At 44.5% G+C, this 57,671-nt stretch carries 44 protein-coding genes (1 of these 44 running past the window's edge); 18 read left to right on the forward strand and 26 right to left on the reverse strand.

All coding sequences use genetic code 11. The features are described 5' to 3' along the window. Nucleotides 1-150 precede the first annotated feature (150 nt). Complete coding sequence (locus HJG39_RS15790) at nt 151-1,215, reverse strand: isocitrate/isopropylmalate dehydrogenase family protein (RefSeq protein WP_268410507.1); 1,065 nt, start codon at nt 1,213-1,215, stop codon at nt 151-153. Between the two features lie 672 nt (nt 1,216-1,887). Here HJG39_RS15790 and HJG39_RS15795 point away from each other — a divergent pair. Both HJG39_RS15795 and HJG39_RS15800 read left to right on the forward strand, forming a co-directional pair. After that, on the forward strand, nt 1,888-2,985 hold the full coding sequence (locus HJG39_RS15795; RefSeq protein ID WP_268410510.1) for an aminotransferase class IV: 1,098 nt from the start codon (nt 1,888-1,890) through the stop codon (nt 2,983-2,985). After that, nucleotides 2,918-5,182 (forward strand): M3 family metallopeptidase, encoded by a 2,265-nt coding sequence (locus HJG39_RS15800; RefSeq protein ID WP_268410512.1) that lies wholly within the window; start codon nt 2,918-2,920, stop codon nt 5,180-5,182. Before HJG39_RS15795 ends, HJG39_RS15800 begins: the two co-directional genes overlap by 68 nt. A 49-nt stretch (nt 5,183-5,231) precedes the next feature. Here the strand turns inward: HJG39_RS15800 and HJG39_RS15805 are convergent, their stop codons facing one another. Continuing rightward, nucleotides 5,232-6,113: a LysR substrate-binding domain-containing protein gene (locus HJG39_RS15805; protein WP_268410514.1), complete on the reverse strand. Its 882-nt coding sequence runs from the start codon at nt 6,111-6,113 to the stop codon at nt 5,232-5,234. A 305-nt stretch (nt 6,114-6,418) separates the two neighbouring features. Between HJG39_RS15805 and HJG39_RS15810 the strand changes: the two genes are divergently transcribed. The 5 genes from HJG39_RS15810 to HJG39_RS15830 all read left to right on the forward strand — a co-directional run bounded on the left by HJG39_RS15810 (nt 6,419) and on the right by HJG39_RS15830 (nt 17,216). Further along, entirely contained in the window at nt 6,419-7,693 is a 1,275-nt protein-coding gene (locus HJG39_RS15810; RefSeq protein WP_268410516.1) for an efflux RND transporter periplasmic adaptor subunit, read from the forward strand. A gap of 2 nt (nt 7,694-7,695) precedes the next feature. Next, nucleotides 7,696-8,412, forward strand: coding sequence for an ABC transporter ATP-binding protein (locus HJG39_RS15815; protein WP_268410518.1), 717 nt, complete (start codon nt 7,696-7,698; stop codon nt 8,410-8,412). Next, entirely contained in the window at nt 8,412-10,817 is a 2,406-nt protein-coding gene (locus tag HJG39_RS15820; protein ID WP_268410520.1) for an ABC transporter permease, read from the forward strand. The genes HJG39_RS15815 and HJG39_RS15820 overlap by 1 nt, the downstream gene beginning before the upstream one ends. Nucleotides 10,818-11,510: 693 nt before the next feature. After that, entirely contained in the window at nt 11,511-12,593 is a 1,083-nt protein-coding gene (locus tag HJG39_RS15825) for a ParB/RepB/Spo0J family partition protein (protein ID WP_268410522.1), read from the forward strand. 333 nt (nt 12,594-12,926) lie between these two features. After that, on the forward strand, nt 12,927-17,216 hold the full coding sequence (locus HJG39_RS15830; RefSeq protein ID WP_268410524.1) for an NACHT domain-containing protein: 4,290 nt from the start codon (nt 12,927-12,929) through the stop codon (nt 17,214-17,216). A 102-nt stretch (nt 17,217-17,318) separates the two neighbouring features. Here HJG39_RS15830 and HJG39_RS15835 read toward each other — a convergent pair whose 3' ends face one another. Continuing rightward, nucleotides 17,319-17,615 carry a hypothetical protein gene (locus HJG39_RS15835; RefSeq protein ID WP_268410526.1) on the reverse strand — a complete coding sequence of 99 codons (297 nt, stop codon included), beginning with the start codon at nt 17,613-17,615 and terminating at the stop codon, nt 17,319-17,321. Between the two features lie 333 nt (nt 17,616-17,948). On the opposite strand from HJG39_RS15835, the gene HJG39_RS15840 reads away from it, so the two are divergent. The 4 genes from HJG39_RS15840 to HJG39_RS15855 all read left to right on the forward strand — a co-directional run bounded on the left by HJG39_RS15840 (nt 17,949) and on the right by HJG39_RS15855 (nt 21,949). Continuing rightward, nucleotides 17,949-19,391: a ferritin-like domain-containing protein gene (locus HJG39_RS15840; RefSeq protein ID WP_268410528.1), complete on the forward strand. Its 1,443-nt coding sequence runs from the start codon at nt 17,949-17,951 to the stop codon at nt 19,389-19,391. Nucleotides 19,392-19,426: 35 nt separating this feature from the next. Continuing rightward, a complete protein-coding gene (locus HJG39_RS15845; RefSeq protein WP_268410530.1) occupies nt 19,427-20,065 on the forward strand; it encodes a hypothetical protein in 639 nt (212 codons plus the stop codon). Between the two features lie 23 nt (nt 20,066-20,088). Then, nucleotides 20,089-21,084, forward strand: coding sequence for an MNIO family bufferin maturase (bufB, locus tag HJG39_RS15850; RefSeq protein ID WP_268410532.1), 996 nt, complete (start codon nt 20,089-20,091; stop codon nt 21,082-21,084). A gap of 91 nt (nt 21,085-21,175) precedes the next feature. Then, nucleotides 21,176-21,949 carry an HvfC/BufC N-terminal domain-containing protein gene (locus HJG39_RS15855; protein ID WP_268410534.1) on the forward strand — a complete coding sequence of 258 codons (774 nt, stop codon included), beginning with the start codon at nt 21,176-21,178 and terminating at the stop codon, nt 21,947-21,949. 19 nt (nt 21,950-21,968) lie between these two features. Here the strand turns inward: HJG39_RS15855 and HJG39_RS15860 are convergent, their stop codons facing one another. From HJG39_RS15860 to HJG39_RS15875, 4 genes are all read right to left on the reverse strand, one after another. Then, entirely contained in the window at nt 21,969-22,391 is a 423-nt protein-coding gene (locus HJG39_RS15860) for an MAPEG family protein (RefSeq protein WP_268410536.1), read from the reverse strand. A gap of 259 nt (nt 22,392-22,650) precedes the next feature. Beyond that, nucleotides 22,651-23,532: a hypothetical protein gene (locus HJG39_RS15865; RefSeq protein WP_268410537.1), complete on the reverse strand. Its 882-nt coding sequence runs from the start codon at nt 23,530-23,532 to the stop codon at nt 22,651-22,653. Nucleotides 23,533-23,736: 204 nt separating this feature from the next. After that, nucleotides 23,737-24,417, reverse strand: a complete 681-nt coding sequence (locus HJG39_RS15870; RefSeq protein WP_268410539.1) for a Fe2+-dependent dioxygenase — start codon at nt 24,415-24,417, stop codon at nt 23,737-23,739. A gap of 89 nt (nt 24,418-24,506) precedes the next feature. Next, nucleotides 24,507-26,834 carry a TonB-dependent receptor gene (locus HJG39_RS15875; protein ID WP_268410541.1) on the reverse strand — a complete coding sequence of 776 codons (2,328 nt, stop codon included), beginning with the start codon at nt 26,832-26,834 and terminating at the stop codon, nt 24,507-24,509. Between the two features lie 503 nt (nt 26,835-27,337). Here HJG39_RS15875 and HJG39_RS15880 point away from each other — a divergent pair. The 3 genes from HJG39_RS15880 (at nt 27,338) to HJG39_RS15890 (ending at nt 30,749) form a co-directional block, all read left to right on the forward strand. Beyond that, nucleotides 27,338-29,134 (forward strand): hypothetical protein, encoded by a 1,797-nt coding sequence (locus HJG39_RS15880; protein WP_268410543.1) that lies wholly within the window; start codon nt 27,338-27,340, stop codon nt 29,132-29,134. An 85-nt stretch (nt 29,135-29,219) separates the two neighbouring features. Then, nucleotides 29,220-30,179 (forward strand): GH-E family nuclease, encoded by a 960-nt coding sequence (locus HJG39_RS15885; protein WP_268410545.1) that lies wholly within the window; start codon nt 29,220-29,222, stop codon nt 30,177-30,179. Nucleotides 30,180-30,194: 15 nt separating this feature from the next. Beyond that, nucleotides 30,195-30,749: a suppressor of fused domain protein gene (locus tag HJG39_RS15890; RefSeq protein WP_268410548.1), complete on the forward strand. Its 555-nt coding sequence runs from the start codon at nt 30,195-30,197 to the stop codon at nt 30,747-30,749. 49 nt (nt 30,750-30,798) lie between these two features. Here the strand turns inward: HJG39_RS15890 and HJG39_RS15895 are convergent, their stop codons facing one another. From HJG39_RS15895 to HJG39_RS15980, 18 genes are all read right to left on the reverse strand, one after another. Further along, the gene (locus HJG39_RS15895; protein WP_268410550.1) at nt 30,799-31,749 is read right to left on the reverse strand and encodes a hypothetical protein; all 951 of its coding nucleotides are present in this window, start codon (nt 31,747-31,749) and stop codon (nt 30,799-30,801) included. Beyond that, nucleotides 31,746-32,813 (reverse strand): VWA domain-containing protein, encoded by a 1,068-nt coding sequence (locus tag HJG39_RS15900; RefSeq protein WP_268410552.1) that lies wholly within the window; start codon nt 32,811-32,813, stop codon nt 31,746-31,748. Before HJG39_RS15900 ends, HJG39_RS15895 begins: the two co-directional genes overlap by 4 nt. A gap of 6 nt (nt 32,814-32,819) precedes the next feature. Beyond that, on the reverse strand, nt 32,820-33,590 hold the full coding sequence (locus HJG39_RS15905; protein ID WP_268410554.1) for a MotA/TolQ/ExbB proton channel family protein: 771 nt from the start codon (nt 33,588-33,590) through the stop codon (nt 32,820-32,822). Between the two features lie 141 nt (nt 33,591-33,731). After that, nucleotides 33,732-35,717, reverse strand: coding sequence for an SUMF1/EgtB/PvdO family nonheme iron enzyme (locus tag HJG39_RS15910; protein WP_268410557.1), 1,986 nt, complete (start codon nt 35,715-35,717; stop codon nt 33,732-33,734). Nucleotides 35,718-35,734: 17 nt separating this feature from the next. Next, entirely contained in the window at nt 35,735-37,186 is a 1,452-nt protein-coding gene (locus tag HJG39_RS15915; protein WP_268410559.1) for a hypothetical protein, read from the reverse strand. Nucleotides 37,187-37,262: 76 nt separating this feature from the next. After that, nucleotides 37,263-38,555 (reverse strand): hypothetical protein, encoded by a 1,293-nt coding sequence (locus tag HJG39_RS15920; protein ID WP_268410561.1) that lies wholly within the window; start codon nt 38,553-38,555, stop codon nt 37,263-37,265. A 32-nt stretch (nt 38,556-38,587) separates the two neighbouring features. Then, complete coding sequence (locus HJG39_RS15925) at nt 38,588-39,199, reverse strand: hypothetical protein (RefSeq protein WP_268410563.1); 612 nt, start codon at nt 39,197-39,199, stop codon at nt 38,588-38,590. 260 nt (nt 39,200-39,459) lie between these two features. Next, a complete protein-coding gene (locus tag HJG39_RS15930; RefSeq protein ID WP_268410565.1) occupies nt 39,460-40,053 on the reverse strand; it encodes a hypothetical protein in 594 nt (197 codons plus the stop codon). Nucleotides 40,054-40,070: 17 nt separating this feature from the next. Continuing rightward, nucleotides 40,071-40,688, reverse strand: coding sequence for a BRCT domain-containing protein (locus tag HJG39_RS15935; RefSeq protein ID WP_268410567.1), 618 nt, complete (start codon nt 40,686-40,688; stop codon nt 40,071-40,073). Between the two features lie 145 nt (nt 40,689-40,833). Continuing rightward, complete coding sequence (locus HJG39_RS15940; protein ID WP_268410569.1) at nt 40,834-42,297, reverse strand: NCS1 family nucleobase:cation symporter-1; 1,464 nt, start codon at nt 42,295-42,297, stop codon at nt 40,834-40,836. Between the two features lie 62 nt (nt 42,298-42,359). Continuing rightward, a complete protein-coding gene (locus HJG39_RS15945) occupies nt 42,360-42,863 on the reverse strand; it encodes a flavin reductase (protein ID WP_268410571.1) in 504 nt (167 codons plus the stop codon). A 63-nt stretch (nt 42,864-42,926) separates the two neighbouring features. Next, complete coding sequence (gene rutD, locus HJG39_RS15950) at nt 42,927-43,742, reverse strand: pyrimidine utilization protein D (RefSeq protein ID WP_268410573.1); 816 nt, start codon at nt 43,740-43,742, stop codon at nt 42,927-42,929. A gap of 6 nt (nt 43,743-43,748) precedes the next feature. Continuing rightward, on the reverse strand, nt 43,749-44,132 hold the full coding sequence (gene rutC, locus HJG39_RS15955) for a pyrimidine utilization protein C (protein ID WP_268410575.1): 384 nt from the start codon (nt 44,130-44,132) through the stop codon (nt 43,749-43,751). Nucleotides 44,133-44,181: 49 nt separating this feature from the next. Next, the gene (rutB, locus tag HJG39_RS15960; RefSeq protein WP_326849268.1) at nt 44,182-44,922 is read right to left on the reverse strand and encodes a pyrimidine utilization protein B; all 741 of its coding nucleotides are present in this window, start codon (nt 44,920-44,922) and stop codon (nt 44,182-44,184) included. Beyond that, nucleotides 44,922-46,034: a pyrimidine utilization protein A gene (gene rutA, locus HJG39_RS15965; RefSeq protein WP_268410577.1), complete on the reverse strand. Its 1,113-nt coding sequence runs from the start codon at nt 46,032-46,034 to the stop codon at nt 44,922-44,924. The genes rutB and rutA overlap by 1 nt, the downstream gene beginning before the upstream one ends. A gap of 305 nt (nt 46,035-46,339) precedes the next feature. Beyond that, complete coding sequence (locus HJG39_RS15970; protein WP_268410579.1) at nt 46,340-48,526, reverse strand: OsmC domain/YcaO domain-containing protein; 2,187 nt, start codon at nt 48,524-48,526, stop codon at nt 46,340-46,342. A 260-nt stretch (nt 48,527-48,786) separates the two neighbouring features. After that, nucleotides 48,787-49,179, reverse strand: a complete 393-nt coding sequence (locus HJG39_RS15975; protein WP_268410581.1) for a ribbon-helix-helix domain-containing protein — start codon at nt 49,177-49,179, stop codon at nt 48,787-48,789. A gap of 461 nt (nt 49,180-49,640) precedes the next feature. Further along, nucleotides 49,641-51,329 (reverse strand): methyl-accepting chemotaxis protein, encoded by a 1,689-nt coding sequence (locus HJG39_RS15980; protein WP_268410582.1) that lies wholly within the window; start codon nt 51,327-51,329, stop codon nt 49,641-49,643. A 512-nt stretch (nt 51,330-51,841) separates the two neighbouring features. On the opposite strand from HJG39_RS15980, the gene HJG39_RS15985 reads away from it, so the two are divergent. The 4 genes from HJG39_RS15985 (at nt 51,842) to HJG39_RS16000 (ending at nt 57,353) form a co-directional block, all read left to right on the forward strand. Beyond that, nucleotides 51,842-52,450 carry a tetratricopeptide repeat protein gene (locus tag HJG39_RS15985; RefSeq protein ID WP_268410645.1) on the forward strand — a complete coding sequence of 203 codons (609 nt, stop codon included), beginning with the start codon at nt 51,842-51,844 and terminating at the stop codon, nt 52,448-52,450. A 108-nt stretch (nt 52,451-52,558) separates the two neighbouring features. Continuing rightward, nucleotides 52,559-54,964, forward strand: a complete 2,406-nt coding sequence (gene rnr, locus HJG39_RS15990) for a ribonuclease R (protein WP_268410583.1) — start codon at nt 52,559-52,561, stop codon at nt 54,962-54,964. Nucleotides 54,965-54,969: 5 nt separating this feature from the next. After that, complete coding sequence (gene rlmB, locus HJG39_RS15995; RefSeq protein WP_268410585.1) at nt 54,970-55,713, forward strand: 23S rRNA (guanosine(2251)-2'-O)-methyltransferase RlmB; 744 nt, start codon at nt 54,970-54,972, stop codon at nt 55,711-55,713. Then, nucleotides 55,713-57,353, forward strand: coding sequence for an amidohydrolase (locus HJG39_RS16000; protein ID WP_268410587.1), 1,641 nt, complete (start codon nt 55,713-55,715; stop codon nt 57,351-57,353). Before rlmB ends, HJG39_RS16000 begins: the two co-directional genes overlap by 1 nt. Nucleotides 57,354-57,451: 98 nt before the next feature. Here HJG39_RS16000 and HJG39_RS16005 read toward each other — a convergent pair whose 3' ends face one another. After that, nucleotides 57,452-57,671 carry the end of a ferritin-like domain-containing protein gene (locus tag HJG39_RS16005; protein WP_268410589.1) on the reverse strand. Its footprint extends 887 nt past the window's final position, so the window shows 220 of its 1,107 coding nt (coding positions 888-1,107); its start codon lies beyond the right edge, outside the window; its stop codon occupies nt 57,452-57,454.

Consider the following 57,671-nt stretch of genomic DNA (forward strand, 5'->3'; position numbering starts at 1 on the left):
GCTGCGGAGCCTCCATGGATGGATTTACGGCGAGTCTGCGTTAATTCCCATAGGTGGGCTTTTTAAATTGCCGCCACGAAGGATTCACAGCGAGTTTGCGATAAATCTCTACCGGTGACTCTTAGCTTATTCGAACCGCCGCTTGTGACTCTAAGCAGGCAAACGTGCGAGTATCGCTTGGGTGACGCCTTCTGTATTTAGTGTGCCGCCTAAATCCGGTGTGGTTAAACCCTCCGTTAAACACCGCGACACCGCTTGCGTTAATTGCGCCGCTTGCCCATGGTGATTCAAATGCGCCAATAACATGCTCAGTGTCATAAAAGCCGCCATAGGGTTGGCTTGGTTTGTGCCAGCAATATCCGGTGCGGAGCCATGAACAGGCTCAAACAAACCGCTGGTTTGTGGGTTAACATTGGCGCTAGGTAACAAGCCTAATCCGCCAACAATACCGGCGCCAATATCACTTAAAATATCGCCAAACATATTGCTGGTGACAATCACATCAAACATCGAAGGCGCTGTTACCATGCGCATGGCGGCAACATCTACGTGCATATAATCGGTTTCTATTTGTGGGTAATTGCGAGCGACTTCATGGAATACCCGCGTCCATAATCTGCCGCCGTAAATAATCACGTTGTCCTTATCTACAAGCGTCACTTTTTGGCGTTGATGCGCTACCGCGTAATCGAAGGCGAAGCGAATAATGCGCTCAACGCCTTTGTAACTGTGAATGCGTTGGTCGATGGCCATTTCATCTTCATTGCCTTCCTTAAATGCACCGCCCACACCTCGATATAAATCCTCGGTGTTTTCACGAATGATCACGCAATCAATGTCTTGGTTTGTTTGCCCCGATGCGGGCTTTAACGGTGTTAAACCGGGGTGCAGCAATTTAACAGGGCGCACATTGGCGAATAAATCCAAGTCGAAGCGCAGTTTAAGCAGGATTTGCCTTGCATGGGCGCTGTCTGGAATGCGCGGGTCGCCTAATGCGCCGAAGTAAATGCCGTGGTAGTTGTCTTGTAAGTTTTTTATGTCGTCGTCACTTAAACCAAGCCCTTCGTCCAGCCAGCGCTGGGCGTTGTATGGGAAAACGTGGTAGTCGATGTTTAGGCCCGCAGAGGCGTTAAGATGATCTAAAATGGCAAGCCCTTGTTGTGTGACTTCAACGCCAATCCCGTCGCCGGGGATAACTGCTATTTTCTGTTTCACTTTTTTACCCTTTGTACTTCACTTGTTGGTTTTTTGTCTTTACAATCGAATTCGCTTGCCCGCAAAAATTGAACAAATGATGCGGGGCAAAATAGCAAATCAAAACACAGTCGTATCAAAGGGCGACAAAAGCGCTAATTAGCTTGTGTTTAACTGTTAGTCACCTGTAGAGATTTGTCGCAAACTCGCTGTGGATACTTCCCTGTAAGCTCCTCAGTCGCTTCCCTGCGGCTGAGGGTTTGCTCCTAACTCTCTACAGGTGATTGAGCGTTTAGAACCGGTATTTAGATGAAAAACTCTCGATAAAGCGGTTTTTTATCTCGTAAAGGGTATCCGTTAAAAGCGTTAAAACAGAATTCAATATTGTTATCGCCATTGCGCTAATCATTGCATTAACTATTGCGCCAAGTTTTGTGTTTGGCGTCGCACTAGGAAAAATGCAAGCAATGGCAAGCACCGATTTTAAAACGCGTTTCGGCTAGAAACGTTATCTTTTTTAAACGAATTTTTCCAGCGCATTTTAGCGTGAGGAAAGGAAAAAGCGACGCCACTTCTTATTGGAATTTGTCCATTAGGAAGACGGCCTCCCTTTACCCAAAATTCAGGGTTTGTTGCAACAGCAAACCTTCAGGCCAAATTGGTCAATCATCATAATAAGAAAGGAAAGCTGTTATGCAGTTATCTGAAAAAATTGAAGAGTCCGATCTTCAAGTGCTTCGTCACGCCCGTTTGCCAGAAAAGGTCGGATTTGGTGACATCATGCTGCCGATTATGACCCGTGCGCGTTTTCGCGATGGGCAATGGCAAACCCACGAGTTGTTGCCGTATCAGGCGTTAAGTATCTCGCCATCTTGCAAAGGGTTGCACTATGGTCAGGTGATCTTTGAAGGGCTAAAAGCCTATGCCAATTTACAAAGCGGCGGGGCCATTGTGTTTCGAATGAAAGATCACTGGGCGCGCATGAATCAATCGGCGCAGCATTTGTTGATGCCGAGTATTCCGCAAGCCTTGTTTGAGGAATCCATTAAGGCGCTGGTGAGCCGAGCAAGTACGTATATTCCGGCGAAAAAAGGCGATGCTTTGTACATTCGTCCTTTTATGTTTTCCAGCGCTAGCGGTTTAGGGCTGAGTAACAACACCGACTTCGATTTGTATTTTATTGCCAGCCCATCGGAAGCGTATTTTACCGAGCCGCTCGACGTGCTAATTGAGCGCGATCAGCACCGTGCTTTTAAAGGCGGTACGGGCATGATCAAAATGGCGGGCAACTATGGGCAAATTTTCGCGTCAGGCCAACGGGCGCAAGCCGCTGGTTGCGGATTGTCTTTGTGGTTAGATGCTGAGACCGGACGTTATGTGGACGAATTTTCCGCTATGAACTTTTTTGCGCTGGTGGATGGTGTGCTGAAAACGCCGCCACTTAAAGGCACCATTTTACCGGGGGTGACGCGTGCTTCGGTTATTGAATTGGCGCGCCAGCAAAGTGTCGACGGTAAATCGCTTGAAGTGCAGGAAGTCGACATTGAAATAGATGCGTTGCTAGCCAACATTGAATCCGGCCGCTGCACAGAGGTCTTCGCTTCGGGTACCGGGGCAACCATTACCCCAATTCAGCATTTAAAAGAGGCTGATGGCCGCAGTTATCGTTTGCCCACATGGGAACTAAGCAGCGCCATAAAAGCGCAATTACAGAGCATTCATCATGGGATTACAGCGCCTGAAACGGCAGGCTGGTGTACCGCCATATCCTTTATTGGTAGCTGGATTTAAGCGCGCTGGGTTGGGTTATGAACGCCAATGCATTGCCGCAGGAACACGACTGGCAGAACAAGGCCAGCAAAATAAAACAGGCATTTTACGGAGGATAGAGAAAATGCTGAGTAGATTAAAATTAAGCATTAACACATTTGTAGCTCCAATATTTTGGGTGATAGGTTTAGGTGGGCATGTTCCCGTTTTTGCGTTTGAGCAAAATCGCGTTTTTGAAAAGAACCACGTTGAAAACGCATCGGTACAGCAAGCCTTGCAAAAGCAACCTACGTTGTCGTCCAGTCGTATTTTAAGTGCGGATTATGCTGCGGTTTGTCAGCAAGGCATTGTTAGCATTAAAGAAAAACTGGCGGCGTTGGAAGACACGCCATCGGCGACCCGCACTCAAGTGCTTGAGCAGCTAAACGAACTGCTTATCGACATCGACCTAATATGGAATCACGCTATTTTATTTAGCTATAACCATCCCGATGAAGCTGTGCGTAAGGTGGCGGGTGAGTGTAATGCGGCAATGAATCAGGTGGATACCGACATCAGCCTTTCCAGTGCTATTTACACTAAATTGATGCAACTGGACGCCGACAGCGCAGCAAAGCAAAGCCTAAGCCAAGGTTGGCAACGTTTCTTGCAAAAACGCATCGAAAGTTATCAGCTAAGCGGCATTAATTTAGCGCCGGAAAAACAAGCCACGCTCAAGCAATTGCAGCAAGACATTAGCCGCCTAGGTAGCGCTTATTTGAAAAACATCCGTGAAGGTGTGCAGCAAATAGAACTGGATTCGCCACAAGATCTCGCTGGTTTGCCGGACGATTTTATTGCCGCTCACCCTAAAAATGCAGCAGGCAAAATTGTGATCACTACTCAATACACCGACTATCAGCCGTTTATGTTGTACGCCGAGAACGATGCACATAGGCAAAACCTAATGCGCGCGTTTCTAAATCGTGGTTATCCAGAAAACCACGCTATCATCAAAGAATTGGTGGCAAAGCGTCACCAAATGGCGCAACTTTTGGGTTTTAACACCTTTGCCGAATACATCACCAAAGACAAAATGGTGGGCAGTGCCAAAAAAGCGCAGGCGTTTATTGATTCCGTTCACCAAGTGGCTAAGCCCAAAGCCGATAAAGAGCTGGCGATGTTGCTCACTCAATTGCAAAAAATGCAGCCGCAGGCGAGTGCCGTAAACCGTTGGCAGTATCGTTATTTAGCGGAACAGATTAAACAAGAGCAGTATCAAATTGATGCCAAAGAGGTGCGTCAGTATTTTGCTTACACCAAGGTGAAAACCGGGATTTTCTCGCTGGTGGAACACCTTTTTGGTATTCAAATTAAGTCGATAAATCAACAGAAAAATACACCCGTTTGGCATTCCGATGTGGAGTCGTTTCAGGTGTGGCAAAACAACAAGCTCATTGCCCACTTCCATCTCGACAGTCACCCTAGAGAAAACAAATACAACCATGCGGCGAGCTTTCCTATTACCACCGGCGTAAAAGGCCGTTACTTACCGGAAGCGGCGTTGGTGATGAACTTCCCCAAAACCTATTTAGAGCACGACCAAGTCGTGCTGTTCCTGCATGAGTTTGGGCATTTGATACATCACCTTTTCAGCAGCGAACACGAAGTGGTTGCCTTGGCAGGATTAAACACCGAAGTCGATTTTTTTGAAGCGCCCTCGCAAATGCTAGAAGAGTGGGTTTGGGATTACGACACCTTAAAGCAGTTTGCTACAAATGATGCTGGCGAGGTGATCCCGAAGGCTTTGGTCGACAGAATGAACCGAGCAAGACATTTGCTTTCCGGCATTTTAACACAGCGCCAATTGGTGTATTCGGGGATGTCGTTGGGCATTCATAACCAAGCACCGAGCAACATTCAATGGGACGCATTGCAAGCGCAATACTTTGCCAAATACTCGCCGTTTCCAAATGTAGATGGTGGCAATATGCAAGCCAGCTTTGAGCATTTAGTCGGCTATTCAGCGGTGTATTACACCTATACGTGGTCGCGTGTAATCGCTGCCGATATGCTCACGCGCTTTGCCAAAGAAGGCATGACAAACCCGAAAACGGCTAATGAATATCGGCAAAAAGTGCTCGCGCCGGGTGGCAAAAAAACCGCTGGCAAATTAGTCGAAGATTTCCTTGGGCGACCCTACAGCTACGCGTCGTTTAAAGCGCAGCTTGGGCTGTAGTTTGAGTTTAGGTTTGAGTGTAAGCAAGCAAAAGCATTGAAAGTGCGATTTAGGCAAACAACTCCTGAATCCAGTTTTGTAATTTGAGTAGCGTTGGGTCGTGGCGGCGATTCTTATTCCAAGAGAAAAAGTACGCCGTGTGATGAGGCACAAAACCCGCATCACTTAAACACACCAACTCGCCAGACGCGAGCTCGTTTTGCACAAGGGATTTCTCGAGAAACGCAATGCCCTGACCATAAAGTGCGGCTTGCAGTAACAGCAGCGTGTGGCTGAAAAAAATCGGTTGTGGCGTGGTGTCGAGTTGCAGATGTTTATCTGCCATCCATAGCGCGCCAATGTTGATTTGGTCGATGTCGATAAGCGGCAAGGTTTGCAAAATTTGCTGCATCGACAAGCCTTTAGCTTGTTCAGCAAGGGCAGGGCTGCACATGGGGTGATAGCTTTCTTGTTGAATAAAGGTGCTTTGGTAGCCCACATGGTCAACTTGATTCGCTAGCACTGCATCTAGCTCTAATGCTTCGGGTTTGTCTTCGCAATTTAGCATGCGAATACGCAAGTCGATGTCGGGGTTAGCAAGTTGCCAGCTTTCAAGTGCAGGCATTAAACGTTTCATGGCGAAAGCGCTGGTCACACCAAGCTGCATTCGGTTGTTTTTGTATGAAGTAATTTCACAAGTGGCTTGGCGAATTTGATCTAACGATTGATGAACTTGCAAAGCAAAGGTTTGGGCTTTAGCCGTCAGAATTAACTGTTTACCGCTTTTTTCAAATAAGCGGCAACCTAGCCAATCTTCAAGGTTTTTTACTTGATGGCTAACGGCGCTGGGCGTAATGCACAACTCCTCAGCGGCTTTAGAAAAATTCAGGTGCTTGGCAGCAACCGAAAATAAGTGCAACGACTTTAACGGCGGAAGAGGTGAACGAGACATGACTTAGATGTGAATTAATTTCATAGATTGGTAAAGAATATCATTTGTGAGCAAAAAGGACAGGTGATAGCGTAACTTTCCTTTTTATGATTGCACGTTTTCTCTTACGTAAGCGGCTTTGGGTAGCGACTGCGGAATCTTCATGGACGGATTCACGGAAGGATTTACGACGACTCTGTTTTAACTATCGAACGGCGATAGCGCGCTTAATGTTGAACAAAGCAACGTTGAAATAAGCGCTGTTGAAACAGCAGCAAAGAGAAAACATCCCAATAATAGCAATGGCTTGAGGCATTGAATCCAACATGGATATTAAAGCAACAATACAAAGTGGAAACCGCCAGCAGCGCAACAAAAAGCAACTCATCATCGTTGCCGTAGTAATTGCGCTCCTTGTGATATGGCAAGGGCTGAGTTTTTCATCCACACAAGTCGAAGTCTCCCCCGACGACATGTGGATAGCCGAAGTCGAGCGTGGCGAATTAGTCGTAGAAATCCACGGCTTTGGCAAATTGCGTTCAAAGCACCAACGATTTTTAACCAGTCCGGCAGAAGCCACCGTAGAAGAAATCTTCTATCAACCCGGCTCCGCCGTCACCCAAGACGCCCTACTCATGCGCTTGGTGAACCCAGAAATGCAAAAAGAAGTCGCAAAAGAAAAACTGGAACTGGATAAATTCAAAGCAGACTTACAAGAAAAACGCATCGCTCAACAACGCGAATACTTAAGTCAAGAGTCCAAACTATTCGACTTAAACACCGAACTTGAAAAGCTGGAAATTCGCGAAATTGCCGAACGAGATTTAATCAAAACGGGCGCAATTTCCAACATCGATTACCAACAAACCAAACTCAGCATTCGCCAAATCAAAAACCAAATTGAAGTGGAAACTCGATTTTTAGGAAAACTTGGGCAAATGCACAAAGAATCACACCAAGCACAACAAGCCTTACTTGAACAAATGCAGGTGAACTATGCCGCCCAGCAGCGCAGTGCGGATCGCCTTAATGTGCGCGCCGGTATAGATGGCGTATTGCAGGAGCTTTCAGTCAAACTAGGGCAAAGCACCAGTGCTGGCGGGCAACTGGCAATGGTGGGCAGTGCGCAGTCGCTAATTGCAGAGTTACGCGTACCCCAGCGCGGCGCATCCGACATCAAATTAGGCGACCCTGCTAGCATCGACACTTTCGGCGGGCAAGCCAGCGGCGTGGTGAGCCGAATTGACCCAATCGTCAGCGACGGGCGCATTTTAATTGAAATCGAAATTACCTCAGCCTTGCCCGACAACGCGCGTCCAGAGCTTTCAATAGAAGGCAAAGTGAAAATTGCCACGTTAACCGATGTGATGTATTTGCCGCAGCCAGCCAACGTGAACGGCAACTCAACGGCGCAACTTTACAAACTCGACGAAGACGGCAGCAGCGCGTCGAAATCCCTTGTCAACTTTGGGCAAGTGGCAGGTCGACTCATCGAAATAAAAAGTGGTGCAACCCAAGGCGACCGCTTTGTGGTGTCCGATGTAAGCACCCTAAATGAACATTCAACCATCACCTTTAGCAAACCCTGGAAGGGGAGATAGTCATGACTCAAACACCAAAACAACCTGTTATTTCATTAAAAGACATTGTAAAGGTTTACCAAATTGATGGCGTTGAAACGCGCGCCCTGCAAGGCGTGAATCTTGATATTCATCACGGCGACTTTTTATCCATTTCTGGCCCGTCAGGGTGCGGAAAATCCACGTTGCTTTCTATTTTAGGCTTGTTAGATACACCCACAACAGGCCAATACTTAATTGAAGGCATTGACACTTCTACTTTGAATGTTGACCAGCAAGCAGACCTGCGAAATTTGCACATTGGCTTTGTATTTCAATCATTTAACCTAATTGATGAAATGTCGGTGTTCGATAACGTGGCCTTGCCCCTGACTTACCGCGTACCCACCATGGCCGCCGCTGAAATTCAAGAGCGTGTGACTAAATGCTTAGCGCAGGTACAAATGGAGCACCGAATAGCGCATCGTCCAAACCAGCTTTCTGGTGGGCAGCAACAACGTATTGCCATTGCTCGGGCGCTTGTGGGTGAGCCCAGCATTATTCTGGTTGATGAACCAACCGGAAACCTCGACAGTAAAAATGGTGATGCGGTGATGGCAATGTTGGCAGAACTCAATCGAAACGGAACCACCCTGTGCATGGTAACGCACGACCCACGCTACGCTGAATACGCGGTGCAAAAGTGTGAGTTGTTGGATGGTCAGTTACAAGACATGGTGCCTTTACAGGAGGCGATCTGATGCCTTGGTTCATGGAGTATAAATATGCGTTGGCGAGTTTAAAGCGCGCGCCTGAATTCCTACTTACCACCGTGCTCACTTTAGCATTAACGCTTGGAGCTGTGCTGATTACCGCGAGCATTGGCTCCACCTTTTTAGTGAATGCTTTACCGTATCCTGATGCCGACGAGTTAAAACTACTGCAACAAAACATCACCATTGATGGCAGTAGCGATATTCGCTTTCAATCGGTAAAAGGGCAGGTGCAATGGTACAAAGACCAAACCGTATTTGAGCAACATACCTTGGTGCATACCGGCTATGAAATTGGTACAAGCTTGCAGGGCGAGCCTCGGCTTAATGTGTCTTATGTGACCCCGGATTACTTCCCGATGTTAGGCGTGCCGCTGGTGTTAGGCCGTGGGTTTAATCAATCGGAAGATATAGACCGTGGTGCGAAAGCACTTCTCATCAGTGAGAAAACATGGCGGGAATACTTCAATGCTGACCCACAAGTGACACAAAAAAGCATTACCCTTGGCGCACAGCAATACCGCATTTTGGGCGTGATCAGCAGCCGGTTTTTAGAGCCGTATTTGTTTGGCGGCAAAGACAGTGCGCTCTGGTTGCCCTTCGATGCAGGGCCGCAAATGGGAGCAGATTGGGAGCGTACATTTGCCCAGCTAAAATCGGTTGGACGGCCTAAAGCGGGTGTAACCGACGAACAAATTGCCACCGAACTTGAAAGCATTATTGAATCGATTCGTGATCAATGGTCAGGCTCGGTGTTACAAGAAATCGACCCACACGTGAGTTTGTTCCGCGATGCCGAAATCGACAACAACGACAAACTCAGCTTATTGCTGGTATTCGGTGCATTAAGCTTGCTATTAATTGCCGTGGTTAACCTCACCAACTTGTTCTTCTCGCGTGCGCTAGCGAACCGTAAAAAATTAGTGATTAAAGCCATTGTTGGCGCGAAGCAGCGCAATTTGTTCCTTGCTTTATTCAGTGAAATTAGTGTGATTTGCTTTAGCGGTTGGGGCTTGAGTGTGCTTATCGCCTATTTTGGTGTTGAGGGTTTTATTGCTATGGCGAAAGGCTATATTCCGTTAGTGGAAGCTATTCATCTTGAGTTCTTCGTGTTGCTCGTGACCTTTGTGCTGGCTCTCGTTTTAGCGCTGTTTTTCGCTTATATCACCCTAAAGCGCATCGACTACCGAAACTTAAAAAACTACATTCAAGGCAGCGGCAAAGGCACATCGAATCAGGTGTCGGGGCGCACCATTAAAGTGTTAGTTGGCGCACAAGTTTTCTTGGCAACCGGCTTGTTGTTGGTGTCGTCAATGGTGCTGAGCAAAGCCTTGCAACATAAGGTGCGCGACATAGGCTCGGACATCAGCGATGTGTATAACGTCCACGTAACTTCCACCAACAAAAGCCTGAACACCGAGGAAATTATCGGCATTCAGAATGCCATTAAAGACATGATTCGGCGCATGCCGGGCGTTGCTGATGTGGCAAGTGGTGGTGGCCCAATTGGCACACGTTTTTATGCGTATTCTCTAGCGGATATGGATAAAAACAGCTATGGCTATTTGCGCTCAACATGGATTGGAGAGCACTATCTTGATTTGCTCAACATCAACCTGATTAAAGGCCGCTATTTCAGTGATGCTGCCTATCGAGGCGAAGCTAAAGAGATACTGGTTACGCAAAGTGCGTCGCTGGAAATCGACCCAAATGGCGATGTAATTGGCAAATCTTACATTGGTTTGAACGATGAGGTTTACGAGATTATCGGCATTACCAACGATGTGTTCGACGCCAAAATCAAGTATTACAACTACGCCAAAGGATCGCGCATATGGTGGCCGCAGGTTCCAGAAGACATTGTGCTAAAAGTAAAAATGCAAAACGGCCAAGTGCTAAACCGCTTGGCTTTGCTCGACGCTATTAAACAAGTAAACGAAAGCCTAATTTTGTGGGAATACAATGACTTAGAACAGTTGCATGTAGAATCGGTTTATCAGCAAACTATTTTAGTTTATTTGAGTAGTGGCATTGCCTTAATCACCTTGTTGTTGGCCAGCATTGGGATTTTTGGTGTGTTGAATTACAACTCCAATTTGCGTCGTTTTGAATTTGGCATTCGCATGGCGTTGGGTGCAAAACAGCGTCAGTTATACGCATTAGTGAATAAAGAATCTTTGTTACCGGTTCTAATAGGCTTAATTTCCAGTAGCGCATTAGTGTTAGTGTTGATACAAATTTTTGCGGTCACATTAGAGCAATGGGTGAGTATTAGCCTTGTTCAGGCAGTGTTGGTGATTGTATTTTCTGCTTTGATTTCCATGGCGGCGTGCGTGTTGCCAATGCGAAACATATTGAAAAACAAACCGATACAATCACTTAGGGAAACATAGTAGTGTATCTTTCCTGCCTTGATCGGTGACATATGAAAAGGCGCTTGGCTTATGCTATTGGTCTTTTCAGCGCATTTAATACGGGCGTGAGGTGATCTTATATTGCTTGGTGTCTTCTTTTGTTTGAGAATGTATTTGCTTTTGTCGTGCAGAGATAAAGAGAAGGGTATTTTTACTAACCTGTGTAAATTTGTAATCGAAATGGCCAAGGTGCGTTTAGGTTCTGCGGATTTCAAGTGCAGAAAATTAGACGCTTAGAAGTGAATAATGCCTGTTCTTTAGGGGGATATAAATGTCTTTTTTTGAGGTTTGCTTAAAGCTGTCTTTTTGTCAAGTCTTTGCCTCAGCAATATTGAACGCGCAGGCTCTTATAGGTAAAATTAAGCGAACATATTTTTGACGCTTTATCATAAAAACATCCTCAGAATTCTTTTTATTAAAAGCGCTCTGAAGATGAAAAATTAGTGGTTTTATTTATAGATAATTCATCTTTTTTTGATTGTCTAAAAGTTAAAAAAACTAATAACGAGTGCTAAATATTCTTTTGGTACACCAATTTTGGGTGGCTAAAATGTAAATTGTTATAAGTACATAAATGGTTATCTAATACACTGTTAAATAACCAAAAATGCCTTGTAATTAAGTTTTTAGCTGAGGAAAACTGAACTCTTTAATACGTAGGGTGCATTTAAATTGTACAGTAATATAGAACAACTTCTGTTATCAAAATTAAACAATAACGTAGATGATAAGGTTTTCAGATATGAAGAATTTGAGTATAAGGTTTTATTCTTAAATAAGATCTTTCCAGATGATTCAAATCCTCGTTATATGCCAGCAATTGTTATTGAAGATCATCATGTCAGTGACTTTTTAAATAAGCTAATTAGTAAAAAGGAATTGATCGAACTTTATAAAGCACAAGACAGGGTGCTTGTTGGTAAAGGACTTTTTATTAACTGCCTGAAATATGGAAGTAAAGCATGGAACAATGTTAATAAAACCATTGAGTCGATTATCGATCTTTCCAAAAACATTGAACTGTCGGAAGTGATTCAAGCGCCAACTGTATTCCAACGAGAAGACGGGAATTACCAAATATTAACTGGGCATCGTCGTTTCTTAGCTATGTTGTATATGTTTGGGACTTCTGGTACGGCACAATTTAAAGTTTATAAAAATCCCCCACTGCTGAAAAAGACCAAACAATTTCAAGAAAACTCTAGCCGGGAAGATTTACCTCAATATGGGAAATTAGTGGCATTCACCGAAGCAAAAAGAGAAATTGAAGCGCTTTCTAAAGCGAAAACCGTTTTAGGAAAGGGCAAAATGAGCGTTGCCGAATCCGCTAATTTGCTGGGTATTTCCATGGGCGCTTACGATAATTACAATGTGCTGACACGTTACCCTTGCGTCATTGACCTTTATCGTGACGGTTTAGCGCTATCGTTTGTAAAAACAAAAAGCACAGTGCTAAAAATTGAGAACGAATACAAAAAAGCCCACGAAAAAACCAAGCTAAATATTGAAGACAAACGCAAAATCGACCAACTTATCAAAGATGAGTTAAGCGGCAATAACAAAACCACAGAGAAAAAAGCAGCGAGTTATAAACTTGGCGAAATTAACAATGCCAATACAATGAAAACCATTTTAGAAAAGAATGTGTTCGAATTAGATACCAATATTAATTGGAATGAATTGGATTGGGACGATGCCAAAGCCGTGAATCAAGCCCTTGGTCAGTTAGTGGATTATTTGCAAACGAAGCATTAGGTAGGTTGCGCGCACATAACGGTATACCTACTCCAAACTATTAGCCACTTGTAGAGATTTATCGCAAACTCGCTGTGAATACTTCCATGTGCGCTCCGCAGCCGCTTCCCTGCGGCTGAGGGTTTGCTCCTTATTCTCTACCGGTACTGATAGTTTGGGATAGGGAATAATATTAAATGCATTTGCTGAAATGAATAGAACTTGGTTTCCGAATTAGCATTGCAGCGAGCAAAATATAGACTACTAAAGTTCCCGTAACATCTGCTTGCTATACACTTCTTATTTGGTCTGTTAATTTCTCATTTATAAGATTCCATTTGTGTAAATCCGTCAATGATAGAAAGAAAATTCCAAAGCATTAACCTAGAAGATAGCTACGAAGATAATCAAAAATTACAATGGCTATTTGGAATATCGTATGGAGGTATCACATGGGGTGAACTACTACAGTCGAGTAGAGTGTTGATTGTTTCTGAAGCAGGCGCAGGAAAAACATATGAATGTCAAAAACAGAGGGAAAAACTATGGGATGCAGGGCAGACTTCATTTTTTATAGAACTTGCTGATTTATGCCGCACAAAGGTAGAAGATTTATTAGATAATGAAGAAGAAGAGCGTTTAAAGCAGTGGTTAGCTTCTCCTGATGAAGTAGCCACTTTTTTTTTGGACTCATTCGATGAATTAAAGTTAACTCGTGGTTCCTTTGATAAGGCACTAAAAGCATTAAAGAAGTCAATTAAAGATGCGCTTCATCGAGTTAGGTTAGTCATTACAAGCCGACCTATTCCTTTCGATCTCGAAACGGTGGAAAAGCTATTTCCAATAAAGTCGATTCCTTCTCTGCCTAATTTAAGCGCTGAAGATTCTTTTGTAGCAGCGGCTTTAGGATCATCTGAGGAAAAGGAAGTAAAAAGTGATAAAGAAAGCAACCAAAAAATTAAAGTCGTTGCTTTGAAACCTTTCTCAGATAGTGAAATTGTCGATTTTGCTAAATTAAAAGGGGTTAAAGATACAGAAGATTTGTTGTCTGATTTAAACAAAAAACACGCTTTAGAATTTGCAAGGAGACCGCAAGACCTCTTGGAAATATGCTCTACATGGACAGACTATGGTTCAATCCGGAATCATTGTGATCAAGTACGCCACAACATTGAAACTAAATTAAGCGCTAGAGAAGATCGACAAGAATGGGCGGAGCTATCTTTAGAAAAGTCTATCGAAGGGGCGCAAAGACTTGCTTTAGCAACGGTGCTGACTCGCAGAATTACAATCAGACATGGACCGGAATCAGATAAAGATAGTGGTGTTACAGCGCTCGACCCATCGAAGGTTTTACAAGATTGGAATACTTCGCAGATTAAAACGTTATTAGAGAGGCCATTATTTGGTTTCGCCTCGTACGGGAGAGTTAGGTTTCACCATCGCTCGGTGACGGAGTATTTAGCCGCGTGTTGCTTAAACCAATTACGCAAACAAAGTATGACTCATCGAACGCTAATAGAGATTCTGGCGTCATACAGTAAGGATAGGTATTTTGTTCGAGCGTCAAGGCGGGCAATAGGTGGCTGGTTGGCAGTTTGGGACGATGATGTTTATGAGTTCCTATTAAAGCATGAGCCAGAAACACTGCTTAATGAAGGCGACCCACAATCACTAACTCAACAGCAAAGAAACAGAGCATTAGAAACTTATATCAATAAGCATGGTAGGGGAGGTGATCGAGGGCGAGACTTTCCTTATATTCAGGTGCATCGGTTTGCGAGTCCAGAATTGGCTTCTGTTATTAATCCTCTTTGGGAAGAGGGGATAGCAAGTTTCGAAATACGGAAATTAATCTTGGAATTAATTGCTTTTGGAAAAATAAGTAAATGCGTGAATATTGCTTATGAATCGGCTTGCTCTAAAGATGCGGGGGAGTGGGAGCGACTTGTTGCAATTGAAGCTCTCGTTTCAAACGAAGATTCGCGTTTAGCGAGCATTGCTCATCAAGTATGCACTGCGGCTGATGGGTGGCCGGATGCAGTTGCTCGTAGAGTGGTTGCTCAACTGTTTCCTCGACATTTAACCGTTAATCAGCTCGGTATAGCGCTAGGTTGGTTGGCTGATAGCAAAAGCAGTAGAGTCGATGATTTGGTTTGGCAGTTACCAAAAATAATTGACGAAGAAAGCTTTAGTTATGAAGAGTTGGAGGCGTTACGAGACAGGCTTGTTGATTTGATTTCAGAAGGATTAACATGTGTAGACTCTTACTCTCATTTGCTTTCCAGCCGAGCTTATTTAAGTTCTGTTCTTGCCCAAGTTTGTGTAAAAGGTTTGGCCCTTTCACGAGATGATAAATGGCTATATGCCAGCGTGCTAGCGCAAAGAACTTGTAAGGATACGTATCGTCAGGATGACAGCCACACAGTGCTTCAAAGCGTTCTAGAAGGCTTTGAAGCCAAGGATGTTGAACGATATTTTTGGGCGACAGATTGTTTACTTGAATCTTTAGCCAAAAGTAATTCTGCTTGGGATCGGTGTTATTCGCTTTACCACTATAAATTTCCAACACCTTTAGAGTTTGGCAGGGATATTAACTGGATTCGTTCCGCGTTGAGTAATTCAGCGCTCCCCCAAGATAAAAGGGTACTTTTGATTGAAGTGATTTACCGAATTCATGAAACGCATACCACGCTTCAATATTTAGAAAAAATTAAACCCCTTGTCAGTGACGATGAATTCCTTGTTAACGTGATAACGAAGATCATTTCCAACAGTTCCGTTAATGAAAATCAATCCAAATGGAAGCGTAGGCAAGAGCAACAAAAGCAAGAACAACATAAGAAAGAGATGCACAAGGAGGCTCATTGGAGACTGTTTTTTCAGCAAGTTGTAGAGCAGCCTGAAAAAATGTTTTCAGAAGATTGTAAGCTAAACACAATATGGGGTATCTGGTCAGTAATGGATGGCGGTTATAGTAAAGGATACGGTTGGAATAGATGCTTTCTTGATAAGCATTTTAGTCCTGAACTTGTAGAGAAAGTTCGTCTAAATATGTTGCAATATTGGCGAACAGAGAGGCCAACTCTACCCAGTGAAAGAGCAAAGGAAGAAAGAAATTCATATTGTAAAAAGTGGTTACTGGGATTGGCTGGAGTATATGCAGAAGCAGAGTCTCATAACTGGGCTAAGAACTTGACGCCAGAAGAAGTCAAGTTAGCTGCAAGATATTCGATACGGGAGTTAAATGGCTTGCCTAATTGGCTAGAAGCACTTGTAGAATCTTGGCCCAGAGAGGTTGATAGTATTTTAGGTGAGGAACTTACGTGGGAACTGTCGTTAAAAGATAGCGGGATTCAAAATACTCATCTACTTCATTCCGTTAGTAGAGTTTCAAAACGTGGCACTTTTATCTTTATTCCTAGACTACTCGAATGGTTGAAGAATTGTACGCCTGTTTATGAAGAAAGTGAGGATTTTACAGCCTATATACATCGACTGAGGACGGCAACGATAACCATTCTAAAAAGCGAGAATGCAGCAAACGATAATGCTTTACTGAATATGGCGGAAGATAAGTTGAAACGAAAGGTTTCACCACCTGAAGCCTTAATTTGGCTAACGGCTCTTTTGAGAATCGCTCCAGATAAGGGAGTGGACGCTTTGGAGCAAAACCTAGAGGCTCTAGCAAATGAACAAAATAATATAGCTGTTGGCTGGTTTGCTGCGTTATTTGATCGACACAACGATAATATTGGCTTGAAGAAAGGGGCTTTTTCACCGCAGACGTTACTAAAGTTGACAAAGCTTGCATATACGTACGTAAAGGAAGAGGATGATGTGACGCATGAAGGTCGTTATACCCCTGGCGCAAGAGATGATGCACAGAGTGCGCGAGATTATATCTTAGGTGCTGTTCTTGATTTAAAGGGAGAATCCGGATTTAACGCAAAATTAGCATTAAGTAGAGAATCATTTTGTGCCTCTTTTAAAGATAGAATCATCACCAGAGCTGAAGATAACTGGGCCAATGAGCTTGATTCAAATGAATACTCAGAGAAAGCAGTTAATAACCTGATATCCAACCAAGAACTTCCTGTGACGTCCAATTCGGCAATGTTTTCTCTATTATGTAGCCGGTTAGAATTCTTAGATGATTTACTTCTCGGTTCCTTTTCGCCTCAAGATTCTTGGTCAAAAATATCATCAGAAAAACTTATGCGGAGGGAAATAGCAAGAGTCTTACATGATGCTGAAAATGGTCTTTATAAAACTTCACAAGAAGAAGTCACGGGAGATGAAAAGGAAACAGACATTCGTTTGAAGTCTACCCATTCCGAGCATGAAGGCATTATTGAACTTAAGCTAGGAGAAAACTGGTCTGGAAAACAATTGAAAGACACCATTAAACAGCAACTTGTTTGCAAATACTTGAGGCCGAGAAGTGCTCGCACAGGAGTTTTGCTTGTAACCGTTTCAGATGCTAATAAACGGTGGAAACATCCAGAAAATAACAAACTATCACTAGATATGGATGGACTAAAACAAATGTTGGAATCCGAAGCAAAAGAAGTTGAGAAAAGCATGGATCAGGAAGTCTACATTATTGTTCATGTTTTGGATCTTAAGGCTTCCTCACACTGAAGTTATTTAAGTAAGTCGTGAGACTATTCAAATTAGTCAGGCACTTTGCGGTGACAAAAAGACCAGCCAATTAAACAGGCTGGTCATGTCATTCAGGAAAACTTATACAGGCCCAATGGCGATAAAGGAAAAAGTGCGATCGCTTATATCCTCTTCTTTGCCGCCTGTAATGGCGGTGGCTGAATCCGTGCTCAAAATTGGAAACACCACGCCATCGCTGGGCCATTCTCCGGTCGAACCATACAATACTTGGCTACCAGTAATAGCGGGAAGTGCAGTAAAAGGTGTTGAAAATGTGATGACATATTCACCATCGTTGTCTCGCTTTACCGAAAAGCCGCTGCCGCTCATTACTCTCCCATATTTGTCGATGACACCCCAAATAGTTTGTATACTCATAATGATAATTTCCCATTGGAATTGGAAATAAGTGTTGGCTTCAGAAGGCTTTACTGAAAAGCATGAACACCAAGACTATTTCTGTTAATAAAGGTTAAATATTTCAGAATGTCGCATTATGGTTGTCCTTCTTTATTGCGTACACTCGTGCATCAAAACGTTAATTTTTCCACTTTATTCCCTTCTTGAATACGTTTTCCTATTCATTTCTCAGATGAAATAACGTGAAATATAACTAAGGTAAGCCAAGTAATATACTCGTTTCTACTGGTTTACAGGCCAGGTAACAAGATACTCATCAACCCCTATTAACTCACGTAAGGAAATGGATTTATGTTATCTACCTTCCTCGCTTCAAAGCCAAACGAAGTCACACCGAGCAACATTGGAGAAGCGCTTCAGCAGGCTATTGAGATTGAAATTGCCACTATTCCGGTTTATTTGAGTACCTATTATTCAATCAACCGAACGCCAGACCAAAGTGCAATTGAGGCAAAGCTCAAAGCTGCATTGCTGGCGAAAAATACTGGCACAGCTCAGGCATACACCGAACAACAAGCAGAAGAAAAGGCCAAGGACCTCTCGGCTCAAATTATGGTGTTTGCGAATAAAGCAGGTGCTTCAATATTAAGTGTTGTGATTGAAGAAATGCTGCATATGTCGTTATCTTCTAATGTAAAACAAGCATTAGTTGGTAAACCTGAGTTAGTGAACAAAGGCCCAAATGTGTGGCCTGCTTACCTAGCTGGTCATGAACCTCAATTCCCCATTAATCGCGCTAAACTGAGTCAAGACCAGCTTTATACGTTCCTGCAAATCGAAAGCCCTGCCAAGCTTGAAGGTCAATACAAAAATGCTAACGCTCTGCCATACACCACGATTGGCGATTTTTACGACATGATTCAAGGTTGTATTGAAAAACACTTTTCAGACGCAAGTTGTTACGACACATCACGCCCGCAGCTTGTGCCGAAAATGGGCTATTACGCACAAAACGATATCGACACCTTGTATTACGACAAAGCGCACAACCCTAAATTTGAAAACGCAGAAGACAGCGGTGACTTAGTGCATGTGGTTGATCAACAATCGGCATTAGCCGCGTTGCAGGAAATTGTTGAACAAGGTGAAGGGCACGAAGGTGGACACAAATTCAAAGTTGTAGATGGGGTAGACTGTGTTGACTGCTCACCCTTCACCGAAGGTAGCTTTGATGATAAAGATCGCTCAGAACTTGCCCATTTCGATAAATTCAATGAGCTTTGGTGCGAAATGCAAAAAATGGAGGAGGAGTATAAAACGTTATTTGGTGATAGCGTTGACCCGAAATCCTTTTACGTTTTTGACTTTGAAGACAATGTAATGACGGCCGATTATCCCGACATTATCCAAAAAGTTTCCACCTTGACCAACGCGGTTTACAGCTATTTATATGTGATGACACAAGCGTGTTATTACGCTGAAAAGAACACGCAATACGAAATTTTCATGTTTGGCATTCATAAATCCATGATGTGGATTTTAGGCAGCCTTTGCGGCATTTTGCCGAGCATGAAATACATTGACAGCAAGGGCTTTGAGCGAAGCGCTGCACCTACGTTCGAAAATTACGCGTTTAATACCGCAAGCTCGCCGAAGGCACAAATTATTGCGTTATTTAATGAAGCCGCTGCGGTTTATCCGGGTGTGGCATATTTAAAAGATCGCATTCACGATTTACCCAATGTGCCGCTTGAACCTTACTTAGCCAAACCTGCCCAGCCAATCTTGGCCTAATCATCGCAACCGAAAAGATATAGAGGAATTTAACGATGTCCAAAGACCAAAATTCAAATGGATGCAGTACACCGTCTAGTCATGGTTGCGGCACACCATCAACACCCGTTAATCCCCAAACCGATGTGTTGGTTCCAAAAGAATTGCACGCCTGTATGGGCTTAAACGCTTGTAAAGGTCACGACCGATTTGGCACAAACGACTGCGCGGGAATGGGTTATTGTGCTACGCAAAAGCATGTTTGCCATACGCTTAACAATTGCCGTGGTCAAGGTGGTTGTGGTTTGTATGGCGATGCCGCTGAGCAATGCAAGCCGGGCGAAAATGAATGCGCATTTCAAGGCAGTTGCGCGACGCCCATTCAGGCAGAGCGAATTAGCACGATGGGTGCAAATACCGGTAAAAGCGTGTGGCTGCTAGCGCGAGATTTATTTGAAACGCGTATGGAAAACGCTAAGCGTAACGTTGGCCCGTCGCCGATGGAAAATGGGCCGCCGGAGCAATGGTTGAAGTCGTTGGATGGCGGCTACGATTCTTGCGGTAATTCAGGTGACAAATACTGCACCTTCGGTTTTAACAATCCTGCTGAAACGGCTAATGAAATGATTGAGCGTAGTCGCGAATCGTTAAAAGAAACCGTTGAAAAGTGCGCTTGCACCAAAGATGACAAATAATCCATTTTGGAAAAGGAGTGCTCATGAGCGGAATTCCCTCTTCGTATGCAAATGAGCCTAATCCTTTAAACGAAACGCCTGTTCGAAATGAGCAGGCGATTTTATCACGTTTAGGATTGGGGTTACGCAGTCAACACTTCACTCATATCATTGAGCAAAAGCCCAAGGTTGCTTGGTTTGAAATCATTTCGGAAAACTTCATGGATTCTGGTGGGCGCCCGAGGCAAATGCTGAATAAAATTGCTGAAGACTACCCAATAGTAATGCATGGCGTATCGCTTTCTATTGGCAGTGTTGATGCGTTAGACATGAATTATTTGGCCTCGCTTAAAGCGCTTGCCGACGATATTCAACCGTTATGGGTTAGCGATCATTTGTGCTGGACGGGCGTATTGAATTTAAATTCCCATGATTTATTGCCACTGCCATTAACGCAAGAATCGTTGGACCATGTTTGTGAGCGTATTTTGCGTGTTCAAGATTACTTAAAGCGTCCGCTGGTGTTGGAAAACCCAAGTACGTATTTGCAATTTAAACAGTCGAGTATGCCAGAGTGGGCGTTTTTATCTGAACTTGTCGCACGAACAAGTTGTGAACTTTTGCTGGACGTAAACAATGTGTATGTATCGTCGTTTAACCATCAATTTAACCCGCGTACCTATATTGAAAACTTGCCTCATCACGCTATTCGTCAGATGCATATTGCCGGGCATCAACATTGTGGCGATTACATTATCGACACCCACGATCAACCTGTATCAAACGAGGTTTGGCCGCTATTCGAGCTGGCTTGGCAGCTAACCGGTGGTGTAGATACTTGCTTGGAATGGGATGGCAATATTCCCGACTTCAACGGCTACCTCGCTGAGCTTCATAAAGCCAAAGCCTTGTTGATGGGGGAGTATGCAACAGCGCAAGCATCGTCAGAAAAAGCGGTGCAAAATAAGCGTGTAAAGGCGGAGTCTATTGCAACACCTATTGACTTTTTAGTGCCGAATGCGACCAAAGAACTGGCCTAAGCACTTGGCTGAACGCATTACCTTTTGAGTTATTGATATTCGTTATCGATAGCTGTTGTTGAAACTGTTATTGAAAATATAAGAGTGTTTTATGGAGCCAAAACTCAGCCAAACGCAGCAAGACTTTATGCAAGCCCTACTGAATTCTCGCCCAGATAATGCGTTTTTATCGCAGATTGCTGAATCACAGAAGCTAAGTGCCCAAGCGCATTTGGCGATTTATCAACGCAGCTATATTGCTCGCTTGCAACAGTGCATGGCGGCGCAATTTAGTGCATTAAAATCGGCCCTTGGCGATTCACTGTTTTTTATGTTCACAGCCGATTATTTGAGCCGATATCCGTCGCAAAGCTATACCTTAAACAATTTAGGGGAGCGTTTTGCCGATTATTTACAAGAAACGCGACCTGCGCTGGATGACTCTTCGCAAGAAGACTGGCCTGCTTTTATTATTGAATTAGCGCGGTTTGAATATACGCTAAATATTATCTTCGACCAGCCGCAGCCAGATTGGGTAAAAAATGCGGATTTAACAACACAAGATGAAAATCTGTTGTTAAATCCAGTGAGCCGGATTTGCTCTCATGTTTATCCTGTTTGCGATTATTTTCGTGCGTTAAAACGAGATGAATCGGTAGAAATCCCTTTGCCGAAACCGGAAAAGTGTATGGTTATACGTCAGAACTTTCGGTTAGGTATGGTGCAACTCGACTCTGAGGAAGCGCTTTTGGCAGCGCAGCATTTAAACGATGGAGGAAGTTGGTCTTCGCTGTTATCTTGCTGCTCACCTCATCATTTACCTGCATTGCTTACCTTAAAAAAGCGTTGGCTGAAAACAGGCGTGCTGATCTCAACCAACGATTAGTTATTTACATAACAAAGCCTTAAAAAGCATGCATAACAGCGTTTACCGTTAGAATGAACAAGGCGATATTGGATAGGAAAAAGGCGGTAAAACGAAAAATAATCTTATTGCCAAGTGCTTGAATCAAGCTATGAATAATGCGCAGCGCGACATAAGCCCAAGCGGTATAAACCACAACCGTCGACTGTGTTCCCATCAATGCTAAGCTCATCATTACTGCATAAAATAAGGTGGGTTGCTCCATTAAGTGGTTGTAATTATCTGCCTTCCATCTTACATGGGCGGGAAGTTGAGACATCTGGTGGCCCTGCGGAGCATTCGAATCGGGTTTAATTTTGGCCGCTTTCATTGCAGGAAGGCGAGTGGCGTACATCCATAACCACATTATCATCGACCATAAAACCAAAATGACAACAGGTTGTATTAAGTGTGTGCTCTGCATCGTTAATTTCTCGCGTGTTGAGTTCAGGTAAATGCGAATAAGCCAACTATATTAATACCGTTAGCAGCGTAAAAAATAGCCCATAGTAGGGCTTTTTGTTTACATTGCCGTCTTTTCTGCTTCTTCCGCATTGTGAAGAATGGGCTAAATAATTGTGTTTGACTGATAATTAAACGGCGCTATTTAGCGCCGTTTGATTTTTTATAAGCGCTTAAGTTGATAAGTCTTGAGCTTATAAGTTTGAGCTAATGCAGCTGAATTACTTTAGGCTAACGTCAAACTGATGTGTGCCGTTTTGGGCTAAGTGGAAGCTGCCTAAATTACCATTTTTTTGGTGTTTGTCGGCGCTTAAACTTTCAGAAGCAAGGTGCCAATTGTTGTGGTCGTTTGAGCTTCTATGGCCTTGTCCCAAACAAACATTAAAGCGATCGCCGTTAATTTCTAACACGCCTTTAATGGCAAAATTTAACTCGGAAGGTTTATTGCTGCCGCCATCGGTGTGGATCATATTGTTGCCGTCGGAATTAACCGTGTCGTTGAAAAAATCGGCGTTGCTGCTGTCGCCTTTTCTACCCGCATCAATATCAACAATGAGAGTGGACCCGTGGTCTTTTTGCATAACGTTAACTTCTTTCCACGGCTGGCCTTTGGTAATGGAGTAAGCGCTTGTATCATCATTGTTAAAGAGAAACTTGATGTCGTTAATATCGTTATTTGTATCAATGCCTTTGAAGATAAATTTGTTGTGATGCGCAACGGTTCTTGGTGCTTTTAGCTTGCCTTTGCCATCAATGATGGCTGTGAAATCTAACCCTTCTGATATGCCCTTGAATTCTCCTACTGCTACGCCATCCTGCTTAATGGTGAATTTTAAAACACCATCCTCTTCACCATCTTCTTCAAGGTTAAAGTGGCATTCGCCTTCGAGATCTTTTACGGGTTTTGAAAAGGCGCCACCGAGTTCAGAGATACTCACACCAAAGTCGTCGCCCCAACCGTGGGCTGAAAATTCAATGATGCTGACTTGAAATTCCTCAATAACATAGAATTTGCATCCTGCATGATAAAAGATAAATCCTTCTTGATTCATGATGCCGGTTGCTTCGTAAATGCCTTCAAAATCTGATTCGATATTACTCATAGTTGATACTTCCTTTTGTCTAAATAGCTGCGTTTCATTCTCAGTCACCAACATCCATTCAAAATGGCTGGTACGTTCATGCTAAAGCTGCGTTTGAGGTTTGTCTTTAGCACGGTTTCAGCGTATGGGATGAACATTAGAAAGCCTATTTCAACTTATTTCACGGTTTGTTTATTTTTTGTTCAGGGTTTTCCTTTTAGCGGCTTAGATCTGCGAAAATTGGCGGATTAGGTTGTGATAAACATGGTGCAGGTTGTCGAGTTGCTGGCGGTTAGCGGCGCTGTCGTTGGCGAGGCTTTGAATGGTTTGGTCTAGCTCGAATAAGGTTTGGCGCATGGCTTGGTCTGGCACGAGGCTTTGCATCCAGCAAATGGCGGCAATGCGTGCGCCTTGGGTAACAGGCGTAACTTTATGTAAGCTGCTTGATGGGTAAACCACAGCATCGCCCGCTTGGCATTTTATTCTGTGCTCGCCAAATTCGGTGGCAATCACTAATTCGCCGCCTTGGTATTCATCGGGTTCGCTTAAGAATAAGGTCATCGACATGTCGCTGCGGATCACATCTTGGCTGTTAGGCAAGCGCATGATGGCGGCGTCTACGTGAAAGCCGTAGGTTTCTTGTTCGCTATAGCGATTAAAACAAGGCGGAAAAATTTTGTGAGGTAGCGCGGCTGAAATCAGTTTAGGGGTGGCACCCATTTTGGCGAGTACGCCGTTGGCAAGTTGTTGAACGCTGGTGTGGTTTGCGTCTGCTTGGGTGTTTTGTTTTACGTCTGCTGCCATGCCCATGGCCGTATTTTTGCCATCGCTCCACGGCACTTGAGCCAGTTCGTTACGATATTGCTGGACTTCGTCTTTGCTAAAAAGCTGTTCAATAATAACCATGATTAACTGCCTAAAATAAAATAGGTGCCTAAAAAGACACCTACCACTTGGTTTACACTATTTCACTGGATATACACTAGGTGATTTGCTTAGAACTTCCAAGTCACGGTGCCACGAATGCTACGCGCTTCGCCAAGGTACATGAAGGAACCTGAGCGATAAGCGGCTGTCCAGTATTCTTTGTCGGTGATGTTGCCGATGTTTAAACGGAAGTTGATGTCTTCTGAGTAATAGTAGTTAGCGAACACGTCGAATACCGTATAGCTTGGCACAACAATGGAATATTCACCGGTTTGGCTGTTGAAGCCAGCAGCGCTATCGGGTTGACCGCCGTACATTTCGCCTTGGTAAGTTAAGGCTGCACCAAAGGCAAAGCTTTCGTTTGCTTGATAACGCACTTGCGCGTAAGCACTTTCTTCCGCAAAGTTACTCAGCGCTAAGCCGATGCTGTCTTCGTTGAAGGAATCCAATACTTCGGAGTCCATTTTGGTGGCACTTAACTGAATGCTTAATTCGTCGGTGATGGCGCCCGATAACGCAATTTCGATGCCCTTCACGCGGTTTTCACCGGTATTAAGTGTACCAATTGAAGAATACGCATCGCCCACGCTTTCCATCACATCAGACTTGGTGATTTGGAAAATCGCAGCGGTTGCAAGTAGCTTCTCGTCGAATAGTTGCCATTTTGTGCCAAGCTCAATGTTTTTAACGCGCTCAGGGTCGGAAAGTTGTACTTGGTCGGGAGAACCACACAAACCGCCGTAACCACAGTTACCGCCAACGTCGGATTCGCCGCCATTGATGTTGGTTGCCGTGCTGTAGGTTAGGTAAAGGTTGCCGTTTTGGGCAAGGTCGTAAACAAAGCCAATGTGACCATTGAATAAGTCGTCTGAGTATTCGTATGACGCTGCATTGCCACGGCTGACTACGTCGTTTTTGTAGTCGAAACTATCGCTTCGCAAACCAAAGAATAAGTCGGCGTTGTCGGTTACGCTTAAGGTGTTCATGAAATAGAAAGACGTTGTTTCGATTTCTGATTGTGCATCGGCTGCGCCGCGCTCAAAGCTGCGCTGCATTAAGCCTGAAAGGTTTTCAACTGGGTTGCCGCTGCCATCTAAACCGCAGTAACCATCGGAAACGCCACGACGACCACCAACGCGGCAGTTGCTTTCGCCTAAGTTATCGATGTTGTAAACGCCGTTATCAACAGACTCATCTGAATATTCAAAACCGAATACCCATTTGCTTGGGAATGAGCCGATTTTGGAGTCCCAGAATAAGTTGAATTGGGTGGCAACGTAGTCCACTTCTTGCCAGCCTTGGTGCGTACTTAGGGTGATGGTGCTTGCGCCCGGTGCAATGGGGTCGCTGGCGTCACGTGTTGAGCCACGTACACCCGTGGTGATGTAACCATTGTCGGTTTTGCCGTAACGGGTGGCGTTATAAAAGCGCCATTCGTCGTTAATGTCGTAATGCGTGCGCAAGGTGAATGCGGTCACTTCGGTATCGAGGAAGTCTTCGTTTTGCGCGTAAACAGGGATGTTTTCTACAGGTTTACGTGTATCGCGATCAAAGTAGCTGCCTAAGTCGGGTACGTCTTCTGCGTCTAAATAGTAAACGTCACCAATGAAAGAAAGTTTTTCCGAGGCTTCGGTATAGCCAGAAACCAAAATACCTTGGCGAGAGCGCTCAATACCATCGCGGTCTGGCACGGTTTCGTCGGCTTGCAAAAGGTTTACACGAAGCGCGTTGTTTTCATTAATAGCGATGTTGCTATCGAGTACAAGGCGATAGTGATCATCTGTGCCGATGCTGGCATCTACGCGGTTGAAGTCGAAGTTGGGTGAAGCTTGTTTGGTGATGCTGTTCACCGCACCGCCAGAAGAACCACGGCCAGCGAAGGTGGCGCTTGGGCCTTTGGTAATTTCAATTTGTTCAGAAGCAAAGCTTTCACGGGTGGTCATACCCGGATCGCGTAGGCCATCTACGAATACATCGCTGCGCGCTTCATGACCACGAATGATGTAACGGTCGCCAAATGCATTCCCGTTTTCACCTGTGCCCAAGGTAACGCCCGCTTGTGCCGAAAGCACTTCTTTTAAGTCGGATTTACCGGAATCCTGTAATTGTTGCTGCGTTAAAATTTGTAGGGTTTGGGGAAGGTCTACTAAGTCAGCCAAACGACGCTCGTCACCTGATCGTTCTGCTTTATAAGGTGAAAATGCATTGCCATGCACTTCAATTAACTCAATTTGTTTGCTGTTGTCGGCAGCTTTAGCGCAAACAGCGGCATTTTCTTGCTTGCCTTTTTCTGTACATACATCGTTGCTTTGAGCCTCCGCGAATGCTGGAGTGGCAGCCAATGCTACTAGTAGAGCCTGTGATCCCAATGTTCGGGTGGTTTTAGCGTGTTTCAATGTGTGTTCCTCTGCGGTACTACTAAAATTCGCGAGCAGTATAAGAGGATTTTTTATTAATGTATATACAAATGATAATAATTATCATTTGTAATGATGGGAAGATTAAAACGAAGAAGGTTAATGAAAGAGGTTAATTTAAAGAGGGAGTTGGTGATTACAATGAAGTAACAATTTTTTGGGTGGAGAGTGGCTAAATATCTGTTCCAAACTATCAGTCACCTTTAGAGAATTAGGAGCAAACCCTCAGCCGCAGGGAAGCGGCTGTGGAGCCTACATGGAAGTATCCACGGCGAGTTTGCGATAAATCTCTATGGGTGACTGACAATTAAACACAGCTATTTAGAAATAAAAGCATTGAATAATAAAACGTGAGGGCAGCAGAGGCTAAGTCGCCAAACGCGATGGAGAAAGGTATATTAGTTGTCCTCAATGCGGGAAGTTGTAACGCCGCTTTTTAACCTTAGTAAATGCATTTTTATAACATGGAGTGCGTGGCGTAAATGCTCAATGATCAATGTTCGTTTGGAACGGCCTTTTCAACTATTCACAGCATTTTTTTTGGTGATGATACGCAGTCATTTTCAACCTTAATGGCAATGTGTGGCGGTGCAGTAGGCTTTTGGGGATCGATAGCCAGTATTTTGAGCATTCTGCTACCTGTTATGGTTTATTTTTTTAAGGCTCAAAACAAGAAAAAAGAGGATGCCTATTTAGATTATTACCAAAAAACGCTTCACCCAAAAGATTTTGAAGGGTTAACCGAGCTTTCTCCTAAGCAAAAAGGTTCGAAGAGAAATGCCGAGGCGCTTTTTGAGGAAATTGAGGCTTATCGAAATAAGGCGATTATTGGGCGCTATGAATGGCTGTTACATAGGGCTTTGGCTGCTATTCAACGTTTTTTTAAAGAACCTGAGTGGCAAGTTGAATCGGTTGCTAACGCCGATGTTAAAGCAGATGTTAAAGCAGATGTTAACGCAGATGCCGAGGCAAATGCGCTAGCGCCTTCGCTTTCTGCAAACGGCAAGGCTTTTTGGCAGCAGCAAAAGCAGTTAGCAACAGGGCTTTTTAGCGAAGGAAGTTACCGTTTTTGTTTAATGTTGGCTTTTGTGTACCCCATATTATTTGCGATGGTTAATGGCCTAAGAACCAACGAAGTACGTCTAGCAAACTTACCTTTAATAGCATTCGAAAGCGGTTGGGATAAAGCGTTGTTTATTGTTGGGGGACTGATGGTTTTATTTCCACTGTTAGGGATTGTTAGGAGTGAAAGAGAATGGAAAAAGGTATTTTATCTGTTGCTAGGCTTTTTGGGGCTTGTTGCGATTGGTAAAGGTGGTGGTTTTATTCTATTTCTCATCGCTTTTGGGGGCTTTTTTGCTTTCACTTCTACTAGTGTTAGCTTCGCCACTATAGCTGTTCCTAGTATTATTTCTGTTTCATATTCTGCCGCTAGTGTCTCAGATAGCGTTGTTGTGCTTGTGATAGCAGTTATAGTCTTTAAGGGTCTCTACGAACTAACAAATAAATTTTTTTTTGGTAGAAAAAGTCGAACTGTATTCAAGCAAAACCTGTATTTTGCCGTAATCAGCCTCACTTATTTAATGGCGAGTTGTTGGGCACTTCTTATTTACGGGGAAGAAAAGACTTTTGTATTTATTCTAGTGCCTTTGTTGCTCGGTATTTTGCCTTTGCTGAATGCCCCCATCGACTGGCTTTCCCTTAATGTTACCCGTTATTTAAGTTATCAAATGAGCCAGCATCACGCTAAAAAACGCTTTTTGGCTTTGTTTTTGCTGGTGGATATTATTTTTGCTGTATTCTTTATGCTGGTTATTACTAGCACCATGTTGGGGGTCATTACCTTGGCGAATCATGTTGCCGTTTGGTTTAACGCCCCGCCACTGTTGCCTTTTGCCGATATTCTGCAAGGCATGGTTAACCCCGCTACTTATAACCAATATTATTGGGTTCACTTTATGGTGCTATCCACTTTAGTGCCAACCGTTATTCACTTTGTATTGTTACTTGTTAGCATCACACTTTTCCCCCTTGGACATGCAAAACAGCAGGCATATCAGCATTTTTATGAGGACCAACACCACCACGGCTATACGGTTATGCAACATCAACAAAAAAAGCGTGTTCACCTGTTTTATAGTGGCTTGCTTGCCACTGCTGTTATTGGGGCGCTAATTGTTAATTTTGATTGGGCAGGTTGCCAGCTTTGGAATTACGCGGATTGGTTCCTTGGCCTAATCGATACGCATTATCAGTCGCCAGTATTGCGTTGTGGGTAAATTTTATATTTGGCGAATCTTTGTTCTTTATTTACACTAAGTGCATAGGATTAGTGGCTGTTCGGGTGAGCAAAGGAGTTTTTGTGTGAAGTATTGGAATCAGGTGTTTTTAGCTCTGTTTTTGTTGTCGGTTTCGGCTACATCGTTTCAGGCATCGGCGGTTGTCCCGTTTGTTGCTAAAAAGGTGGCGAAAAAAGCGGTGAAGTCGAAGGCGGCCAAGGCGGTTGCTAAAAAGGCCGGTAAGCAAATTAAGAACAAGGTAAAAAAGGGCGGAAAGTCCATCGCTCAAAAAGCCAGTAAAACCCTCAAGAATAAGAATAAAGCCAAACTCGCCGCAAAAAACACGCCTCGTAAAGCCGATGTTGCGAAAAAACAACTCGCCAAAAAACAGCTCGCACAACGCTCGCAACAAGCCTCGAAAAATGCATCTAAGCTAACCCAAGCGGAGCGAAAAGCGGCATTAAAAATCATCAATAAAAAGTGTAAAAACCTCAGTAAAAGCCAGTGTAATAAGCTGGTAAAACAAACACTTGATGCGCGCGTTGCATCTACCCCAAGCGTACCGAGTAATACGGCGACCAAGTCCGCTGCGAAAACGGCAAGCAAAACAGGGGCGAGGCCAAAAGGTACGCAAGTGGCGGCAGCGGGGGACGGCTTTAATGCGAGTGGAAGTGCTTCTGCTACTGGTCAGTTAGGTGGTTCTGGGAGTGCGGCAACCAGTTCGAAAGTAGTGTCAAATCCAAATGTCAGTATTAAAGTGACTAAAAGACCTAGCTCTTTCCGCAAGAAAACAATAAAAGATTCATGGGATAACGCGGATAATGGAAAAGCACCAGGTACTAAGAAATGTCCTACGTGTGGTAAGGATGTCGCGGGTAATCCGCATTTAGGTGAAAAACGGAATGGCGATGATGGGTGGGACAATGATCACAATCCCAAATGGAAAGATCGTGACCTCACTAATATGAATCGTAAACAAGTTCTTGATGAGTATAATGCCGATACTCGTTTAAGATGCCCGAAGTGCAATCGCTCTGATAATTAATGGAAACTGATATAAATGACATTTCTTCAGCATGTTGAAAGATATTTAGGATCAATTGGACAGGGGTGGAAAGATGATAAGGCCAATGGGGACGCTCTTCAGATTGTTTCCTTTTCTGATTGTCCGGGGGAGACGGTTTCCACTTTTCTTTCTTTAGGTGTTCAGAAGCACGAACTAGCGATAAACCAGAATAAGTCAGTTAGGTTAGAGTTTGTTTTTTCTATGTACACGACGGATGATGTTGAGCCAATCGTTTCAATGCTAATGTCGGTTTGTGAATCTGTTATCGCAAGGCATAGGGCGGTGTTACGGGGGGAGTTGATTCCGTTTGATGAAACGTTAAAGGCTGAATTGGGTTTTTGTGGGCTCTATTGCACAATTCCGTTATTTTTTGATGAAGATTTCATCGAGTTTACTGAATCTTCACCTTCAACAGTCATTGTGTGGCTTGTTCCTGTTTATCAAAATGAAGCCGATTTTTTAGCTGAAAGGGGTTGGAGCCTTTTCGAAGATTTACTTGAAGAACATGATCCTGACCTTTGTTCGTTAGAACGTGTTTCTATCATCTGACACCAAAAACCCAGCCCCTTATCGTTGGGGCTAAGCCCAAACCTTGAATTTAAGGTGCTAAAAAGGTGCCGTTATTCTGCTTAGCGACTTCTCGCATTAATGTGGAGAATTTCAGTGCGTTGCCGTTGATGTTCGTGCCGCGAGGTTTAAAACCAACGCCGTGAATTCTTGCTATTTTCTTCCCTGTGCGCTTGTTGGTGTTGAGTTTGTTAATGCGCTCTAGTGTGGTGTCGTAGGAGCCGCCAGTGTAGTCGTCACCGAACACGTATAAGGCCAAAGATGACGTTTTAGCTGCGTAAATGCGTAAAGCTTCTTCAATGCCTTCAACCGGTGAACTGCTTGAAGACCCATTCCAGCGTTTCATGGCTGCCAACACGCCTCGGCGCTGTGATGGGGTGTCGTTACGCCAACTGCCAGCAGGGCTGCGACCCAGAATTTCGCCGTTGTCCGACATCACCTGAAAGCCTTTCACTTGCGGGTGGCTGTTGAGCACTTCGTTCATGGTTTTGAGGACCTTGGTCCAAAGGTCTTTCATGCTGCCAGAAGTATCAATGATGAATATCACGTAGTCGGAGTCTACCGGAATTCCGCCGACTTCTTCGTCTCGCTGCTTGGCTTTGCCAACATTAATGCTGGCACGTTGCAGATCTTCGCGCGTGACTTGCAAACCGGAAGCTTGGTCGGTGAGCTGCTGCACGTTGTTTTTGGCGCGGGCGATGTCGGCTTCTAAGGCATCGGCTTGTTCGGCGTTGCTTGCGGACTCAGCCGCGGCGCGTTGCAGTTGGTTAAGTTGGTCCGACATTGCGCCTTGTAGCTCGCTAACGCTTTGTTCTGCGGCAGCTAGCGCTTGTACTAATTCGGATATTTGGCTGGCGTCGTTAAAGTCGCCTTCGTCGCCATTTTTCGCTAGCAAAATGAGCATCACCACTGCGCCAAACGCACAGGATATGACATCCAGAAACGATAAGCTAAATACTTCAATTGGAGCGCGTTTTTTCATGGCCAACTCCCCGCAGGGCTAATCATGAGTCCGCCTGTTAAGTCGGCCCAGTTCCAATAGGCGGCAGGGGCGTGCGGCTCGCCTTCAAGGGGCAGCAATACAATATTAGTTCTTACCCCTTTTGGTATGGTGTGATTGAGGGTGTGCATAAAAACCGACATTCTGCATTCGCCGCTAATGGTTTTGGCACTTGGAAGGGGTTTGCAATTACGCGAGGTTCTGAAGCCGGAACCATCGTCTAGCATGGTAGGCAAACCGTCGGTGACCACATATAAATCGGTCATTTGCGGCATGGCTTTTTTAATGGCTTTTAAGCCTTGCATCAAATTTGTGCCATTGTGCGGAATGAGGGTGTCGATGTCTTTTACCAGCGCTTGTACTGAAGCTTGTACTTTGGCGCTATTGACGGGGCGTAACCCAAGCACTTGGCTGCTATCGTTAAAGGCAACAAGGCTGACTTTGGCGGTTTTGGGCAGCCTTGCTATCAGCCACTTTGCTATGCGTTTGGTGCGAAGCCATTTCGGCCCTTGCGTTTTTTTCTGGTCGGAGCCAACTTTGCGTTTAATGATGTCGATGAGCTTTTCATCTGTCATTGAGGCGCTCATGTCGAGCAAAATGCCGATTTGTTCGCCTTCTACTTTTAATCCAAGTAAGTATTGCTCTTCGCCTGCGCCGTCGATTTTGACTAAATCATCGGATTGCTTGGGGGCGGCGGCAGCGATGGATTGCTCTAGGTTTGCCACAACCGCTTTTTTGTCGGCCAGCGCTCTGGAAACCGCGTCTTGCTGAATTTTCAATTCCTCAATTTTACGCTTTAATTCTTCTGCGCTGTCGGTTTCCATAGCGATTTTGTCATTCACTTCATCAATGCTTTTTTGTAGCTGAGAAGCTTGTGATGCCGAAGCATTTAGCTCTTGTTTTAAGCGTTCCACTTCATCACTTGGAATGGAGGTGTTCGCGGAAAACTTCACTAAAATCAGAATCAGCAACACCGCGCCAAGGCCGCAGGCCATCACGTCGAGGAATGATACGTTGAATCCGTCTTCTTTGCGTTTTTCTGCCATAACTGCTTACTTATGAAGGTGAGTTAGCAGGCGCTTTTCACAGTTTTTGCGGGTTTTTATCACCATTTGTTCTTGGCGATTGTTTAGGTTGTGCAAAGCAAACATCAAAATAATGGAGATAACCAAGGAAACTAAGGTTGAGTTAAAGGCAACGCCGAGTTTGTCTACCATGCCGGAAATGTCGCCGGACACCGCTTCTTCTGCTTTAGCAAGAGCCGAGCCGATACCGCGTACTGTACCAACGAAGCCAACGCTGGGAATGGCCCAAATGAAATAGCGGATCATGCTGTTGCCCGATTCAAGCTGTTCGCCTAGGGATTCCATGCTATCGCGGATGGCGTCGGCGGCGTGTTGCACGTTGCCGGTATTGCGAAAGCGGCGAAGGCAGTCAATCCACGTTGCCATTGAGCTGGTTTCGCTAAACTCACTAGACTCTAGGCGGGTGAGCGCGGCATCAACATCAAGGGATTCGTTTTTATCGTGATCTTCCAAATAATCGTAGGTGTAAAGCGGCTCTTGGTTGAATAAACGTAAGTATTTGAACAGCATTAAGCCAAGGCAATAAAGGCCAAGGGTGATACAAATTTGCTGTTCGAAGTCTTTTAAAATAACCCAGCCGTTAGTGGTTGCTCCTGCTCCAAATGCAGCAATGGCGGCATCGGCAGAAGGCAGAATAATGCCTTGGTAAAAGAAGTGGACAACCGCCACAATTGCTAAAAAGCCACCTAGCTGGACTTTCCAGTCTGGGTTCATGCTTGCGTCGTGCTTGTTGCTCATGAGGTGCTCCTTAAATATCCACAGGGAAAGTGGCGGGTGAATCTAGACTGACTTTTACTGCTGCGAGTGCTGAGCAGCAGATAACGGTAAATATGGCGGTCCAAATAAGGCGTTTGCTTAACTTTTTCATGGCTTATCCTGTTATTGATATCGGGCGATACGAAAGCCAATGACTTCCGAGCCTGAATCGGCAAATATGCGCTTCGCGGCGCGTAAATCTTTGAGTTTGCCAGATTGGAAGTTGGCTCCTTTCACCACATTTTGCAGGCCGCGTTTTGCGCCTAAATAATCCTGTTGCACGGTTGAGGTGTCCGGCGGTGCATTGGTGTAAAGGTCGTGAACCCATTCCGATACGTTGCCAACTAGATCGTATAATCCTGCGCGGTCTGGTTTGAAACTACCGACCGGGGCTTTGCCAACAAAACCGTCGTTGTAGTTTTTTAAAATAATGGGCTGTGAGCCTTGAATTGATTGGTCGCCTAAGTTGCCGACATTGTTAGGAATGCGCTCGCCGTTGCCCCAAATGAAGGTGGTTTCTGTAGAGCGCTTGGCTTTTTTCGCTAGCCATTCCCATTCGGCTTCGCTGGGTAAACGGTAGCCTGTTGAATCGGCGTTAAAGCCAACCAATTTGCCATTGGCAATATCGTAAAAACGCGGTAAGCCTTCGTTATCGCTCAGCCAGTTGCAGTAATTTGCCGCATCAAGCCAGCTTACTTCAGTAACGGGTAGCGAGGTGTTGTCTCGGCTTTGGTCGAAGGCGCGGAATTGCGCCTCGGTGATTTCGTGTTTCGATACCCAGAATGGCTTGGTAAAGTTCACTTTTACTTGGTGTTCATTCAAGCTGCGCCCAATTTCGCCCGGCGGCGATCCCATAGTGACGTTATTACCTCTGAATTTCGCCAGCTCTATGCCTAATGTGGAAACGAATAATGGTCGCCCTTCTTTACGGCGTGCTTCAAATTCTGTCAGCATTTCGGCATGCACCTTCTTGGTTTTTTTGCCGGAAGGGGTCACGGTTTTTTGAATGCTGCGGTAGCCATTGGCGCTAAATTCTAGGGTGATAGGGACGGCTGAGGCTTCTATGGTTAATGGCGTTTCGCCTAGTAGTTGACCGTTTGCTAACACGCTAGCGGGTAAGCTTGAAGTGATATCCACTTCGCCAATTTCAGGCTTAAGTTTGATATCTAGGTTTTTCCTTTCATCGGGCTTTAACGTCAGGGTTTGAGAGAAGCTATAAAATCCATCTGCTTGGTATTTTATTGTGTGTTTTACCCCTGAATCGAGCGAAATCTCGCCTAATTTATGTTCTGTGCCGTTAATTAATAATAAGCCGTATTCGGGCTCGGCTGTTACTGTCAATATTGCTTGTTTCGGCTTTAGTTGGTACTTGCGTGAAGGCGTTTTATTTAGGTTGGTGACTTCTATGTTGTCGTTAACATCTTGAAAACCGGCGTATTGAAGGCGAACTGAGTAAGCGCCGCCTTCGGCTTCAATTTCCAGTGGGGTTTTACCAAAAAGCTCGTCGTCTATGTACACTTCCGCACCGCTTGGCTCGGATTCTAAGCGCATTGTGCCACTAATACTGTCGAGTTGTGCTTCAACTTTGTATTCCAAGCCACGTTCCATTTCTAAGCTTGTGCTATACGGCGCGTAGTAAGGGTTATCAATGAGGATGTCGTAGCTGGCAGGAGGTAAGGCAATGCTCACTTGCTGGCTTACACCCTTGAGTTGGTTGTTAACGTACCAAGTGGTGTCGCCATCCTCTGCGTTAACGTTGCCCAGTAAGGTGGCTGGGCTGGGTTCCAAAATCACTTCAACATTACTGGGTGACGAGGGAGTTAGGGCAACGGTTTTGGGTTGGAAGCGTTCCGCCGACACAATAATACTGGCATTGCCGCTTAATACGTACACTTTGTTGTCGGATACAAACCCTGTGCCTTGCTCAATTACAATGCTGGCAGTGGGCTTGGCGTTATCGGGGCCAACAATAATGGCGAACCCTTTTACCAGCAGTAACCAGAACAAGAAGCCAATAATAACAATGGCGGAAATAATGCCAATTGCCACATAATTTACCGCGCCTTTTCGTTGCGCTTTTTTGAGTTTTTCATCAACAGAATGAGTCATTGATTTTCTCCTCTGCCCTATATTTTTTGGTCGCACACAAGATGAACACTTGGTGCAGGTTGGTTAGGAGACAATGTGACGGTTAGCATTTTGCTTCTGTAGCCTTCTCTTGTTGCTTCTAAGGTGTAAGTGCCCGGCGGCAATGCCACGGTTTTGTTGCGTGTTTTGCCAATAATGCCTTCACCTTTTACGATAATGTGGGTGCGGTTGTCTGAGGTAACGGTTAAGTCGATGGGAGTTCCCATGTCTTTTACTAGTCCACCTAATGTTTTCATGTCTTGAGTGAGTGACGCGGAATGCTTCATCAAGGGAATGGCTTCTTTTAAGGTGCTTTTCGCTTGCGATTGAATGCGTTCATCGGTTAAGCGTGCTGGGCGAGCAATAAACCCTTGAAGCTTGGATTGCATCGCTAAAATTGCCGTGGCCTTTTCTTTCATGTCGGCCAATGTGGTGTTGTTTGGGGTTGTGCGTAAGCCTTGTGTGGATTGGCTGAGTACTTCTTGCCATTGATCATTTTTAGCCAGCTCTGCGATGCTGTTTAATGTGTTTGTTAAGGCAACTTGTTGATTAATCTTGGCAAGTTGAGCGCCAAGGGCTTTTACTGAATCTCGTTCAGGTGCAATGGCTTGGGCCGTTTGATAGGCACTAATGGCTTTGGAGTAGTCTTTTTCGGCAATGGCTTGCTGTGCCGTTGACAACGCATTCTTTAATGTTTGTTCGGCAAAGTCGGCTTCGGCAGAGGCTAGCAATGGCTGGAGATCTGTTCGTTGAGGGTCCAGTTGCAAGGCGCTGCGCAAGGCGTTTATTTGTTTTTCTAGATTGTTCTCAGCAACGCCGACTTTGTAGGTTTTTACTAGCTCGCTAACTTTGGCGTAAGCATCTATTCGAGATTGTAGTGCGCTGGTTTCGGGCGCTTCTGGGTTAATGTCGATGGCTTTTTGTAGGGAAAGTTGCGATAAATTAATTCTATCTTGGTCGAAGGCTTCTTGTGCTTGTTGCATGGCTTCTGCAAAGGCGGCTTCCCATTTTGCGACTAATGATGCGGTGTTTTGGGATAATGCCTCAAGCTGGGTGAGTGCCGTGGCGTAACTGCCAGAAGCAAAGCTGGCGATTAATGCGTCTTTGTCGGCAATGAGCTGCGCGTGTTCGTTTCCTGCCCAATTTGCGAGGCCGACATTTTCTAAATACGGTTGTATCTCTTGTTCGAATTGCGTTAACGCGTTTTTGAAGGCTTCTCTTGCTTCTTCGCTGTTAACTTGGGCGTTAACAACGTCGGGTTGTGTTGTGGCTTGCTCGGCGTCGGTGTTATTCATTGCCGATAACTGTGTAAAGACAAAGTAAAGCAGTGCGAGAATGAGTACTGAACCACATGTAATGCTAATAGCTTTAATGCGAGATTGGTTATCCGTTTTCGCCTTTAGCTTGATTTTTTCATCCTGAGACAGAGTGCTGTTTTCGTCCTGATTCATCTTTTTAATTTTTTACTGATATCAAAATTACAGTGCCAGCTCATTAGCTGACACTGTTGCGTGATGGCATTAATGTTTAAAGCTGCCTGTTCGGCGTTGCTTCTAAATCATAAATGGATTTTAAGTGTGCTTTCCATTGTTCGTATTGCTCAGAGGCAGTACCGGTTAGTTCAACAGTTTTGTCGTTGAATTCCATCACAGTTGGGCTTAGCGAGAGATCAAGACCTTGGCCTTGTTCGTCGATGATTTCACTGTGAACTTTCATATCTTCATTGGCTTTGAATGAATCAATTAAAAGCTTGGCAGAACCTAACGCGCCTGCTGCTGTGGCGATATTGCCAGCGTTAGAGCTGCTGTTGCTTGCCAGAACCGCGCTCATGACTGCCAAACCAATACCAAAAGCAGCCTTGGTATTACGTTCTTCTTCTGCTTCTCTGCGCGCGACCGCATCTGGCAGGGTTTCTTTTTGCCATGTGCGATAGGCCGTTAAGGTTTCTGCATCGAAGGCATCGTAGTTGTCTTGTAACTGGTCAACAAACAGTTGGTCTTGTGCTTTTAGCGTTTCAATGCGTTTTAGCATTTTGTTTTGCTCAGCAGGTGTGCCAACCAATTCATGCTTGTAGTATTGCGTGCCGCCTTTTCTTTTTATGGATGTATTGATGTATTTATCGAATTCTTCTGGCGAATAGTACTGCGCATAACGAACCAACGTGGTTTCTTTTATCTTGTTTTTAGCGGCATCTGGTAACGAAATAATGAGGCTGTAAACATAGTCGCCAATTTGTTGGAAAACTTCACCGTAAGGGTTTTTCTCGGCGTTCAATTGGTCGCGGAAGAAGTGTTTAGAGACTCGGTGTTCAAAGGTTTTCTGGCCTAAAATTTCGCCTGAGCTGTCCATGACCATTGCTTCAAGTTCAATGGTTTCGCTATCCGATTGTAAAATCGTTCCTAAAACGAAAAGGTCGGCGGTGGTATTGGCGTTGGGTACAACACTGACAGCGCTAAATGATTTTGTTTTTTCCAAGGCTTCTTTGGTTTTAATAGCAAAACGTTTTGCCTCTGAACGACGAAGTTGTGGCCAAATGCCTTGCTCGCCCATTTCATCGTAATCAATTTGTCCGGTGCTTTTATCTAATGGGAAGCCGGGGTTAAACACAGGAACAGCAACATTCAAATAAATGTTGGAATTGTAGCTATAAGTGCGCTGTTTGGGACCTGAGCTCATTGCGGAACCGGGGCCAACAGCAACAGGACCGGTTTGGGTGACAGTGGTTGATACACATCCAGCAAGCGACAGTACCGCAGAACAAATGACAACTGCTAGTTTTTTGTGCGCGTTTGCCATAAAACTGACTGCTTTGGAACGCATGAGAGTTACTCCTTTAGGTTTATTTTAATTCTTTACTTTCCGCATTGAAGGTCTTCATATTCTTTTATGAGCCCTTGCTTTTCGGTGGCATCGGTTGACGATGAGATCTCATCCCAAAGCAGCGCACAAACAATGTTGTCGTTGTCTTTAGGTGGAATGAGTTTGTCCTTAGCCCCTGTGGTGCCTTTGGTATTTTTTACCGGGGTAGACGTTCCCGAGTTAGGCGAACTAATCTCACTGCTTTCGTTCATTTCGTCTAGCGATTCTGTTTCTTTTGTACCCTCTTCAGAGTTGCCTTGTTCAGAACCGTCTTGTTCGCTGCCTTCTTGTGATGCGCTGCCTTCGCCTGCGCCACCCGAACCATTTCCACCACCGCTGCCGCTGCCACCACCACCGGAGGAGGCAGCCATCTTGGATTGAACGGCATTGATACAATTAGAATAGCGGTCAACGGAATCGAGAAGGGCTTCGTCTAATAGAGCGATTTGTTCTTCAATAGTAAGTGTGCTTGGGTCGACTTCTTCTATCTCAACGCCGGTACAATCGTAAGCTTCGCCTTTTTGATATGTTGAAGATTGAGCTACTGCAACAGCTTGAAATAAATAAGAAAGATATACAAAAGCGAGAGTACTGAACCGAAGCATATTTTTCCTTAATCTGAATAAATTGAAGTCGCTTAACATCCTGAAATTGTTTAATAGCAGAGGGGATGTTTTTTTTCAAGTCTGCTGTTGTTCTAGGCGTTTTATGTGGTGATGATTTAAAGCGTCAATATCATATCATTCGTGTCATGAATGCGTTTTTTCATTTGTTTTAAAGCCTAAGTTTAGGCTCCGCAGCTGCGGGTTTGCTCCTAATTCTCTACAGGTGATTGATAGTTTTGAACTAATATGTAGTGTTCCATTTAAAACAGACTCGTTTGTATTGGTTCTTCTTTGCCATTGTCTGGTAAAGGGCTGGTTAGTCCTTTGTCTGCTGACGGCAAATCGACGAGGGGTTGATCTCCTTGCTCTTCTGGTGACAACTCCTCTTTCAATACTTCTTCTACGCTTAAAGCTTGCCCAGATATCAGCAAAGCTAAAAACGCCATTTGATTATGATTGTGTGTCCCTGTTTTTTTCCAACCAGTTAGGGTCTTGTCAAAGGTGTCGTAAGTCACACTGCCTAAGTCCATTTTGTTTGTTTCTTTATCCCGCTCAACTCCAGTTCCTGCTATCACCTGAATGGCTTTAGTTTGGCACCTTGAAATAATGAAATCACCGCTTTTAAAGTGAATGTTTGGGCCTTGAGTCCATACCATATAAGGCTTTTTGAGTTTAACTCTTTCATCGTAACTAATACTTAATGCGCTTCGAAAAGCGTAGCCTACTTGATAGGCCCAGTGGCCGTTGTTCAATGAACCTGTTATTCCATCTGTAGTGACTTTAGGAACGATAAGCTCCAATTGTCTTTCTTTTTTTTCCCACATGGATTTAAGCAATTTAAATTCTTTTTTCACTATTTATTCCTTAATTATCAATCGGTATTCAATAGCCCACTTGAGTCTAACCAGTGTTCTTCATTAATGATGGAAAGTGGCAGTCCTGAATCGCGATATTCGATGGCCTTTTCAATTTTTCTGCCAAATGTTTCGTGGGACCAACTGTCGGTAACATAAGTGCCTAATATTAAATAATCTAATTTTTTGGTTACGCTGTTGGCGTTTATTCCACCTAACTGCGTAATGGCCGATTGGCATTTTTTGCGGCTACCAAAGGCACAGTTTCCTGTGAATAGGAAAGTTTTGTTTTCGAAAATGATTTCTGGTTTCGGAGAACATAAAGGTAGTGATGCGGTTTTAGATAGTTCGCCCAGTTCAGATTGTTCCCCCGAAATACTACGAAGTATTGCTAATAACTCTGCTGCTTCATCGCTATCGAGAACGCCATCTTCAAGCATTTCGCTAACCTTTTCGAGAAGGTTGTGAATAATAGGGTTTTCTGAAATGCGATTTTGTACTAACCATGTTTGTAGAAATTCTGCTTCTAATTGGTCGACTAGTCCATTTGCGGTTATGCCTTTGCAAAGACCGATTAGAGTGTCTATTTGCCTGTCTTCTATGTTATTCCTATTGAACTTTAAAAAAACATCCATTGTGTCTCCAGCAGGTTTTATAAGCGGGATAACCTAAAGAGGAAAACAGCTTCCGCAGAGTTGAATTGCAAGGTGTTTATATTATCCATAATTGGGCTGCTTGCAATGGTTTGGTGCTGTGTATGCTGCCAATAGGCTTTAAACACTACTTGCGTGTTAGTAGCCAGTAAATACCACCTGAGAGGAACAAGCCCACAAACCAAGCGTAAGCGTAAAGTTCATCGAAAATTAGCGGAATGGAGCTGATTGCGCCTGCGGCATGTAAAAAGCCCGGAAGGTTGGGTAATACGCCTAGTATAAAAGCGCTAATGCCTGCTTTATTCCAGCCGTTTTGGGTTTGTGAATTCGTACCGTATTCGCCTTGGTGTTGGAATAAGTCGTCTAGATTTAGCTGGCATTTTCGAAGTAAAAAGTAGTCGGCGATAAGAATGCCTGCAATGGGGCCAAGCAACGCAGAGTAACCGACCAGCCACGTAAATAAATAGCCGCCAGAGGTTTCAAGGAGCTTCCACGGGAAGATGGCAATGCCTAATCCGGCGGTAATGTATCCACCTGTTTTGAAGCTGATTTTTTGCGGACTGAGGTTGGAAAAACCATAAGCAGGAGCAACAACGTTTGCTGCAAGGTTGGTAGTTAGGGTTGCAAGTGCTAACGCGCCAAGGGCAACAACAACGCCAATGCCGCCCATTTTGCTGGCAAGTACAACTGGATCCCAAATGGCTTCGCCATAAATGCTGACGGTGGCAGATGTTACCGCAACGCCGATGAAAGCAAACAGGGCCATGGGCAGTGGCAAACCTATCATTTGCCCGAGTATTTGGTCTTTTTGAGATTGGGCAAAGCGAGTGAAGTCGGGAATATTGAGAGCCATTGTTGCCCAAAAACCAACCATGGCCGTGAGTCCCGGCGCAAATACCGAGAAAAACGCACCTTCTTTCGCGCCACCTTTTACAAATTGCGATGGTGCAGAAAGCATATCGCCAAAGGAACCTGCTTTAAGGTAGGCCCAAAGTAATAAGGCCAAGCCCATTAAAATTAGGAAAGGCGCGGCGTAGGTTTCCAGTGCGCGTATGGATTCTGTGCCGTATTTAATGAAAAACAGGTGCAAAGCCCAAAATGCGATGAAGCAAAACAGTTGTAGGGCATCGATGCCTAAAAACGGGAGTATTTCCCCTGTTAGTGAACCGCCAGTAAGGGCGTTGAGGATCACGTAAATAGCTGAGCCGCCCACCCAACATTGAATGCCAAACCAGCCGCAAGCCACTAAACCTCGGGCAATGGCTGGAATGTTTGCGCCTTTGGTGCCAAAGGATGCTCTTAATAGCACTGGAAATGGTACGCCATGTTTTGCGCCCGCATGACCAATAAGCAACATGGGCACTAATACAATGATGTTGCCGAGCAATACGGTTAGCACCGCTTGCCACCAGTTCATGCCTTCTGAAACCAACCCTGCCGCCATCATGTAAGTCGGAACACAAACCACCATGGCGACCCAAAGGGAGGCAAAATGCGCCCAATTCCACGTTCTTTGTTCCCTTGTGGTTGGGGCTAAATCTGGGTTCCACAAATCTGAGTCGTAATGTTTGGGTTTGTTGCGGTTTTCCATAAGATTACTCGGTCATACGTGAGTTGTTTCAATGCTGCTGGGTTGCCGACATTTGCTTGCTGTTATTGGGATGATGGAATGGGGCAATAAGCACGGTGTAAATACAGTAACGCGCCCGCTTGCGGGTTGATTTTTATGTCGATGACTTGGCAGAAAATAACATCGTGGGTAGCTACGCTTTCTCGTTCGGTGATGATGCAGTCGAAGTTTACAGCGGCGTTACTTAACACGGGCGCGCCAGTGGTTAAGGTTTCCCAGTTGCCTGCGGCAAAACGATCTTGCATGGGGGCTTTGCCGCCAAATAAGTTGGAAAGCGGCTCGTGCTCAGGCATCAATGTATTGATAGCAATATGCGTGTTTTCGTTAAAAACGCTGTGCACTGAGGTGCTGCGATTCAAGCACACTAATAAAGTGGCGGGATCATCGCTTACGCTGCACACTGCGGTGGCAGTAAAGCCTGCTTTTCCGGCAGGGCCGTCGGTGGTGACGACATTCACTGCGCCAGCAAGGTTGCTCATGCCTTCACGGTAAGCTTCTGGCGTAATTGGTGTGAGTTGTGTGGTCATAAATGTAAAATCCTTCGAGCTAATCTAAACACTGCTTTAAGTTTTTAGTGAATCAATATTGGGTTAATCAAGGGTGGGCTGCTGCAAGTGCGCAAGTAACAAGTTATTCACGATCTCCGGCACTGTGATTGTGGACGCATGACCGCCGTAGTCCAGCACTGAAATGCTACTGTTGGGTAATCTACGCGCTAAAGATTGCGAGCACTTCCAAGGAATTAAGGTGTCGTCGCTGTTGGCCAATACAAAGGTGCGGGTTTGTATGCTTGCCAGTGCATCGTCGATATTGAACTCACTTAATGCTTTTATGCGCGCCAGCAAATTGGCTTTATCTGGGAAGTGCGCCAACATATGACGTTCTTCTTGCTCTAATGTATGAACGTGTTTGGCGATCCAGTCTGGCGGGTAAAGCAGTAGTGCCTGCATTTTTAAATAGTCGCTGGCGGAACAATGGGCTAGCAGCGATTTACGGATGTCGAAGCATCTTAATGTATGCGGGTTTGGGCAGCTCCATGCGTTAATGGGAACGAGGCTTTCCAGCTTTTCAGGGTGATGTAGGGCAAGGTGTAACCCCACAAGCCCGCCCAAGGCATGACCGATAAAATGGCAGGCTTCTATTTCTAGCTTTTGCATTAATGCTAAAACATCCTGCGCCATGTGATCGATGCTGTAATCTTGTGGAAGCGTAAATGGGCTGCGCCCTGTGCCGCGTTGGTCGTAAACGATAACGCGGTATTGTTCACTTAAGGCTGCAATTTGAGGCTGCCAAAAGTTGGCAGAGCCACCCAAGCCTGAACTGAGTAATACTGTTGGTACATTAATGCTGGCGATGTCTCGTTGGTTAGTATTAGAGACTTGTGGGCCATGAATTTCATAATACACAATGGGTTATCCGATGTGCGCAAAACTAGCAATTTCTACCAAGGCTTCCGGTTTTACTAAGCCTGCTTGGATGCAATAGCGTGCTGGTTTTTCGCCGGGGAAGTATTCGGCATACACTTTATTTACGGCGGCGTAGTTATCCCAGTCGGTAATGATAATGGTATTGAAGGTCACGTCATCCATTGTGCCACCGGCTTCTTCCACCACACTCTTAATGGTTTCCAAAACATGGCGGGTTTGCGCTTCGGCATCGCCTACGTGAACCACGTTGTTGTCTTTATCGAAAGGTAATGTGCCGGAAACATATAAAACGCCGTCTGCCATAGAGCCGGGCACATAAGGGGCAAGTGGTGCGCCGGTACCGGCTGGAATAATGGATTTTTTACTCATGATGTTATCCTGTTGTTCTGATGTGGTTTTGTGCTTTGTTTTAATCGCGTTAGTTTGAAGACTCAGTGTTATTGTCAATCAGACTGCAAAAGTCTTCGACACTGGAAACCCAGCCAAAGAAGGTTTCGATATTAAATAGCGCTGATTCTTGAATACTGCTTGGGCCGGCTTGATGCGTGGCATCGGCTAACACCACACCGAAATACTCTAAAAAGAAACCGTCGCGTAAGGTGGATTCAACACACACATTAGTGGCAATGCCGGTGAAAACGAGGTTGCGAATGCCTCGGCTGCGTAACATGCTATCGAGATTGGTGTTGTAGAAGCCGCTGTAGCGTGGCTTTGGAATCACCATGTCGCCTTCTTGCGGTTTGAGTTCGTCAACAAGGTCGTAGTCCCATGTGCCTTTGGCTAATAAGGTGCCGTTAAGTTCTGGGTTTTTGCGCATGGTTTTTAGGGCGTTGGATTTATACCAATTTGGAGAACCGGGGCCGCCTGCTTCTTTATATTCTGGGTCCCAGCCGTTCTGGAAAAACACAATCGGCATGTTGGCTTTTCGCGCAGCAGCAATGACTTTGATGGTGTTTTCTATCACTGGGCCAGTGCTTGAAACGTCGAAGCCGGCTTTGTCTAAGTACCCGTTTTTACTGGCATAGGCATTTTGTAAATCCACGACAATAACGGCGGTTTGTGCCGGGTCGATTGCGAGTGGTTCGGGTTTTGCCGGTAAAATCAGCAGGTCATCTCTTTCCGCGTGAAAATAACCGGCCACCTCGTGATCTTCTAACATCAAACGGCTCCTTCGGCATCAAGGGCTTTCTTGGTGTTTGCCACGCCAATGTGCGCACGAGACTTCATAAGTGGTTGAATTTTGGTGCCGAAGTCATCCATGCCTTTGATAAAGTCGTCGAAGGTAAGTAATACACCTTCACAGCCGGGAACCGTTGCCACTTCATCTAGCATTTGAGCGACTGACTCGTACGAGCCTACTAATGTGCCCATGTTTAAGTTTACCGCCGATGTGGGGTCGGTCATGTCGCGAATGTTGGTGTCTTTGCCTGAGGTTTTGTCTTTTGCACCTTGGTTGGTCATCCAGTCTAAAGCGGATTGATCTTTACCGTCCTTGTACATTTCCCATTTTGCCATGGCTTTTTCGTCGGTTTCGTCGGCAATTACCATCATCAGAACCGCAGAGCCTACGTTTCGGCCTACTTTGTCGGCGGCCTCTATCAACCTCTCTGCGGTAGGTGCAAAGGCTGTTGGCGTATTTAAACCTTTGCCGAAGCAGAAGTTGTAGTCAGCGTGTTTGGCAGAAAAGGCCATGCCAGCGGCGCTTTGGCCCGCGCAAATAATGGGAATGTCGCGTTGAGGTTTAGGTAACATGCGACAATCATCCATTTGGAAATGTTCGCCTTTAAAATCGCTTTTTCCGGTTTCCCACAGTTCCTTTACCACTTTGATGTATTCATCTAAATAATCGTAGCGGTTGCCAAAAAATTGGTCGCCCGGCCACATGCCCATTTGTGAATACTCGGGGCGCTGCCAGCCGGTGACAAGGTTGACGCCAAAGCGTCCGTGGGAAATAGAGTCAATGGTGGTTGCCATACGGGCCATGATGGCGGGTGGCAAAACCAATGTGGCCGCAGTGGCATACAGTTGGATTTTTGAAGTCACAGCAGCAAGACCAGCCATCAAGGTGAACGACTCAAGGTTGTAATCCCAAAATTCGGTTTCACCACCAAAACCTCTGAGTTTGATCATCGAAAGGGCGAAATCCATGCCGTATTCTTCGGCTTTAAGCACAATTTCTTTATTGAGATCAAAAGAGGGTTTGTATTGCGGGGATGTTTTAGAAATTAGCCAGCCGTTGTTTCCAATAGGAATGAATACACCTATGTCCATCTTATTCCTCGCTTGAGTATGCTTTTGTTGTTTTATGTCACCGCTGTTTTTCGGTGATTGCGTAAAAAACAAACCTGCATAAACCAAGCCATTTGATGTATTTCCATATAAAACAAAGGGTTAGTCTGTTATTTTGGGTCAAACCTGACCAAATGGTTTATTTTGATTCAAGAAAGTAGTGCAGGCTGCACTGTTATGGTGCGCTGTAGGTGGATTTGCGTTGAAAATGCTCATGCACTGGATAGCAGCAGGCGTAAAAGCCCGCTCTATCCGTGGTTGCTTTATTTGATGAAAAGCAGCGGGTTTTACTTTTGGCTGTAAAGCTTCGCTCTAGCCTGATGCAGCTTGTTATAGCTTTGTAGCAAGCGTTGGTGTCTGTCTAAGCCTTCAAGTTGCATGTTGGTTTCTGTCAGACCATAAAAACGCACTGAGCCATTCACTGTACCCACTACATTTTGCATAACGTCTTCGCCAAACATACGCGATAAATTCACAATGAAGTCATCAATTTCTAGAGCATCATCCAAGGTGATTTCCAGCACAGCATGAACCGCTTGGTAGAATAGGCGGCGCGCAACCGTGTTGTCGTTGTACTGTAGGAACATTTCAACCAATTCAATGGCGTCTTCTTGGCGACCTAAAGCAAGGTAAATGAGGGCTTTTAACTCTAAAATGGTGAGCTGTCCCCATACGGTGTTTTCGTCGAATTCCACGCCAATTAAGGTCACGATGTCGGTGTAGTTGTCGAGCTCGCTGTCTTCTAATCGTTGCGCGAGGGCGTCGAGTTGCGCGTCGTTTAAACGATGTAAATTTAAGATGTCTTCTCTAAAGTGCAGGGCTTTATTGGTGTTGTCCCACACTAAATCTTCTACGCCGTAGACTTCGGAAAACTCAGGAACAATGATACGACAGGCTTTGCCAATCAGGTCGTACTCGGCAATGTAAACCTCTTTTCCCATGTCAGCTAAAATGCTAAGTAAGTGCTCACATTCTTCTTCTGTCTCACCAGAAAAGTCCCACTCACAGAAGGTGTAATCGGCTTTGCTGCTGAAGAAACGCCATGAAATGACGCCGGTTGAATCAATGAAATGCTCAACAAAATTTTCCGGTTCGCTGACTTCCATGCTGTTAAAGGTAGGCCGCGGCACATCATTTAAGCCTTCAAAGCTGCGGCCTTGTAGTAGTTCCGTTAAGCTGCGTTCTAGTGCCACTTGAAAGCTTGGGTGCGCGCCGAATGAGGAAAATACACCCCCCGTTTTCGGGTTCATTAGGGTGACGTTCATCACTGGGTATTGCCCGCCTAACGAAGCATCTTTAATCACTAAAGGAAAGCCTTGTGCTTCGAGTGCTTCAATGCCGGCAATAATGCTGGGGTATTTTTCGAGTACGGACCTTGGCACGTCTGGCAATACGATTTCTTGTTCGATAATTTGGCGCTTAATTGCACGCTCAAAAATTTCGGACAAGCATTGTACTTTGGCTTCAGTGAGGTTATTGCCCGCGCTCATGCCATTGCTTAAGTACAAGTTTTCAATCAGGTTTGAGGGAATATAAACGGTTTCGCCATCGGAGTGGCGAGTAAAAGGTAAGGCACAAATACCACGTTTTGCATTGCCCGAGTTAGTGTCGATAAGGTGAGAACCACGCAATTCGCCATCGGGGTTGTAAACGTCGAGCAGGTAGTCGTCTAGCAAGCCTTGTGGAATGGCGTCATCTTGGGTGAGTGCGAACCAACGTTCATTGGGATAATGCACAAATTCCGCGTTGGCGATGTCTTCGCCCCAGAATTGATCGTTGTAAAAGAAGTTGCAGTTTAAGCGTTCGATAAATTCACCTAACGCTGAGCATAAGGCGCTTTCTTTGCTCGCACCTTTACCATTGGTGAAGCACATGGGCGATGCGGCGTCGCGCACGTGCAATGACCATACATTCGGGACGAGGTTTCGCCATGATGAAATTTCAATTTTCATGCCCAAGGATTCAATGATGGCGGTCATGTCGGCAATGGTTTGCTCAAGTGGCGCGTCTTTTCCTTCAATGAAGGTTTGATGCGTGGCATCGGGAGAAACGGTGAGCATGGCTTGGGCATCGTTGTCTAGGTTTCCCACGGCTTCCACAATGAAGGTTGGGCCGGTTTGCACCACTTTTTTCACGGTGCAGCGGTCAATAGAGCGCAAAATGCCTTGGCGATCTTTTTCCGAAATATGCTCAGGTAGTTCTACCTGAATTTTGAAGGTTTGTTTGTATCTGTCTTCTGGGTCAACGATGTTGTTCTGGGCAACTCGAATGCCGTCTGTGGAAATGTCCCGCGCGTTGCAGTAAACCTTCACAAAATACGCTGCACACAAGGCCGATGAGGCAAGAAAATAGTCGAAAGGGCTTGGGGCTGAGCCATCGCCTTTATAGCGAATGGGCTGATCGGCGATAACTGAAAAGTCGTCGAATTTGGCGTCGAGGCGCAAGTTGTCTAAATAATCTACTTTAATTTCCATCGGGGATACTCAATCGGGTTGCCTTTTAATAAGGCTCGTCAGAATTTGCGCGCATTATGAGCGTTACAAGAATAGGATGGAAGGGAATTCTATTTGAGTTGTTTGCTGTCAAAACTTGGATTTGTTGACAAAATGATTTGAATTTTTGCTTCTTTCAATGATCAGATCACCAAATCATTATTGTTCTTTCCTCATACCTAAACCTAAATATCGACTTAAAAACTGGAAGCAGTGCAATCAACATTTTATTGATAGCGAGGTTACTGAATTGCTAACTCTTTTTTTGCGAAGAGCGCCTTGCGTTGTTCTCTTAGTGAGTCTTCTTCACCAATTAATCCATCTGCATCTACATTAGCCAAAGAGGCTGACATGTCACGTTGTAGCTTTTCGTCAGCAATTAATGCTAGGTAGCGTCCTGCACAGACACGTAAAAATGAGGTGAAGTTGCTGATGTTGTGCCCTGCTTCTATCGATTCTAGGTAGAGCTTGGTGATAAGTTGGGAAACCGATAGATCTTCTCTAAATCCGATTTCTTCTAACGTGTCCCAGAAAAAAGTTTCGAGACGAATAGAAGTGACCACGCCATCCACACGCATTGAGCGAGTGCTTGATTGCCATAATTCACGATTAGCCCCAATAAAAAGCTGGCACATGTCTATTCCCCCGAACCTTAACAAATTGAATTAAATATGATGGAAGTCTACAGCATTACCGGAAATGATTTAACCCACTACAAAATAATGAATCAATCACAGAGGGTATTCTGTGGGTCAATTTTTTTACATCCAATGTCAAAAACGATGAAACTATTGAGAAAGCTAAACTTTAGCTCTGTTCCATCCTTGACCTATCCTTATCACAGAGTAATAAAAACTCATTTAGTGCAAATTTTTACTATCTCAGTTATTTAAACACTTTGTATTGTGTATCTGGTAGTAGTTGAATACTACAAAATTGAAAACACATGTTTAAAGAAAATGAGAGGGTTCATTAGAATCGGTTTTTATGGGTGTAAATTGAAAGTGCTTTTTTGTGCAGAAGCTTTGGGGTAATGCCATTGCAGTAAAAAATGGCATTGACTCGAGAACCGAATCAATGCCCAACTTTGGGAGCATTAGTCAATCTTGAATTTTGATACGGCGGCTTCTAGCTCGCACGTTTTTTCCACCATGGTTTTAGCGGCTCGTCCGTTTGCCGTGGCAATTTCACTCAATTCCGAATTGTGATCGGATAGATGAACAATACTTTCATTAATCTCATTACCAACGATACTTTGCTCTTTGGCGGCTGCGGCAATTTGGGCATTAACATCGTTCATTCTCGCAATGGCATTGACGATATCGGATAGTTTGTAAGATGTCTCACGAATACTTTTTTCTGTGTCATCACAACGTTTAATGCTTTCACCCATCACGGAAACAGCGGACCGAGAACCTGTTTGTAGTTTAGAAATCATTTCTTGAATTTCTTCTGTACTCCCTTGGGTTTTACTTGCCAAGTTCCTTACTTCATCGGCAACAACGGCAAAACCTCTCCCTTGTTCGCCTGCTCTTGCTGCCTCAATGGCTGCATTTAATGCCAGCAAATTGGTTTGTTCGGCGATATTTTCGATAACTTGAAGTACAGAGCTAATATTTTCAACATCTTCGCCGACTTGAGTAACGACACCACTAGCACGTTTAATTTCATTATTCAGCTGACTCATTTCTGAGCAACTGGTTTCAATCATTGTTGATGCTAGCTTGCCTTTGTCATCAGCTTCGTTAGCGGCGGAGGCAGCGTCAGAGGCATTGCTGGAAACCTGCTCAGCAGTTTGCGACATTTCTGTTGTTGCTGCGGCAATTTGTTCGATAGTGCGGTGTTGCTCTTTGCTGAACTGTTCAACTCGGCTGGCCTCTTCGGTCACAATATTACTTTCTTTTTCTACACTGATGACGACATTTCTAACACTACCAATCAGCGTTGTTTGGCATTCCAACAGGCTATTTAAGTTTTGAGCGAGAGCGCCCATTTCATGTTTGTCTCTTGGCTTTATACGTTGAGTTAGGTCGCCGTTTCCTTTTGCTAACTCGCCAATAGAGTTAGAAACTTCGATTAGAGGCACGATGATTGAGCGGCTGAAGAACATGGCAATGGAGACTAAAACAATCAGTAAAATAATGGATGTCACTAGCATTGAGGAAATTAATGTGTCGCGAGAATTTAGCAGTGATTCTTCGAAGACATTGATTTGCTCTTCAATGCGATCAATGTAAATTCCAGTACCGATAAACATATCCCAATTTTTTAAATAAATAGCGTAAGAAAGCTTTGCAGAGGGTTCTGTTTTTCCCAATCTAGGAAAGTGGTATTTAACGTAGTTTTCACCTTCACCTAAGCCATTTAATTGACTGGCTTTAGCTAGTTCTTGAATTAAATATACGTTTTTTGAGTCTTTTAGATTCCAGAAGTTTTCACCTACCCCTTTTTTGTTATTTCCATTAAAAATTCGGTTGCCTTTTGTGTCATAACCAAAAATATAACCGTCGCTGGAAAACGAAATCCGACTAAGGAGTTCAACAGCTTCTTCTCTTGTTCCACCTTGCTCATATATGGGTTTTACTATGGATAGGGCAACCGCAATGATGTTTTTCAGTTCTTGTTGTTTGTTATTGACAATCATTTGTTCAGCGGCTTTAGACTCGTGTTCAATTAAATCATCAATACTGCTAGAAATAAGGAGTAACAACATTACAAGTAATAGAATTAATGGAGCGGTAGAAATGGATAGAAGCTTTTGTTTTATAGATAAACTGGCTAACATTGTGAACTCTCTATAAAAAATTAACCGAAATTCGTTTTATCGAATCTTTATTAAAAGTAGGATTTAAATAGAAATAATTCAAAAGATTTATTTTAGATGGTGGAAGTGTTTCTCAAATTTTAATTAGGGTTATAATCTTTGACGATTTAGAATGGTGTGGTTGATATTAAGTTCTATTTGGTAAATTATTTACGTGCTTTTGGCATGTGTATTGATTTTACGTAAATATGAGTTTTATTACTTACGGTTTGTAGCTAAGTTTTGCCTGCATTTTTGTATTTAAACAGGAAGATTACTAACGCATTCAAAAAAACGTTAACTTGGTGCGTTTTTTGTATGACATTCTTGGCATTTGTTAATGGGGCTTGAAAGTTATTTTGAAAGCCACTTTCTTGAGCTGCGATAGTTCAAGCTCTGTTCGATTTGGTCGATACATAGAACAAGCAAAGCGTATCGTTTTTAACGTTGGTGTCCCGTAAAGAAAGAGAGCCGTCATGAAATTAAGGTGCTTGATGTTGAGCTTACTGTTTGTTTTCTCATGTGAAAAAGCAGTTGCAGCAGAAGAACTTAAAGCAGTTCAATTATATTCTCAGGATGCGCTTATTCGCATGATTGAGAAAAATGAACATTTAGACCGCGTCGTCACTGATAGATGCCAGTTGGTTCAGGATATTGAGGCTCAGGCAGAGGTGTTAAAAATCCCTGCATATCAATTCTTGTGGGGTGATATGTTAGCGTGGGGAGTGTGTGTAGAACCCGCTCCTGAGCGTGGTGTCAACTTTATGAAAGAAGCCGGGATGCAGGGGTTGCCAAGTGCATTGGAGCAATTAGGCCGTTATTATGCCCAAGGCAAGCTGGTCCAGAAGGACCAAGAAAAGGCTGTCGTATATTTGCGAGAAGCTGGTTCATTGGGCAATTTACAAGCGCAAATCCAACTCGCGGAGTTGTTTATTGATGGTCATGGTAGCCCTTATGATTATGAAGATGCATATCATTGGTTATACAATGCGGTTACTGACGATAAGGCGGTGCATAAAAAGATCGCCAAGTATTTGCAGCAGTTGGAGGCATTAATGCACCCAAGAGCAGTGCGTCGGGCAAAACGTCCACTTGATACCTAATAGGTAGGTTATTGCTGTAATTAACTTGCAAAAACATCGAAACTTTTCTCTCAGGCTGGTTATAATCAAGGCAACTCCATAAAAACACTGAGTGTCCGTCCAATACTTATGCATGACGACCCGCATTTCGACCGCGAAAAATCCAAATATGAAAAGCCCGTAGCCAGCCGGGAATACATTCTGAAAACCATAGAGAAGTATAAAACTCCACTTACCCTTCTTGAAATTTGTCACTTAGTTAATGCTTACGATGAAGATGACCGTGTTGCTATTCAAAGGCGCTTGCGTGCCATGGAAAGAGAAGGGCAAGTCGTTTTTAACCGTCATAAGCGCTACGAAATAGGCAAACCTGAGGAGTTACTCCGAGGTAAGGTCATTGGCCATCGAGATGGGTTTGGCTTTTTGCAATTGGAAGGTGGCGGGAAAGATTTGTATATTTCTGCGCCTCAAATGCAGACTTTACTCCACGGTGATTTTGTTTCTGCCAAAGAATCGTTAAATGAATATAAAGGTAAGAAAGAAGCAAAAATTCTCGGCGTAATTACGCCTAGAGAAGAGCCGATTGTAGGACGCTTCTTTTCGGAAAACGGTGTGGCTTTGGTTATCCCCGATGATAGCCGCATTCACCATGAAATTTTAATTCCTCCTGAACATACTAAAGGTGCCCGCCAAGGCCATGTCGTCGTGGTTGAAATTATTCAACGACCCAAACGTCGTGCGAATGCGATTGGAAAAATCACCGAAGTGTTAGGTGAGCACATGGCTCCGGGTATGGAAATTGAGATGGCAATACGCTCATTTGAAATTCCAAGTGTTTGGCCTAAGGAGGTTAAAAAAGAGTTATCTGCTTGGGCAGAAGAAGTACCAGAAGAAGCTTATGAAGGCCGAGTTGACCTTCGAGAACTGCCATTGGTAACTATTGATGGTGAAGATGCCCGGGATTTTGATGATGCTGTTTACTGTGAGCCTCATGAAGATGGTGGCTGGAAGCTATGGGTTGCAATTGCTGACGTCAGTTATTACGTGCGCGTTGGCTCAAAGTTGGACGAAGAAGCGCAAAATCGAGGTAATTCGGTTTATTTCCCTGAGCAAGTCGTCCCGATGTTGCCAGAAAAGCTGTCCAATGGGCTTTGCTCACTCAACCCAAATGTTGATCGTTTATGCATGGTGTGCGAAATGCACATTGGTGCGAGTGGGGGCTTAAAATCACATCGCTTCTATGAAGCAGTAATGAATTCCAAAGCTCGATTTACTTACACTAAAGTCTGGGGCATTTTGCAAGGCGATCCCGAACTATTTGCGCGTTACGAGCCATTAGTCAGTCATATTCGTCATTTACATGACTTATATAAAGTATTGAAAAAGGCCCGACAAAGGCGTGGTGCCATCGAATTCGAAACGCAAGAAAACAAATTTGTTTTTAATGCACAACGTAAAATCGACGATATTGTGCCTGTGGTAAGAAATGATGCACATAAACTCATCGAAGAGTGCATGATTATGGCAAACGTTTGTGCTGCCACTTCTCTTACAAAGGCAAAAGCAAACGGGTTGTATCGCGTGCATGACTTCCCAAGTGAAGATCGTGTGGCTGGTTTCTTGTCTTACCTTGGTGAAATGGGAATCGAACACCAAATTCGTGAAGGTGCGACTTCAAAAGATTACAGCAAAGTCGTTAAGTTGATAGAAGGGCGTCCCGATCAAGAACTCATTCAGACTATGCTGCTGCGCTCCATGCAGCAAGCCGTTTACGATCATGAAAATATTGGTCACTTTGGTTTGGCGTTAAAGGCTTATGCACATTTCACTTCACCCATTCGACGTTATCCCGATTTGGTCGTCCATCGGGCTTTAAAAGCCATTAATGACAAAGCAGAAAATAGGCCATCGACAACTGGTGGTAAAGCTTACACAGTGCAAGAAGTCGAGCTGTTAGGCGAAAATTGTTCAATGACAGAGCGTCGTGCCGATGATGCGACCCGTGATGTTGACGAATGGTTGAAATGTGAATTTATGCAGGACCATGTTGGTGATTCATTTGACGGTGTAATTGCCGCTGTCACTAACTTCGGTTTTTTTGTTCGACTCTCGGATTTTCATATTGATGGGTTAGTACACATCACGGCGCTAACCAATGATTATTATCACTTCGATGATGTGAAGCAAATGTTAGTCGGGGAAGCAACCGGGCAATCTTTCCGGTTGGGAGATGAGGTAAAAGTAAAGGTTGTCTCTGTTAATCTTGATGAACGGAAAATTGATTTTCTATTAGATATGCCAATGCCTAAGGGTAAAAAGTCGGCACGGTCAGGTTCAAAAAGACGAGATGCTCGCAGAACAGAGCATCATCAGGCTAGTGCCGATGTTAAAAAAGGAAAAGGCGGGCATAGGAAAGGTGGTGATAAAAAACACAGTGTGGGTGCTGGAAAGCCAAATAACAGCACAAAACCGCATAATTCCAGCGGCGCAAGCAAGCGGAAAACAACGAAGAAAATATCGAAGAAGAGGAAATAGTTAGTATGGCACAGCATGAATGGCTCTACGGATTGCACGCGATGGAGTCTGTTTTGAGCCGAGAGCCAGAGCGTATTGTTGAGATTTTTGTGTTAAAAGGACGGGATGATGAACGTTTGAATCGCATCATCCACCAAGCTCGCCAGTCCGGTATTTCCATTCAGTTTTGTCAACGCCGGGTACTGGATGACAAAGTACAAGGCGAGCAGCACCAAGGTGTTGTGGCCCGTGCAAAGCCAGGCAAACAATTCGATGAAAAAGATTTACAACAATTATTGGAAACACAGCCTCAAGGGTTTTATCTAGTGCTTGATGGTGTGACCGATCCTCATAATTTAGGCGCATGTTTACGTTCTGCCGATGCCGCTGGCGTTACAGCGTTAATTGTTCCTAAAGATAAATCCGCCAATCTAACGCCTACTGCTCGAAAAGTGGCTTGTGGTGCGGCTGAAACCATCCCTCTTATTCAGGTGACGAATCTTGCCAGATCGTTACGAACGATGCAGGAATCTGGCATTTGGATTGTTGGTACAGCCGGTGAAGCAGAGCAGCTACTTTATGATTGCAAGCTAACAGGGCCGATGGCGATTGTGATGGGAGCCGAAGGAAAAGGTATGCGTCGACTAACTCGCGAAACATGCGATGAGTTAGTTAAGCTTCCCATGGCTGGCAGTGTGTCGAGTTTGAATGTCTCGGTTGCAACGGGCATTTGTTTATTTGAAGTCGTTAGACAAAGGCAGGTTCAATAATGAATATCGCATCAATAACAGCGCTTTTTGTCGCGTCATTTTGTTTATCACCATTGTTGTGGGCGAACGACATTGTTATCAATGCAAAAGGCTACACATTGAATGACCAAAAAGTGTTAAGTGAATTCACCGCGATGGCGTTTGATGGCAATAAGATTACTGGTGTATACGCAAAAACGCCGGATTTGAAAGGCTTTGATAACGTTATTGATGCTAAAGGCAAAACCCTTTTACCAGGGTTGATTGATGCGCACGGGCATGTGATGGCCTACGGACAAGCCATTTCTAGTGTGGATTTGGTCGGGACTCAATCGTTAAAAGATGCACAAGCGAAAATTAAGGCTCAGTTAGGCAAAGTGCCAACGGGGTGGGTTGTAGGTCATGGCTGGAATCAAGAGCTATGGCAGGTAAAGCAATTTCCAACAGCTAGTGATATCGATGGATTAATGGGTGAACGCCCTGTGGTATTTAGCCGTATTGATGGTCATGCGATTTGGGTGAATAGCAAAGCGTTAACGCTTGCTGGGATAACTACTGACACGTCCGATCCTGAAGGTGGCGAGATTATTCGTGATAAACAAGGCAAGCCAACAGGTGTATTAGTCGATAATGCAATGGGTTTGGTTTATGACGTGATGCCAAAACCGACAATGGCTCAGCGAAAGACTTTTTTACAGCAAAGCTTAAAAGCGCTAGCGGCAACAGGATTAACCTCGGTTCATGATGCTGGCATCGATCCTGAAACGATAGCGGCTTATCACGAACTGCAAGCGGAAGGTAACTTGCCTATTCGGGTTTATGCCATGCTGGATATTACCTCTGAGGACGCCGATGCTTTCTTGCAAAAAGGACCGTATCAAACCGACGATGCGATGTTTGCTTTAAAAAGCGTTAAGATTTCTGCCGATGGAGCACTGGGTAGCCGAGGCGCCGCGCTTCATGATGATTACAGTGATCGTAAAGGCCAGAAAGGGTTGTTGTTGCACACCATTTCGAATTTAAACAAGTATGTTGCGCAAGCGATGCAAGCAGGCTTTCAGGTGAATACCCATGCTATTGGTGATAGAGCCAATACACTTGTCTTAGATGCTTATGAGAAGTGGCTAAAAAAAGACGATATGGCGGCCTTGCGTCACCGTATTGAACATGCTCAGGTTGTGCGGCCTCATGAATTACAACGCTTCGCGGATTTGCACATGATTGCGTCGATGCAGCCAACTCATGCCACGAGCGACAAGAATATGGCAGAAGATAGGTTAGGCAAGGCTCGAATGAAGGGGGCGTATGCGTGGGCTTCATTGCAAAAGCTCGGCGTGTTGTTGGCAGGTGGCTCGGATTTTCCTATTGAGCCAGCAGAACCTTTCTATGGTTTGCATGCTGCGGTGACTCGTCAAGATCGTAACAATCAACCTTTAGGCGGTTGGTACGCGAACGAAGCCGTTGACCGCGAGACAGCGTTAGCTATGTTCACTTACAACGCCGCTTATGCTGCCCATCAAGAATCAATGATTGGGTCTATCGAGGTGGGTAAACAAGCCGATTTTATTTTGGTTGAAGATGATTATTTTGAGGTCAAGCCAGAAGATATTTGGAAAGTTAAGGTGGCGCAAACATGGGTTGCAGGCAAGCAAGTGTATTAATCCGTATAGCTTATTTTTGACCAGTTTGATGTTGAAGAAAGGGAAGCAAGAGCTTCCCTTTTTAGTGTTTATCGCAATGACAGCAGTTTATATATGCGCTATTGGCTGTCTTCCAAGTATTCCCATGTAGGCCCAGCATAAAAACCTTCTGGGCTGTTCGGCAACGGAATTCTCATTAAGGTTTTGGCTGCATATTTCAGCTCATACATGGTTTTTACAGCGGGAATGAGGTTGTCTGGTTGTCCGTTGAACGCGGTATTTAACTCATCTAGTAATCGCGTAAAGATCAGGTTGAACTCACGGTTCAGCTTTTGGATT

The organism is Alteromonas sp. a30, assembly GCF_026788005.1.
Classification (GTDB): Bacteria; Pseudomonadota; Gammaproteobacteria; order Enterobacterales; family Alteromonadaceae; genus Paraneptunicella.

Excerpts from the sequence above, each read along its gene's own strand:
- HJG39_RS15795 (WP_268410510.1), top strand. The coding sequence starts at position 1,888 with ATGCAGTTATCTGAAAAAATTGAAGAGTCCGATCTTCAAGTGCTTCGT.
- HJG39_RS15800 (WP_268410512.1), top strand. The coding sequence starts at position 2,918 with ATGGGATTACAGCGCCTGAAACGGCAGGCTGGTGTACCGCCATATCCT.
- HJG39_RS15805 (WP_268410514.1), bottom strand. The coding sequence starts at position 6,113 with ATGTCTCGTTCACCTCTTCCGCCGTTAAAGTCGTTGCACTTATTTTCG.
- HJG39_RS15810 (WP_268410516.1), top strand. The coding sequence starts at position 6,419 with ATGGATATTAAAGCAACAATACAAAGTGGAAACCGCCAGCAGCGCAAC.
- HJG39_RS15815 (WP_268410518.1), top strand. The coding sequence starts at position 7,696 with ATGACTCAAACACCAAAACAACCTGTTATTTCATTAAAAGACATTGTA.
- HJG39_RS15820 (WP_268410520.1), top strand. The coding sequence starts at position 8,412 with ATGCCTTGGTTCATGGAGTATAAATATGCGTTGGCGAGTTTAAAGCGC.
- HJG39_RS15830 (WP_268410524.1), top strand. The coding sequence starts at position 12,927 with ATGATAGAAAGAAAATTCCAAAGCATTAACCTAGAAGATAGCTACGAA.
- HJG39_RS15835 (WP_268410526.1), bottom strand. The coding sequence starts at position 17,615 with ATGAGTATACAAACTATTTGGGGTGTCATCGACAAATATGGGAGAGTA.
- HJG39_RS15840 (WP_268410528.1), top strand. The coding sequence starts at position 17,949 with ATGTTATCTACCTTCCTCGCTTCAAAGCCAAACGAAGTCACACCGAGC.
- HJG39_RS15845 (WP_268410530.1), top strand. The coding sequence starts at position 19,427 with ATGTCCAAAGACCAAAATTCAAATGGATGCAGTACACCGTCTAGTCAT.
- bufB (WP_268410532.1), top strand. The coding sequence starts at position 20,089 with ATGAGCGGAATTCCCTCTTCGTATGCAAATGAGCCTAATCCTTTAAAC.
- HJG39_RS15855 (WP_268410534.1), top strand. The coding sequence starts at position 21,176 with ATGGAGCCAAAACTCAGCCAAACGCAGCAAGACTTTATGCAAGCCCTA.
- HJG39_RS15860 (WP_268410536.1), bottom strand. The coding sequence starts at position 22,391 with ATGCAGAGCACACACTTAATACAACCTGTTGTCATTTTGGTTTTATGG.
- HJG39_RS15865 (WP_268410537.1), bottom strand. The coding sequence starts at position 23,532 with ATGAGTAATATCGAATCAGATTTTGAAGGCATTTACGAAGCAACCGGC.
- HJG39_RS15870 (WP_268410539.1), bottom strand. The coding sequence starts at position 24,417 with ATGGTTATTATTGAACAGCTTTTTAGCAAAGACGAAGTCCAGCAATAT.
- HJG39_RS15880 (WP_268410543.1), top strand. The coding sequence starts at position 27,338 with ATGCTCAATGATCAATGTTCGTTTGGAACGGCCTTTTCAACTATTCAC.
- HJG39_RS15890 (WP_268410548.1), top strand. The coding sequence starts at position 30,195 with ATGACATTTCTTCAGCATGTTGAAAGATATTTAGGATCAATTGGACAG.
- HJG39_RS15895 (WP_268410550.1), bottom strand. The coding sequence starts at position 31,749 with ATGAAAAAACGCGCTCCAATTGAAGTATTTAGCTTATCGTTTCTGGAT.
- HJG39_RS15900 (WP_268410552.1), bottom strand. The coding sequence starts at position 32,813 with ATGGCAGAAAAACGCAAAGAAGACGGATTCAACGTATCATTCCTCGAC.
- HJG39_RS15905 (WP_268410554.1), bottom strand. The coding sequence starts at position 33,590 with ATGAGCAACAAGCACGACGCAAGCATGAACCCAGACTGGAAAGTCCAG.
- HJG39_RS15910 (WP_268410557.1), bottom strand. The coding sequence starts at position 35,717 with ATGACTCATTCTGTTGATGAAAAACTCAAAAAAGCGCAACGAAAAGGC.
- HJG39_RS15915 (WP_268410559.1), bottom strand. The coding sequence starts at position 37,186 with ATGAATCAGGACGAAAACAGCACTCTGTCTCAGGATGAAAAAATCAAG.
- HJG39_RS15920 (WP_268410561.1), bottom strand. The coding sequence starts at position 38,555 with ATGCGTTCCAAAGCAGTCAGTTTTATGGCAAACGCGCACAAAAAACTA.
- HJG39_RS15925 (WP_268410563.1), bottom strand. The coding sequence starts at position 39,199 with ATGCTTCGGTTCAGTACTCTCGCTTTTGTATATCTTTCTTATTTATTT.
- HJG39_RS15935 (WP_268410567.1), bottom strand. The coding sequence starts at position 40,688 with ATGGATGTTTTTTTAAAGTTCAATAGGAATAACATAGAAGACAGGCAA.
- HJG39_RS15940 (WP_268410569.1), bottom strand. The coding sequence starts at position 42,297 with ATGGAAAACCGCAACAAACCCAAACATTACGACTCAGATTTGTGGAAC.
- HJG39_RS15945 (WP_268410571.1), bottom strand. The coding sequence starts at position 42,863 with ATGACCACACAACTCACACCAATTACGCCAGAAGCTTACCGTGAAGGC.
- rutC (WP_268410575.1), bottom strand. The coding sequence starts at position 44,132 with ATGAGTAAAAAATCCATTATTCCAGCCGGTACCGGCGCACCACTTGCC.
- rutB (WP_326849268.1), bottom strand. The coding sequence starts at position 44,922 with ATGTTAGAAGATCACGAGGTGGCCGGTTATTTTCACGCGGAAAGAGAT.
- rutA (WP_268410577.1), bottom strand. The coding sequence starts at position 46,034 with ATGGACATAGGTGTATTCATTCCTATTGGAAACAACGGCTGGCTAATT.
- HJG39_RS15970 (WP_268410579.1), bottom strand. The coding sequence starts at position 48,526 with ATGGAAATTAAAGTAGATTATTTAGACAACTTGCGCCTCGACGCCAAA.
- HJG39_RS15975 (WP_268410581.1), bottom strand. The coding sequence starts at position 49,179 with ATGTGCCAGCTTTTTATTGGGGCTAATCGTGAATTATGGCAATCAAGC.
- HJG39_RS15980 (WP_268410582.1), bottom strand. The coding sequence starts at position 51,329 with ATGTTAGCCAGTTTATCTATAAAACAAAAGCTTCTATCCATTTCTACC.
- HJG39_RS15985 (WP_268410645.1), top strand. The coding sequence starts at position 51,842 with ATGTTGAGCTTACTGTTTGTTTTCTCATGTGAAAAAGCAGTTGCAGCA.
- rnr (WP_268410583.1), top strand. The coding sequence starts at position 52,559 with ATGCATGACGACCCGCATTTCGACCGCGAAAAATCCAAATATGAAAAG.
- rlmB (WP_268410585.1), top strand. The coding sequence starts at position 54,970 with ATGGCACAGCATGAATGGCTCTACGGATTGCACGCGATGGAGTCTGTT.
- HJG39_RS16000 (WP_268410587.1), top strand. The coding sequence starts at position 55,713 with ATGAATATCGCATCAATAACAGCGCTTTTTGTCGCGTCATTTTGTTTA.